Consider the following 57,671-nt stretch of genomic DNA (forward strand, 5'->3'; position numbering starts at 1 on the left):
GTAACTTTTCTATATCCAAATTCATGCTAAAATGATACGAGCTATATGCTAAATAACGATGCGAAGGTGATAATCTATATGAAAAAAATCTTGTCTATTTTACTATTGCTTGTATTGTCAATTTCTTCCTTAGGAGTAACAACATCCCATGCGGAAGAAAAAATACATATTGAGGCTGCTGCTGCACTTTTATTTGATGCAGATACAGGAAAAATACTCCACGAGCAAAATCCAGATGAATTGCTAGCTATTGCTAGTATGTCAAAATTAATTGTTGTTTACGCTGTTTTAGAAGCAATTAAAGAAGGAAAAATCACTTGGGATACGAAAGTAAATATTTCTGATTACGCTTATGAAGTCTCTCGTAATAATGAATTCTCTAATGTACCGTTCGAAAAAGGACGTCAATATACTGTAAGAGAATTATATCATTCTATTGTTATATTCTCTGCAAATGGATCTAGTATTGCTTTAGCAGAACTTCTTGCAGGAAGTGAGAAAAACTTCTTAAATCTTGCAAATGAACATGCAAAAAAGCTAGGGTTAAAGAAATATAAATTTGTAAACTCTACCGGGTTAAATAATGCTGATTTAAAAGGAAAACATCCTGAAGGAACCGATCCGACTGGAGAAAACTCCATGTCAGCTCGCGATATGGGTATTCTCGCAAAAACGATTATTACAAAGTATCCAGAAATGCTAGAGGATACAAAACAAAGATTTAGAAACTTCCCAGACAATCATCCAAAACCAATTCGTATGGAAAACTGGAACTGGATGTTACCAGGCGCTGCCTTCTCTTATGATGGAACGGATGGTTTAAAAACTGGTAGTTCTGATACCGCTGGATATGGATTCACTATTACAGCGAAACGTGGTGATGTACGTCTTATCTCGGTTATTATTAAAACAAAATCAATGGATGAACGCTTCACAGAATCTCGTGAATTAATCGAATATGGATTTAATAACTTTGAAAAACAAAAACTAAAAGTTAATAAAAACAATACAATCTCTGTAGTAAAAGGGAAAGAAGATCAAGTAACTGTTGCACCAGAAAAAGAAATAACAGTAATTGCGAAAAAAGGTAGCAAAGATCCTTATAAAATTGGGACTGAATTAGATAAATCTCTTGCTGAAGATGGACATTTAGTTGCTCCTATTAAGAAAGATGCCAAAGTAGGCTCAATTACTTTAGAATCAACTGATAAATATGGTTTCTTAGATGGTAATAAAAATATGAAAGTTACTGCAAAAACGACCGAAGAAGTTGAAAAAGCAAATTGGTTTGTGTTAACAATGCGCTCTATTGGAGATTTCTTCTCAAACTTATGGTCTAAAGTATTTTAATAATGAAAAGCTAGCTCACGCTAGCTTTTTTTATTTTCCGCTCTCAATGTAAAACTTCGTTTGGTTGTCATATCTGAGTCCTTTTCCTCATACGTATGAACTAGTAATTGTTCCACACTTCATCTAGAAATAAACCTCTTTCCAGCAGGTATTACAAAAAGAGAGGTGACACATAATGGGTGTTATTGCTTATAACGAAGAAGATGTAAAGTTGTTAGCTAGACTGATGCGTGCTGAAGCCGAAGGAGAAGGGCAGCAGGGGATGTTAATGGTCGGAAACGTTGGGGTAAATCGTGTCCGTGGAAATTGTTTAGATTTTAAAAAGGTTCGCAATTTACGTCAAATGGTTTATCAAAATCCTGGCGGTTTTGAAGCAACGCAAAAAGGATATTTTTATCAACGAGCGAGAGAGCAAGATATCGCTTTGGCGAGACGTACGATTCAAGGGCAACGTTTTTGGCCTGCCAATTTTGCCTTATGGTTTTTCAGACCTGAAGGTCCTTGTCCGCCAACTTGGTATAACCAACAAAACTCCGGCCGCTTCAAAAAGCACTGCTTCTTCCAACCATCTGGTGAAGACTGTCCTAGCGTATATTAAGAGATGAAAATGAGGAGGGATTTTTGAATGGCACAGCAACAAAATCCGTACTATGGAACAGGTTTTTATCAACCATCTGGAACTTATGTACAACCGCAACAAATGACTCAACAACAGCAGCAAGCGATGCAACAACAAACAGCTCAAGCTGCGCAAGCTCAATATGCAATTTCTCAAGGCATGTTACCTCTAGAGCAATCATATATTGAAAATATCCTTCGTTTAAACAAAGGTAAGCAAGCTACGGTTGTAATGACTTATGAACGTGGCAGTTCCCTTGGTACACAATCTTATACAGGTATTATTGAAGCAGCTGGCCGTGATCACATCGTTATTAGTGAACCGCAGTCAGGGAAGCGTTATTTACTACTAATGATTTACTTAGATTATGTAGAATTTCCAGAAGAAATTGCATATTTACCTAGTCAACAAGCAACTTATACTCCAAGACCATAAAAAAAGCTGGCAAATGCCAGCTTTTGTTTTTTATAATCCTTTTACAACTGCAGTCCCTACTAGAATCCACGCCACAATAAACGCTACACCACCAAGAGGTGTAATTGGACCAAAGAACTTAATGCCTGTCGTACTTAATGCATACAAACTACCTGAGAACATAATAATCCCAGCTACCATTAGCCAACCAGCAGTAGTTAAAAGTGATGATTGAACCTTATCCATCAATAAAGCAACTACGAATAGTCCACCTGCATGAAACATTTGATATGTAACGCCTGTTTTCCAAACTTCTAACATTTTTGCAGAAATTTTATTTTCTAAACCGTGTGCTCCAAAGGCCCCTAACGCAACAGATAGCCCCGCTGCAATACAGCCTAGTAAAAAGAAAATTTTCATCTTAATTCCCCTTTTTTACCTCTATCATAAGCAATTTTTTCATATAAGCCAAACGATTTAATTCTTAAAAATCAAATAAAGAATTACCATTTGCACCTTCTTCTTTAATATACACAGGTTCTCCAGAAACTGGCATAACTGGTTGAACTGTCGTTATAGGCTGCGCTCCAATTACTTGCGATTGAATTTGCGGCTCCCTATACGTAGAAGATTCAACTTGTTCATCTAATAGTAAATCGCATAAAGCACGCACAACTAATAAATGATCTTTTGATTTTTGTCCTTCACTACTTTTTGCCTTTGCAATTTCATTCGCCATTTTATTTAAAATCTTATCGCTCGATATTTGCATTCCTTATCACCTCGTACTTTGTAATTCTTTCTCAAATTGCCTCAGCTTCTCTACTGAACCAAATACTATTATCATATCATGTTCTTGTAATTTTTCCTGCCCCGTTGGATTATGTATAATATCCCCATTTCTCAAAATCGCTAATATCGTTACATCAAATTGATTCCTCACATCACTCTCTAGTAACGATTTACCAACTAGTATTGTATCTTTTCCAACTAAAATTTCTTCAATGACAAATGACTGTTCTATCCCATACAGTACTGTATCAATATAATGAACTGTTAATGGATTCGCAATACCTTTTGCAATATGAATTCCTGCCATACTAGATGGATTAATAACTTTATTTGCACCCGCACGCCTTAATTTCTCTTCAGTTTCTGGCTTTTCAGCTCTCGCCACAATTTTAATTGCATCGTTTAATCCTCTTGCTGTTAATGTAATAAATACATTTTCAGCATCATTTGCTACGATAGCAACTAAACCAGCCGCCTTTGAAATTCCAGCATGATGTAAAACTTGATCCTCCGTCGCATCTCCATGTATATACAAAAGCTTTTCCTTCTCTAATATGCTTTCATCTTTATCGACAACAACAAATGGAATTTTCTTTTCTTGCAATTCATGTACAACTTGAAGCCCCACCCTACCGCAACCACATACTATAATGTGATTTTGTAACTGCGCTATTTGTTTATCCATCTTCTTCCTCCGCACTGCATGAAATAAATTCCCTTCAATAATCATAGCTGCCACTACTCCAATTGCATATGTAACAATACCAACACCAACAGGAATAATGAGGAGCGCAAATACTTTCCCCACCTGTGTTACAGGAACGGCATCTCCGTATCCAACAGTCAATACCGTAATCATCGTCATCCAAAATGCTTGAAACAAACTAATCTCTTCAATCGTCATAAATCCTATTGTTCCTAGAATTACAACAAAGGTCATGCATATAACCGCTATCCATAATTGCTTACGTGCATTCATATCGTGTTTCAACTCTTTTCTCTATCTACAAATCTTTGCCAGTGGAAATAAAATACGTATATACTAGATACGGAATCTACGAAAGAGGTTGATATAATGAAGACATTTCTTTCCGCCTTACAATGGGCACTATTTATTTTAGCTGGAAGCCTTATTGTACCAATTAGTGTCGCAACTAGTTATGGCCTTGATGGTGCTGAAGCCATCGCATTCGTACAAAGAACATTATTTGTTCTTGGCTTTGCTGGTCTACTGCAAGCTATATTTGGACATAAACTTCCTATTCAAGAAGGTCCTGCAGGCCTTTGGTGGGGAATTTTCTCCCTTTACGCAAGTTTAGGTGTCGTATTATTTGGATCAAGCAATGAGACACTTAAAGTTCTTCAATATGCTTTCTTATTAAGCGGTATTATTTGTATTATTCTTAGCGTTTTTGGACTTATTGATAAACTCGTTCGCTATTTTACACCGACAGTCATTGGAACGTATTTATTTCTTCTTGTCGCACAGCTCAGTGGCTCCTTCTTAAAGGGGATGTTTGGCCTTGATGGAAAACATACAGAAGTACAACCTAACGTATTTATTCTTTCACTCATTGTTATTTTACTATCCTTTTTCATCATGAAGCTACCTATTATTGGACAATATTCCGTTCTTTTCAGTATCATATGCGGCTGGATATTATTCGCATGCTTCGGATTATCTAATCCAATAACACCAGTGACAGACATAATCCGTTTTCCATCCTTATTTGTTTTCGGAATACCTCGTGTTGAATGGAACATGGTAATTACGGTCATTTTCGTTACACTCTTACTTCTAACAAATATGTTAGCAAGTATTCGCGTTGTACAAAAGGTTGTCTCTAAATATGAAGAAAATGCTGCATCAGATCGTTTTAGACAAGCCGGCATTATAACAGGAATCAACCAATTGCTAGGCGGCCTGTTTTCAGCTATTGGACCTGTCGCTATTTCTGGATCAGCAGGTTTTATTGCAACTACTAATATTTATAAACGTCTCCCATTTATATTAGGGTCAAGCTTTATTATTGTCGTTAGTATATTTCCAAAGATTACTTCATTCTTTGCAGCGATTCCAGTTGCAGTTGGTTATGCCGCTATTTATCCTGTATTCGCAAGCATGATTGGCCTTGCCTTTCGAGAATACGAAACTGTCCAGGATAAAGAACGATTATTTAAAGTAGCCGGTCTTTCAATCTTCACAGGAGTCGGGGTTATGTTTGTTCCAGCAGGAGCATATTCCACACTTCCACCATTTCTAGCATCGTTTTTAAGTAACGGTCTCGTTCTTGGATCTGTAATGGCAATCTTGCTAGAAATACTATTTTCTCGTTCCACAGCAAAACAAATATCGTAAATTGGAAAACTTCCATTATTGCACTCTACCTTTAGAGTTGTTACGATAAAATCAAACTTTAATCATTGGGGTTTTATCCATCCCCAATGATTATTAACCAATATTATGAGCAACACACTCATAATAATTTATCTACTTCTTTTCAAAGAGGTTTGATGTCTTACTATTATTCCTCATCCTCTTCATGAACATGTATTTTGATTTCAATTAAAGAAAGGAATTTTCTATATGACTTATAAAATGATTGTTTTAGATTTAGATGATACTTTATTACGTGATGACCATACTATTTCACCTCGTACGAAAGAAGCATTAATGACTGCACAAGAGCAAGGGGTAAAGGTTGTACTTGCTTCTGGACGTCCAACGTTTGGTATGCGCAATGTAGCCAAAGAACTTCGTTTAGAAGAATACGGCAGCTTCATTCTATCTTTTAATGGCGCAAAAATTATTAACTGTAAAACAAACGAAGAAATCTTTAGTAGTACACTATCTCCTGAAATCGTTCACAACCTATTTGAAATTAGTAAAACTGAAGATGTATGGATTCATACTTATATGGGCGATGATATCGTAACGGAAGAAAATAATCCTTATACTGAAATTGAGGGCGATATTACTGGTATGCCAATTGTTGTAGTAGATGACTTTAAAGCCGCAGTTAAAGAGCCTGTAGTAAAAGTATTAATGAATAAAGAAGCTGAACGCCTTGTTGAAGTTGAAAAGAAACTACAAAAACAACTAGAAGGCCAATTAAGCGTGATGCGTTCGAAACCATTCTTCTTAGAATTTACTGAAGCCGGTGTTACAAAAGGAACGAGCTTAAACAAACTGATTCAAAAGCTTGGCATTAAGCGTGAAGAAGTTATCGCAATGGGCGATAGCTATAACGACCAAGCAATGATTGAATTTGCTGGTCTTGGCGTTGCAATGGGCAATGCACCTGATGATATTAAAGAAATTGCAAACTACGTAACAGATACAAATATGAACGATGGTGTTGCAAAAGTTGTAGAGAAATTCGTTTTAAAAACGGATGTACTTGTTTAATATTTTCATTCACAAAACCTATTTGAAGTCAAATACTTCAAATAGGTTTTTATTTAAATTCTCATGCTTTTGTGACTATATTTTGAACTTTGCACTATTCTCGTAGTGTAAACTTTCTTTTTGTATATAATGAAACAAAATAGACTATTTTATTTTGAAAAAGAATACAAATTTACTATATACAAGCATACGTTAAAGGAGGCTACTTTATGTTATCTACACCAATCGGACGATTAAGAGCAATTGGACTAGTTGAGGGGATTTCTTTCCTATTACTATTATTTGTAGCAATGCCATTGAAATATTTCGCAGGATTTGCAACAGCTGTTAAAATTACAGGCATGGCTCATGGTGTTCTATTTATTCTATTCATCTTTGCAGTAATTCAAGTAACAATCGTACACCGTAAATCAATTTTATGGGCACTTGGAGCATTTGTTTCATCAGTTATCCCATTTGGTACTTTTGTACTAGATGCAAAATTAAAGAACGAGCAACAATAATAATAAAAAGGTAGTTAACGACTGTTAACTACCTTTTCTATTTATAAATTTGGAATTTCCCAATCAATTTCTTTTTCATCCATATTAGCTAAAATCGTATTTACTTTAGAGTATGGCTTACTACCAAAGAAACCTCTTCTTGCCGATAATGGGCTTGGATGTACAGATTCGATAATATGATGATTCGAATTCGTAATTAACTTCTTCTTCGCCTGCGCATGGCGCCCCCATAATATGAAAACAACTGGCTTTTCACGTTCATTCAACAGTTCGATCACACGATCTGTAAAGTGCTCCCATCCTTTTCCCTTATGAGAATTTGCTTCACTTTGACGAACTGTTAATACGGTATTTAGTAGTAATACTCCTTGCTCCGCCCACTTTACTAAATAACCGTTATTCGGAATTTCATAACCATATTCATCTCGAAGTTCTTTATACATATTTAACAATGATGGTGGTGTCTTAACACCAGGTTGCACAGAGAAGCTTAAACCATGCGCTTGATTCGGTCCATGATATGGATCTTGTCCTAAAATAACAACCTTTGTATTTTCATAACTTGTATACTGAAGAGCGTTAAAAATATCTTCTACCTTCGGATAAACAACATGTGTGCTGTATTCTTCTGTCAAAAAACTGGATAGAGTAAGATAATACTCTTTCTCAAATTCTGGTGCCAATAATGGTCCCCAATCATTTTTTAAAACATTTTCCATGCTTTCACTTCCTGTCCAATTAATTCAACATATCCTGTTTTGTAAATACTAAGAATGAAATAATAAGAGAAACAACTGCCCAAACAGTTAAATTCATCAAAGAAAATCCCATTGATAAGCCTTGTAATGCAGGTAATTTTCCTGATAAATAATCCGTTAATGATAAATTCACACTAAAAATATATTTCGCGCCTTCCCAAGATGTTGCGAACGAGCTTAAGATACCACCTGCAATTAATGCAGCTAGCATAACGCCCATACCCGCTGGTGTATTACGAATTAAAACAGAGACCATAAATGATATAGTTCCGACAACGATAGCAACAAACCAGGCTAGTCCATATGCCATTAAGATGTATTGCCACTGCGGAATAAGATGCACAAAGTTTGTATTTAACGTTTCCTTATCAATGACAAACCCTGTTAAAACAGGTAAATTCCATCCCGAGTACCCAAATACAAGCCCTGATAATATGTAAGCAAACAAACCTACAAGAAGCAGTATGAGCGAAATGAAAAATAACATCGTCACGTATTTACTAAGGAGTATTTTCCAGCGCCGAATCGGCCGCGTAAGTAACATCTTCATCGTCCCATCACTTCGTTCTCCTGAAACGATATCAATGGCGACAATCATTACGAGAAGCGGAATAAACAATGTAATTCCTTGTTCAATAAATGCCCTGACAAAAGTCGGTGCACCCGGTGCCATCGGGTTAATATCATGATCTAAATAATATTGTTGTTGCTCAACTCTTACCTTTAACCAATCACGCCATTCTTCTGGCAACCTAGAATTGTTTAACCGGTTCTGAGAATCAACAATTTGCTGTTGCAATGAAACCTTCCAATCAGTTGTACCGAGTCTTTTTTGTGTCGTTTCTATTTCACGATACTGCGCATACACAAAAAGCGGGATCAAGATTGCTAAAATAAGCATGACAACAAAAATACGTTTCTTACGGTAAATCTTTTCTGATTCATTTAAAACTAGATTCGCAAATTCACGCATGCTGCTCACCCCTTGTGAGTTCAATAAATAAATCTTCTAGCGTAAATACAAGCTCCTTAACGCTATGTACATCTATCTCATTTTCTACAAAGTTTTTATTCCAACTACTTATAGATGCAATATCCATGCGGCATAGTAATCGCTCGCCTTCTACACTCACTTCTCTTACTTCTTCGGCCGCTTCTAACATATCTTTCGCCTTAGAAATTGGTGTAACAATCCATTCTACACGATCACTTGCCGTTTTAATTAATTCTTCAACCTTGGCAACTGTTATCATCTTTCCTTTATGAATAATAGCAACACGATCGCATATCATTTGCACTTCACTTAGCAAGTGACTTGAAATAAACACGCTCATATTTTCTTCTTTCACAAGCTTATGTATAAATTCCCTAAGTTCTCTAATCCCAGCTGGATCTAAACCATTCGTTGGCTCATCTAATATAAGCAATTTAGGATTCCCAAGGAGCGCCTGCGCAATTCCAAGGCGCTGTTTCATACCAAGTGAGTATGTTTTTACCTTGTCATGAATTCTTTCATCCAAATGAACCATTTTAGCAATTTCAATAATACGTTCATCTGATATATCACCTAACATACGAGCAAATTGCTTTAAATTTTCCCATCCCGTTAAATATGTGTACAACTCTGGGTTTTCAACGATACTCCCAATTTGACGCATCGCTTCTCTGAAATTTTCCTTAATCGAATAACCACCGATAGAAATTGTACCTTCTGTCGCCTTAATTAATCCGACTAACATTCGAATGGTAGTCGTCTTTCCAGCACCATTTGGTCCTAAGAACCCGAACACTTCTCCTTGCTTTACATCAAAGGAAATATTCTCTACAAGAGTCTTCTTTCCAATTACCTTCTTCAAGTCTCGTACGGAAAGTATCGTCGTCATTTTACCCCTCCTTGTTCTAGTTTTAATTTACTTACAACATTTTGAACTAAACGTTCTGCCATATACGTATAACCTACTTCGTTCGGATGAAAATGATCAGAGTATAATAAATCTTTCCCGCGGTTTTGGAATAAATCAAATGTCGGTGTAATATACACATTTTTATCGTTTAGCGCTAACTTCTCTAAAGATGCATTCCAGTCCACAACGATGTTTGAAGACCCTTTTAAATCTTCTACATCTTCAAAAGGATTGTATAAACCAAGCCAAAAAATCGGACTATCTGTATTTAATTTACGAATTTCTTCTATAATTTTCTTCGCTTCATTTTGAAACGTTTCTGTATCAGGACGATACGTCTCTAAATCTATTTTCCCGAGCGATTCCCAGCCTGGAAACAAATCATTCCCACCAATCGTTAACACGATTACATCTGCTTGCTTAATTGAATATTGAGCGCCACTACTTTCAATTTGTTTTAATAAATCAGGCATTTTTGCACCACTAACTGCTAAATTTGTTAATGCAATTTTTTGCTTATAATCTTTTTGTAAATCTTCTTTCATTCGCCCAACATAGCCAATTCCTTCTTTATCACCAACGCCACGCGTTAATGAATCACCTAAACTAACGATTTGTAACGTTCCCGTTTTCTTTTTCTCTTTCGCCACTACATCGGTCTTTTTAATTAAATTTGAAGCTTTCGGATTTAATACATCATTTACACCTGAAACAAAGCCATATGCAAATAAACAGAAAGATGCAATTGTAATGAGTAGAATTACTTTTACTACTTTTGATCTCATATCAAAACCCCTTTTAGCCCTCATAGATTGTCCATAATTATACCAAACGACATTTTGAAAAGCGATTTTCACACCTTCTCAATTATGTCGTTTCTCTATCTACTAACTCTGGTAATAACTCTATATGCTTCACATCTAATTTCTCTTCATTAATTTTTTCATATAATAATTCAAACGCTTTCACTCCAACATTTTTACTAGAATGCGAAATCGTCGTTATACCCAATATATCTGCCACCTCTTGATCATCACACCCAATAATCGTAATATCCTCCGGAATACGAATTCCTTGTTTTTTTGCTTCTGTAACCATCCCCGCTGCAATATGGTTACAAGATACAAGGAACGCCGTCGGTTTTACTGACATATGAGCCCATTCTCTAATTACATTACGTCCATCTTCCACTGTAAAACAACCCTCAAATTTCCAGGTCTCTAACGGTGTTACGATACTCTGTTGAAGCGAATCTTCATACGCCTTCTTTCGTCTTTGGCTATTAACACTATTACTTCTTCCAATACAATATCCAATACGTGTATGACCGGCATCTATTAAGCTTTTCATCCCATGTGAAAATACTTTGTAGTAATCAATATGGACACTTGAAATGCACTTCGAATCTATTTCTTCACACATAACAATCGGGCCGAATTTCGTATATTCTTCAAGCTTCTCCTTACTATTTGCCCGAGAACAAATAATAACCCCATCAAGCTTTTTCATTTTTAACATATTTAAAATTTCTAGTTCTCTTTCCTCGCTATAATTCGTCTGGCAAAGCATCATATTATAATTATTCTTTGCTGTTTCTTTTGATATTCCCTCGATAATAGCGCTATAATATTGATCATTTACGTGTGGCAATAAAACGCCAATTACATTCGTTTTTCCTTTCACTAAATGAATTGCATTCACGTTTTGCGTATAATTTAATTCTTCTATAATCGCTAAAATTTCTTTTCGTTTCTGTTCATTTACATACGGATGATTATTTAGTACACGTGAAACAGTTGAAACAGATACTCCAGCAAGTTCAGCAATCTTTCTTATATTTGTCATCTCATTTTCCCCTTCTCACAAAAATTCTCCCTTGACCTGGTAAGCTTTCCACAATATATCCTTTCCTAGCAAATACATTTAGAAAGGATATACAACTATGCTTCGATTCAAATTAGAATATATATTTTTCATTAGCGGTTTACTCATTCTTGCCATCGGTATTAATATGATGACGACAATTACTTCCTTTGGACTTAGTCCTTATGATTCCTTCTTTATTGCACTATATCAAAATTTTGGGATAAGTATTGGTTTTTGGATTTTCATGATTAACTTTGCCTTTACACTTATCGTACTCTTTTGGAATAAAAAACAAATTACAATCGGGACAATTGTAACGATGGTTCTTATTTCTCTTTTTGTTGATTGGATTGGTTCCATTACAACTATTATGGACGCTATCCGCTCTCTTCCAAAATATATAACACTTATTTGCGGAAATCTATTCGTTGGAGCTGGAATTGGTCTTTACGTCTCTACAAACCTTTGCGCAGCGCCTCAAGAAGCTTTCGTTTTAACGGTTGCTGAAAAGAAAAAATGGACGTTTAGAAGAACAGAGATTTCATTAGCCTTTTTATTTTTAACGTTAAGCTTTTTATTAGATGGACCTATCTATTTTGGAACAATCATCTTATCCTTTACAACAGGCTGGATTATCCAAGCATTTATTCAAGTTGGTACGCAGATTTTAAATAGAAAAGAGCCTATTAAGCAAGCTGCTTAATAGGCTCTTTCTGTTTTATGGTAAGAGATACTACTTAGCATCCCCTTCAATTCGATAGTTCGCTTTCAAACAATCTATTTCTTCATACCCTTGCAACGTATGTAGAATATAATCATAATCAGCAAGCGACGCACGATGCGTTACAATTACAATTTCAGCCTTTCCTTTCTCTTCAAGCGGCATTTGAATAATTTTCTCAAAACTAACTCCGCGCTCAGAGAACAATGAAGTAATTTTTGCAAATACACCAATTTCGTCTTTTACATGAAGTCTTAAAAACTTTTTCACGACAATTTCGTCTGGCTCTTTTAATACTTTTTGATATTGCGGGACTACAGCACTATTTCCTGTTACCCCTAATCTAATATTTTGCATTACAGCAACTAGATCAGAAACAACAGCCGTCGCTGTCGGTAAACTTCCTGCACCTGGTCCATAAAACATCGTTTCTCCAACCGCTTCACCATACACATACACAGCGTTATATTCATTTTGTACCGCCGCAAGAGGATGTGTATTTGGCAGTAAAGTTGGTTCAACCGTAACCTCCAATTTTTCACCATCTCGTTTTGCAAGACCGATTAATTTAATTGTATAACCTAAGCTCTTACTGTATTCAATATCTTCCTCTGTAATAGAGGTAATTCCTTTTACTTTCACATCTCCAAGCTCTACATTTGTAGAGAAACCGAGAGTAGCTAAAATCGTCATTTTTCTTGCTGCATCTAAACCTTCTACGTCTGATGTTGGATCTGCTTCTGCAAATCCAAGTTGTTGGGCTTCTTTTAACACGTCGTTATATGCTCTCCCTTCGTCTGACATTTTCGTCAAAATAAAATTTGTCGTTCCATTTACAATTCCCATTACTTTCGTAATAAGATCTGAAGAAAGTCCTTCTACGATACTGCGTAAAATTGGAATTCCCCCTGCCACACTCGCCTCATAGAATAAATCAGCCTTATTATCTTTTGCTATCGCTAATAATTCAGCTCCATGTAATGCCATTAAGTCTTTATTTGCAGTTACAACATGCTTTCCGCTTTTTAAGGCTTGTAAAATATATGATTTTGCATCATCAATGCCACCCATCACTTCGATGACAACATCAATATTTGGATTATCTAAAATTTCATTTGCATCTTGTGTTAATAGAGTAGAAGGTACCTCTACCTCTCTCTCTTTCTCAATGTTTTGCACTAATACTTTCGTTACCTTCACTGGACAACCTACTTGGTGTATGAGTCGTTCTTGATGATCCGTAATAATACGAACCACACCACTGCCAACTGTCCCAAGACCTAATAACCCAACTTGAATTTCTTTCATAGTACTGTCCACCCCTCAAAAATTGTGTTTAGATGAAATTATATGAGTAAAAAATCTGAAAAACAATGTATTTTGAACATTCGGAAAAATATAAGTTAATCTTTACAAGGAAAACGTTGCCACGTGTTACACAATCTTTCTTTACAATATATAAGGGGTTTCTTGATACACGTAATAATTCAACCAATTAGAAAACAATAAATTCCCATGACTCCTCCACCTAACAAGCGGCTTTTCATCTGGATTATTATGTTTAAAATAGTTTTTTGGCACATCAATATTTAATCCCTTGTCACGATCTCGTTCGTATTCTTGTTTTAACGTCTCACAACTATATTCGCTATGTCCAAGGGCAAAAACTTGCCTTCCTTCTTGCCCAATAACAAGGTGAACACCTGCTTCTTCAGAGTTTGCTAACAATGTTAATTCTTTCACTTCTCTAATATCATTCTCTCGTACTTCTGTATGACGAGAATGCGGAGCAAAAAACAATTCATCAAATCCTTGTAACAATTTCACATGTTGCTCGCAAACCTCATGTTCAAATACACCGAACATTTTTTCCTTAAGGGGATACTTTGGAACACCATAATGATAGTACAAGCCAGCCTGTGCCCCCCAGCAAATATGGAGCGTAGATGTTACATTCGTTTTTGAATACTCCATAATACGTTTAAGCTCTTCCCAATAATCTACTTCTTCAAAAGAAAGAGTTTCAACTGGTGCTCCTGTAATAATGAGCCCATCAAATTTTTCATTTTCAATATCACGAAACGTTTTATAAAAGCTCGTTAAATGGTCCTGCGCTACATTACGAGACAGATGTGATTCCATATGAAGTAAATGAACATCTAATTGCAACGGTGTGTTTCCAATTAAGCGAAGTAATTGCGCCTCTGTGTCTTGCTTCGTTGGCATTAAATTTAATATAGCAATTTTTAAAGCGCGTATATCTTGTGTTTCTGCTCGCTCCTTCGTCATTACAAAAATATTTTCTTTTTGCAACACTTTGCGAGCCGGTAAATCTTTATCAATTATGATCGGCATGTGTTTTGCCTCCAACTAGAGCTGCTTCCAAATCTGCAATAATATCAGAAACATCTTCTATACCAACCGATAAACGAATTAAATCAGATGTAACACCAGCTAAACGCTGATCTTCAGCACTTAATTGTCTATGCGTCGTACTAGCAGGATGTATAACGCAAGTTCGTGCATCAGCTACGTGTGTTACGAGAGTTGCTAGTTTTACATTTGCGATAAATTCTTTTGCTGCTTCTAATCCCCCTTTAATCCCAAATGTTAAAACCCCACTAGCACCTTTTTTCAAATACTTTTGTGCTAACGAGTAATTTTCATTACTATCTAATCCCGGATAATTCACCCATTCAATACGTTCATGATTAGCAAGCCACTTAGCAACCGCGAGAGCATTTTCGCTATGACGCTCCATTCGTAAATGTAAAGTCTCTAAGCCAATATTGCTAATATATGCATTGAATGGGCTCATACAATTCCCATAATCTCTTAATAGCTGAACACGTGCTTTCACAATATACGCTGCTGCACCAAAGTTTTGAACGTAACTTACACCGTGATAACTTGGATCTGGTTCAACAAGCTCAGGATATTTTCCATTTGTCCAATCAAAGTTTCCACCGTCAATTACAATACCGCCTAAGGAGCTCGCATGCCCATCGATATATTTCGTCGTAGAATGAACAATAATATTCGCCCCATGTTCAAACGCTTGGCATAAATAAGGAGTTGCTAATGTATTATCAACGATAAAAGGTACCTCTAATTCTTTAGCGGCAGCTGAAAATTCTTTGAAATTTAAAACGTTCATCGCTGGATTTCCTAATGATTCTGCATAAATGAGTTTCGTCTTGTCATTAGCAAGTGCCGCAATTTCATCTGCCGTTAAATTTGGATTAAAGAACGTAACATCAATGCCAAGTTTACGCAAACTCACTCCAAATAAATTAAACGTTCCCCCGTAAACCGTTGAAGAGCAAAGCAAATGGTCTCCACTACTACAAATATTTAAAACTGCGAGCATAATGGCTGCTTGCCCAGAAGCCGTTGCAACAGCTCCTACACCGCCTTCTAAATCTGATAACTTCTGCTCAAATGCGGCTAGAGTAGGGTTTCCAATACGCGTATAAATATATCCTTCTGCCTCTAAGTTAAATAGGGCTGCTAAATCATCTGAAGTATCGTATTTATACGTTGTACTTTGATAAAGTGGTAAAACACGTGGTTCACCATTCTTTGGCGTATAGCCACCTTGCACACAAATCGTTCCTTTTCCCCATGATTCTCCCATCTCTCATTCTCCTTTCTTTTATACAAAATAAAAAACTGCCCCTTTCCTGAAAACAAGAAAGGAGCAGTTTGAAAACACGCTCTAAAGGCTCTTTCTTATCTCTCAGGATTACTACCTGCAGGATTTGGCACAATTCCGTTATACGGCTGTTGCCAAGGTTTCATCGGGCCTGTCCCTCCACCTTTTCTTGATAAGACTATGCAATTACCGTTGATTTTATAGCAATAATTTCCTAATGTCAAACTGTTTTTCTGAATGTTCTAAAATAAACGTTAACAATTTCATATAAAGCAACAAAAGAAATATATTCTAATCTATTTCAAAAAAGACCTTTAAAAACCTCAAATCAGTCTATAAAATTAAATAAGTAATTTAACCTATAAATTCAAATTCTCCAAAATTTAGCCTACATGTTGAATAGGCGATCCTCTCAAAAAGATACTATATATATTCAATCCATTTTCCACTAGTATATTTCACTTTTTTCCCTACTAAGATTTACATAACGGAGGTATAACATGACAGATAAAAAAGATATGCAGTACATACTTGCTCTATATGGCATTCTTCTAGGATCTATAGTAGGAGCTACAGTTTGGTTATTTTTAGTCACAATAAATATTGGAATCCACTTTATTTGGGGATACTTGCCTGAAGTTCTCTCTTTTCCCTCTTATTACACCCTTTGCGTAACAATAATTGGCGGGGTCCTCGTTGGTCTATCACAAAAATATTTCGGTACATACCCACGCCTTATGCCTGAAGTGATGACTGAATATAAAAAAACTGGTCGCATCGAATATCGCTTTGTCCATCGGGCTACTTTAACCGCGATTATTGTTTTAATTTTCGGTGCTAGTCTTGGTCCAGAAGCCGCACTAGTTGGAATTATAGGCGGACTTTGCACATGGGTAGGGGATCGCTTTAAATTTGCCTTGAAGGGTATGGATGAGCTAACCGAGATCGGAATTGGCGCTACTTTAAGTGTCATTTTCAACGCACCATTATTCGGTTATTTAGCACCGAATGAAAATGAGGGAGAACAAATTGCTGCTTTTTCTAAAGGAAAAAAGGCGATTGTATACTTAGCTACTACCTTCGCAGGTTTTTCTGTTTATTTACTACTGAGTAAACTCGATAATCGTGGATCCTTTATTGTTGATTTCGGGGAAGGTTCACTTTCTTTCAATGAATGGATCGCATTTCTTCCATTTGCTAGTATCGGTGCTATAGTTGGTTTCTTTTATTTCAAGTTAGAATTCACATTAGAGAAGTTAATTCACCCTTTTAGAGAATACAAGCTGACACTCGGAATTCTCGGTGGTATTTTATTAGGAATTGCAGGAACTTTTCTTCCATACACATTATTTTCAGGGGAACATCAATTAAAAGAATTAGTTGTTGAATGGAGCCATTTATCTTTTTGGATACTACTTCTTTCAGGGATTTTAAAGTTGTGCATTACTGCCGTTTGTTTGAACACAGGGTGGCGAGGTGGACATATCTTCCCAATTATATTTTCTGGGTCAAGTATCGGATACGCTGTAGCATCTATTCTTCCTATAGATCCAGTAGCATCTGTTGCCATCGTAACGGCAGCAATTTCGAGCTATGCGTTACGAAAGCCAATAGCTATAACATTACTATTACTTATGTTTTTCCCGCTTAATTTGCTATTGCCAATGCTTGGTGCAGCTGCTATCGGGAATGCCTTTCCACTTCCAAAACATAACGAAACTACAAATTAATCAAAATAGGCAGTGGGGACGAAAGCTCCACTGCCTATTTTTTTATTACACGCGCTGCTTTAATAACGCTTCTAACTCTTCAAAATTATGCACTTCATATGTCGGTATAATTCCACTATCATTTAATTTACTTTCTGGGTTAAACCAACAAGTATCAATTCCCGCTACATATCCACCTTTAATATCGGCGCTTAATGAATCTCCAATAATCAGCCCTTCTTCAGGTGCAAAGTTAGGAATCCGTTCAAAAACATAATCAAAATACTCTTTCATCGGCTTTTGAAAACCTGTATCTTCAGAAACAAAAACATCTTTAAACAATGAATGTAGCCCTGCATTACGCAAACGTTTATCTTGCGTCTTAGAAACACCATTTGTCACTATATACAACTCATACTCCCCTTGAATTTGATTTATAAATTCAAACGCACCTTGCATGAGTTGATTTCCTTCTTCTAAGTAGCTTCGATAATTATTTTCGAATAATATACCATCTGCTTCTTCTCCATACTCTTTAAACAACATAGAGAATCGTGTATTTACAACTTCATTGCGTGATAGTTCACCTTTTTCAAAAGCATCCCAAAGGCCTTTATTTATTTTTTTATAACGAGCCTCTATCTCGTCCGTTAAAGGGATCCCCTTCTCTTCAAAAAGCACCCGTAAAGCTACTTTTTCAGCCTTCTGGAAATCTAATAATGTATCATCTACATCAAATAGCAATGTTTTATATTTTTTCATAAATTCATCACACTCTCTTTTCTACAAAAACAAATTTACATCAATCGTATCATTCCTTCTTGTAAAGATAATAGGAGATATCTCATACTATAAATAGGGGTGAAAATATGAAAGTCAGCAAAAATGAGGAAGAAATTTATCAATACATGCGAATCCATCAATTCCATACCCTATTTTCATTTCATGTCTTGCCATATGTAGAGCTACATTCTTTTCAAACGAAAGAGATGATATGTAGCGAAGGAAATGCTCTCCCTTATCTCTATTACTTAATTTCTGGGAAAGCAAAAATATATATGAATCATAAAAACGGGAAAGTTTCATTAATTAATTTTATTCAAGCACCATCTTTTATCGGGGAATTAGGATTAATAGGAGTAGAAAATATTACTAAGTCCGTTGAAGTACTAGAAGATTGTGTTTGTTTGGCACTTCCTCTTAAAGATTGTCAGCAACTTTTATTACAAGATGCAACGTTTTTACAGCACTTATGCAAATTTATTGGAGAAAAGACAATTACTCGCACTGAAAATTACGCAAAAAACTATAGTTATCCTTTTGAAAATCGATTAGCTGCTTTTATTTTATTAACAGAACAAAATAATTGTTATATAGAAAAGCATACCGAGGCCTCGGAATATTTAAATGTCAGCTACCGTCATCTTTTATATGTATTAAATCAGTTTTGCCAACAAAATTACTTAAAAAAAGACGGAAGAACCTATTACATACGAGATCGAATTCAATTAGAAAAACTTGCTGATGAACTAAAAATATAAAAAAACAGCATTAACATTTACATGTTAATGCTGTTTTTTCGAGTGACGATTATAATTTTAATTAAAATTTACTTGCTACTTTAGCTGCTTCTTCAAGACCTGCAGCAATGATTTCTTCTGCTTTATCTGGGAATTGGTTATGTCCTTCAATAACTATTGTTTCCATGTTTGTCGCGCCGAAGAAGCCCATCATACTTGCTACATATTTAACAGCCATTTCTACCTCAGCTGCTGGACCTTCTGAATATACGCCGCCTCGTGCATTTAATAATGCAATCTTCTTATCTCCGATTAGGCCAACTGGACCTTCTGGTGTATATTTGAACGTTTTACCAGCACGGTTTAAATAATCAATATATGTGTGTAGCACTGCTGGAATCGTTAAGTTCCATAATGGGAAGCCGAAAACAACTTTATCAGCTTCTAGGAATTGATTTAAATACTTATCAGCAACTGCTACTGCTTTTGCCTCTTCTTCTGTTAAATCAAATCCTTTACCTGCCTTGAATGTACCATTGATCATGTCTACACCTACATATGGTAATTCTTCTTTATATAAATCCAGTTCTACCACTGTATCATTTGGATGTGCTTCTTTATAGTTTGCTAAAAATGCCTCATATAATTTCACACTAACTGCTTGTTCCGCTGGACGGTTGTTTGCTTTAACGAATAAAACTGTTGCCATTATTTCTTCCTCCTAGTACTCACTCTTATGTTGTTATATGCTTTCAAAAAAGGTATCCCTTGTAATTGTTGTTTTGTTGCTTACAAACATATTTTATCTTTATATCAGGACAATTTCGTCCTCACATAGACGTATTTTTCCATAAAAAAAGTCCACCTTCTAAAGGCGAACTAGGTCTTACGACTTTCGTCTTATACAATTCCATTTTTCACTGCATATAATGCCGCTTGCGTACGATCAGATAAATTCAACTTACTCAAAATGCTACTTACATGCGCCTTAACTGTCTTTTCTGTAATAACTAAAACAGATGCAATTTCCTTATTGCTCATCCCTTTCGCTAATAGCTGCAATACTTCATTTTCTCTCGCTGTTAGTACATCCACTTGAATAGAAGGCTCTTCTTCCTTTTCTTCTACAGGTAATGTTTGAGAGAGAAGAGCATTTGCTATATCCGGATGTAATTGAATATTACCTTTATATGCGCTTCGAATAGCTTCAACAAGCTGATCCGGTTCTACATCTTTTAAAATATATCCACTTGCTCCAGCCCTTAATGCAGGTAACACATGCGCCTGATCAGAAAAGCTAGTTAACACAATTACTTTCACATTTGGATACTCTTTTTTAATATATGCCGTCGCCTCAACACCATCCATTTCAGGCATATATAAATCCATTAATATAACATCAGGATTTGTTTCTCCTACTTTCACTAACGCTTCTTTCCCATTATTCGCTTCTCCAACTAACTCTAAATCTTCTTGCGTACTTAAGAAAAATGCTAATCCTTTTAAAACGACTGTATGATCATCAACTAACAATACTTTTATTTTCACAAACTTCCCTCATTTTCACATCATAATGGTACATTTACTTTTACGCTCGTTCGTTTATTACTACTTACAATTTTAATTGTTCCACCAACTAATTCTACTCTTTCACGCATCGTAGTCATACCTAGTGATTTCTTTTCTTTTATATTCTTTTCCACAAAGCCCTTTCCTTGATCAACTATTTCTAATGATACATTTTTCTCATTCACTGTAAAATAAATCGTCGCTTCTTTTACACCTGCATGCTTACTTACATTGTTCAGTGCTTCTTGGCCAATGCGCCACAAAGCTTCTTCTACTACACGAGGTAAATCACGAACACCTGTAACTTGCTCCCTAATTTTCAGTCCCAAATTTTCACCGTACTGCTTTAGAGCTGGCAATAATCCTTTTTCTAATCCTGCCGGGCGAAGCTGCCAAATTAATGTCCTCATTTCTTTCAAAGCTCCTTGCGCAAGTTCACGCATCTCATGCAAAGATTGATCTACCTTTTCATTTTTACCTTTTAAAACTGCCTCGGCGCCTTTTGTCATAAAGGTTAATGAAAATAATTTTTGCGAAACAGAATCATGTAAATCTCTTGCTAGCCGATTTCTTTCTTCCATTCGTACAAGTTCACGGCGCTGCTCGTTTAACCTCAAATTCTCTATTATTAACGAAACATGGTTCGATAGTGCTTGAATTACATCTATTGTATTAGCATCAAACTCTCCATTATTCAAGCTAACACATAAAACACCAAATATATGGTTTTGAATATGTATTGGCGTAGCGATAACAGCTCGATTTAGATGTACATTATGTCCTATTTGATGTTTTATTAGAACTGGTTCATCTTGTTCTAACGCCTTGTTGGCCGCCTCTTTTACATCCTCTTGTAACTCTTCCTGAACGTAAGACGCTCGCAAAGATAGTTCTTTTTCCTCCCTAATAAAAAGTGCCACTTGATTCCATTGAAATACCTCACCTACGTGATTTACCACCTTTTCAGGTAGTACATTAAACTTATGAATCGTTTTTAAATCTTGAATGAAACGCTCTAATTTCACATAATAATGTGCTCTTCTCTTTTCATTTTCATATAATTTCGTTCGCTTTAAAGCCGTACCAATTTGGAAAGCAACCGATTGGAGTAATACTAATTCTTCTTCCGAAAAATGTGTTTTACCCGGACTTGCAACATTTAACAACCCAAATTTTTCTCCTCCAGCTTTTAAAGGCACCGTAGCATGATGAAGAATACCCTCCGTATCTCCCCAATTATATTCAATTGCATTATTAATTCTTTTACATTCAATAATATTAACGGCTCTCTCTAATTTCCCATCTACAAAACCTCGTAAACACCAACACTCACCTTCGCACATCGGGCGTTTATTTTCATATGTAAGTGCCTCTGGTAATTGGTAATCAATCAACTTCGTATACTTCCCATTTTCATCCGCAAGAAAAATCCATCCTGTCGTTAAGCCTGTCACACTTAGTAATTTCTCTAGGACAGCTTGCAATACATGATATGTATCATTTGATGTATTTAAAGTTTCTGCAATTTCCTTTAATATAACTAATTCATTTGTACGATTATCTCGAAACATACTCAGTCTCCTGCATACAAGATTTTAAATAGCTCTTAAAATAAATCATCTACTTTTCACTTTGTACTTATTCGTAACATTGATATAATGGTGAAAACATAGTTTTCATTATATCACTTGAGGGGGCTTTCATAATGACATTAAATAAAGCACTTACTATCGCTGGTTCTGACACAAGTGGCGGTGCTGGTATACAAGCAGATTTAAAAACATTCCAAGAACTTGGCGTATACGGAATGACATCTCTTACAACAATCGTAACGATGGATCCACATAACGGTTGGGCACATAACGTATTTCCAATCCCAGCTTCTACATTAAAACCACAATTAGAAACAACAATTGAAGGTGTTGGCGTAGACGCTTTAAAAACAGGTATGCTTGGATCAGTAGAAATTATTGAAATGGTTGCAGAAACAATTGAAAAGCACAATTTCAAAAATGTAGTAGTTGACCCTGTTATGGTATGTAAAGGTGCAGATGAAGCATTACATCCTGAAACGAACGATTGCTTACGTGACGTTCTTGTGCCAAAGGCATTAGTTGTAACGCCAAACTTATTTGAAGCTTACCAATTAAGCGGTGTGAAAATTAATTCTCTTGAGGACATGAAAGAAGCAGCGAAGAAAATCCATGCTTTAGGTGCCAAATACGTACTAATTAAAGGCGGAAGCAAACTTGGTACAGAAACTGCAATCGACGTCCTATACGATGGAGAAACATTCGATCTTCTAGAATCAGAAAAAATCGATACAACCAATACACACGGTGCAGGTTGTACATATTCTGCTGCAATTACAGCAGAACTTGCAAAAGGAAGACCTGTGAAAGAAGCAGTAAAAACTGCTAAAGAATTCATCACAGCTGCTATTCGTTACTCATTCAAAATTAACGAATACGTAGGTCCAACTCACCATGGTGCATATCGTAAATTCGTTGTATCAAAAGAACTTGTCTAATATATAAATAAAAACACTCACAAGGTTCATACATTGCCTCTGTGAGTGTTTTTATAAGCTTTATGTCTTCTGGTCATCTTATCTTTAAGATGCAGAACTAACCTTATTTCTACCATTTCGTTTCGAGTAGTATAACGCATCATCCGCCGCTTGAATAAATTGCTCTGGTGATTCTTTATATTCTGAAATCCCTACCGAAACTGTAATTTTTATTTTCGTTCCATCTAACAATTGAAATGAATGTTTTTCAACAGCTATACGAGTTTGTTCCCCAATACGAATTCCATAAGCTATTCCTTTCCTTGGTATCAAAAGCGCAAACTCCTCTCCACCCTTTCGAAAAACCAAATCCGGAAATGCTGACATTTCTCGCAAAATATGCCCTACTTGTTTTAACACTTCGTCTCCCGCTGGGTGCCCATACGTATCATTTACATGCTTAAAGTGGTCAATATCTATAAGTAGTAAACAAAGTGAATCATTTTTCATACGCTTATTACCAATATGACGATTCATCTCTAAATCAAATTGTCTTACGTTTCCTAGGCTTGTCAATGCATCTATCGTTGCGTATTGCTTCATCGTTTGAAATAACCCATTGGATTGTAAAACATATTTTGCACTTATGAATGTTATGTAACCTGTAATAATACTAGAAATTAAATATAATCCCACTATGTGAATGTCTTTAATTAGCCATATATATAACGCTGGGATTAGAATAGATAAAATATATGCGTGTAACCATACCCACTTTTCCCCTAAAGAAAGCTTCATTCGCGAAATAAAGATACTCCCTATTCCTATCGCAATGATTGTATAAAAAGCCACTTGAGAAGCTAATGAATAATCCATAAACAACAGCCTTGTTACTAAAATCATACCAATTGTTATAGTACTCGCTATCGGCCCTCCAATAATAACAGCTAGAATAACTGCTAAGTAGCGTAAATCCAATAGGATAGTACCAACATGAACACCGAAATACATTAGTAATATACCTAATATCCCAGTAAAAATGCCCACTACACATTTCTGCCCAAAAGAGAATCCTTCTTTTAACGGCTTATCTCTTAAAAGCTGACCTCCAACAAAAATAAAGGAAAGAATAATTGTTGTATTTACAAATAAGTCCCTTAACATAAAATAATCTCCTTACTTTTCTATCTATCCCTTTCCTTACTTTATTGTATACGAAATACCTTTAATTCCCAAAGTTTTTTGTTTATTTTTGCTGTTCCACGTGAAACAGCAAAAAAATAAAAAGGGCGAAAGCTCGCCCTTTTTCATTAACAACAACGTGATATTTTTCCACCCTTTGCGTTAAATCTCGCTTCTTGTGCCTCAGCAAAAAACTGCTTTTGACATACAACCTCTTCTTCTGGATGATGCTTTTTCATATGCTCTACGTATACTTCATAACTTGGTACCCCAACAAGCAAACTAATAAAGCGCTTCCTTTCCTCCCATACTTGCCACAGCTTTTTAAGCATAGTTCCTCGACTCACTTTCATCTCTAGGAATATATGGTGCCTCTTTTAACGACATTGGCTTATTTCTTAATACTTGGATCCAAATTCGAAGTGCTGAAATTAACACAGCAATTACAACTATCATAAAAATCCCACAAAGCGCTGCATCGATATAATCATTAAAAATAATTTGCTTCATTTGAGAAACATTTTTAGCTGGTGCTAACACTTTTCCTTCATCTAACGCTCCCTGGAATACCTTCGCGTGAGATAGAAATCCGATTTTAGGATTTTCGTGAAATAGCTTTTGATAACCAGCTGTCATCGTTACAATAAGCAATCCCACAGTTGGAATAAGTGTTACCCAAACATACGCCTTTTTCCCCATTTTGAACAAAATTGTCGTTCCAAGTAATAATGCGATACCCGCTAACATTTGATTTGCAATACCGAAAAGTGGCCATAATGTATTAATTCCACCGAGCGGATCTATTACCCCTTGGTATAAGAAATATCCCCACCCTAATACACATAACGTTGTAGCTATTACATTCGCTAATGTAGAATCTGTTTTCGCAAACGGCTTATATACATGCCCTAAAATATCTTGAATCATAAATCGTCCTACACGCGTTCCTGCGTCAATCGTTGTTAAAATAAATAGTGCTTCAAAAAGAATGGCAAAATGATACCAGAATGCCATCATCGCCGTTCCACCTATTACTTGTGAGAAAATATATGCCATACCTATCGCTAACGTTGGTGCGCCACCTGTACGTGATAAAATTGTTTGCTCTCCAACATTTACAGCAAGTTCTTTTAGTTCATTTGGTGTAATAGCAAATCCCCATGAAGAAATAACTTGAGCTGCCTGCGATACATCCGTACCAATAAGTGCCGCCGGACTATTAATCGCAAAATAAGTTCCTGGCGTTAATACACAAGCTGCAATCATTGCCATCGCTGCTACAAACGACTCCATTAACATTGCTCCGTAACCGATTGGCTGTGCATGTCCCTCTTGCTCAATCATTTTTGGAGTTGTACCAGATGAAACGAGAGCATGGAATCCAGAGACCGCACCACAGGCAATCGTAATGAATAAGAACGGGAATAAATTACCGGAGAAAACAGGACCAGTTCCATCAATAAATTGCGAAACTGCTGGCATTTGTAAATCGGGTGCTACAATTAAAATGCCAATCGCCAAGCCAACGATTGTTCCAACTTTTAAAAACGTACTTAAATAATCACGTGGTGCTAATAACATCCAAACTGGTAATGCAGATGCAATAAATCCATATACAATAAGCATAATAGCAATTGTTTCACCACTAAATGTGAACATACTTGCAAGTGTTGGATTTTCTGCTACATACTGTCCTCCAATAAGAGATAAAATAAGTAGGATAATACCAATTACTGACCCTTCTCCAACACGACCAGGCCTAATATAGCGCATATAAACTCCCATTAAAATAGCGATAGGAATAGTTGCTGCTATCGTAAACATTCCCCAAGGACTTCCGATCAGTGCCTTTACTACGACTAACGCTAATACTGCTAATAAAATAATCATAATTCCTAAAATACCTATCATTGCAATTAGTCCTGTAACAGGTCCAATCTCATCCTTGATCATTTCTCCTAACGATTTACCATTACGTCTCATCGAAGCAAATAAAATGACAAAATCTTGGACAGCCCCCGCAACAACTACCCCAACGATAATCCAAATGGTCCCTGGTAAATATCCCATTTGTGCTGCTAAAATCGGTCCTACTAAAGGTCCCGCCCCAGCAATCGCTGCAAAGTGATGCCCAAACAATACCCACTTATTTGTTGGAACATAGTCTTTCCCATCGTTTAATGTATGAGCTGGTGTTTGCCGATTATCATCTAAATTAAAAACCTTTCTCGCTATAAATCTACTATAAAAACGATAAGCAACTGCATATACACATACGGCAGCTACTAAGAGCCATACAGCATTAATGGTTTCACCTTGTGATAAAGCTATTACCCCAAAAGCACCTGCTCCTACTGCTGTAATAACGCCCCAAAGTAAGATCGATTTCAATGTCTTCACATACAATTCCCCCAATACTATTTCTTAGTGGAGATTGTACTAAATTTTCTGAATATTTAACTTGAATCCTCCTTATCATGAAGGATTTTCAGTTTATCATGTTAAAATACTATCATTACCTACTATAATTCAATGTTATTTCGAAGGCGTTTTACATAATTACGACTGACTGGAATCGGTTGCTCATCATACCTATCTAAATACAAATTATACGTGCCATTATAATAAGGTTTCAGTTCTTTTACATATGACATATTAATTAAATAGCTTTTATGCACACGTAAAAAATCATATGCATTTAGCTTATTTTCTAATTCCTGAAGTGTATATGTTGAAATATACTGATTATTCGTTGTGTAAATTGAAACAGTTTTATTTTCTTTATTTTTACTTACATATACAATATCTTCTGGGAGCATATATCGTATACCCTCTTGACTTTCTATCGGTAGTTTCCGCAAATAACTCTTTGCTTTCTCACCTTGTTCTTTACCTATTTTATATAAAAGAAATTGTAAATCTTCTTCACGAAATGGTCGTAATAAATAATAAAATGCTTGGAAACGAAAAGCTGTAATAGATTCCTCTATGTTTTCACCTACAAAAATAAATTTTGTATAGCAATTTATTTCTCGTAATAAACTTGCATATTCAAAACCAGTACCATCTAGTAATTTGGAACTTAAAAAAACAAAGTCTGGTATATGTTTTTTCATCATAAATAAAGATTCTGTTCCTGTCTTTGCTTCAAAACATTCTACATTTCTCATATTTTCAGTGAAATTTTCAGCTAACTCTCTTCTCTCTTCTGCCTCTTCCATGATCAGTAAAATTTTCATTTCTTCAACCACCTAATTCTTTGTCCATATGTCCTGCTGTATACATTCGCTTTTATAAGAAATAATCCCTTTTTCTTACTATACCATTATTTATCTAAAAAAACAGAAAAAAGGAAACCACTTCGGTTTCCTCTCCCCTTTTATCCTACATTAACTGCCTAGAAAGAGCCGAGTAGTGTAGGATAATAAACGGTCAGGGATACGTTTAAAATTTCATTTTATACTAATTCTCGTTGCTTCGTTTCCTGTCCAAGTATTACTACAGCGAATACACCAATTAAAATTGATCCGCAGAAAATCGTAAATATTAATGATAGTGAAGCTTCTGAGGCAACTAAATACCCCACTAATAGTGGCCCAAGAATACCACCAATACGCCCAAATGCTGCTGCCATTCCTGCACCTGTACCACGAATAACGGTTGGATACTGCTCAGGTGTATAGGCGTATAATGCTCCCCAAGCACCTAAGTTAAAGAAGGATAGTAACATACCTGCCACGATTAATACTGTTAATGAATCCGCAACCCCAAACAAATAGGCACTGCAGGCTGTTCCGATTAAATACGTAACCAAAACAAATTTACGACCGAGACGTTCAATAAACCAAGCAGCAGTGAAATATCCTGGAAGTTGAGCTAATGTCATAATAAGTACGTATTGGAAACTTTTTATTAAACTAAATCCTTTTAGCACCATTACACTTGGTAACCAAAGGAACATTCCATAATAGGAAAAGACAACACAAAACCATAGAATCCATAGCATAATTGTTGCTTTACGATATTCCCCAGACCAAACTGATTTTATATTTTCAATAACAGATGGTCTTTTTTCAACTTTTTGGAACCTTGGGGAATCCGGTAAATTCCATCTTAAATATAAAGCATATAGTGCTGGAACTGCACTCAATACCATCGCGACTTCCCAACCATATTTCGGAATAACAAAATACGAGATAAGAGCTGCAATTAACCATCCACCTGCCCAAAAACTTTCTAATAACACAACAATTTTCCCACGCTCATGTGCTTCAACACTCTCTGATACTAGTGTAGAGGCAACCGGAAGCTCTCCGCCAAGCCCCATACCAATTACAAAGCGTAAAACGAGAAACATCGCGAGTGTCGTCGTTAACGCAGTTAAACCACTACCGATAGAAAATAATAATAATGTAATAATAAAGACTGATTTTCGCCCTATTTTATCTGATAGTATCCCAAAAATAAGCGCTCCTACTGCCATACCGATTGAGTTAATACTACCTATCCATCCCATTTCCTGGCTCGTTAATCCCCAATCCTTTTGCAAGGCTACCATTACAAATGAAAGCATTCCGACATCCATTGCATCAAATAGCCATCCAAGCCCAGCTATACCAAGTAGTTTGCGCTTCGAAATTTCTTTTACCTTGCCCACTAGAAGTCCTCCTCACACAGGTGTCTTTACACATCATTTTACATGTGTGAATTGTATAAGTAAAATACTTTTGTGTAAAAAATTTCTCCTTCATCATTCCCAAAAAGTAAAACGCCTATCCCGATTGGTGAGGGCTAATAATCAGTAGAGATGCCTAACTGATTAAATTTTCAATTTATTAAAAACGAACAAATAAAAAAGCAGCGATATTTCGCTACTTTTTCGAACGCATTACTTCTTTTAAAAATTCCGCTAATACTAACTGACGACGCCAGCGTGTTGGATTACTGCATAATCTATAAAACCACTCTAAATGAATCGCTTGAATCCATTTTGGTGCACGTTTTACCTCTCCAGCCCATACGTCTAAACTTCCGCCTACTCCAACAGCCATTTTCGTTTCTAAACGATGCTTATTGTTTTGGATAAAGTTCTCTTGTCTTGGGAAACCGAGTGCAACAAGTAATAAATCTGGTTTCGCTTCTTGAATGCGAGAAATGATATTTTCTTCGTCTTCTTGTTTAAAATAACCATCTTGTGTCCCGGCGATGGATACAGCTGAATATGTCTTTGTTAAGTGATCTGCTGCAGCTTGTACAACATGCGGCTTTGCACCTAATAAGAAAACAGATACTGGTTTACTATCCTCTGATAACTTCGCAAGTAAATTACACATTAAATCAAAACCTGCTACACGCTCTTTTAAAGGTGTACCAAGCATGCCACTTGCCTTTACAACCCCAATACCATCAGGTGTAATTAAATCTGTATTCAATAATGTTTGATAGAACTTTTCATCCTTTTTTGCGCACATAACAATTTCAGGATTTGCTGTCACTACCTGAAACGTATGAGTTCGCTCCGCTTCTAGTTGTTCTTTTAAATATTGGACCGTTTCATCCATTGTCATTGTAGAAAAAGGAACGCCTAGAATATCAACTGTTTGTACTGCCATAGTTAACTATCCTCTCTATCATTACAAGTTTTTCGCTATTAATTGCTTATATGTTTCTTTTGTATCGTCATATAGTTTTTGAAGTGAGAAGTCCATAGTAGCATGCTCATAAATATGTTTACCCATTGCTGCTAACTCTCCAGTTTTCCACTTATCATACGCTTCTTCTAAAGCTAATGCCAATGCCTTTCCATCACCTGTTGGCACAATCCATCCGTAAGTTTCATCTACGATTAATGGTTCAATTTCTCCAGCTCTAGTCACAATTGATGGTACACGTTGGTTTGCCGCTTCTAATAAAACTAGTGGGAACCCTTCACTATGGGAAGTTAATAAATTTACATGTGACGACGCAAATAATTGTTTTACATCTTGACGATGTCCTAAAAACTCTACTTTATCGTTAATCCCTTTTTCAGTAGCTAATGACTTTAGATTTTCTTCTAATGGGCCATCTCCAACTAATAATACTTTAATTTTCTCTAATTTTGTTTGTTGTAACGCATCGAATAAAACTTCATGTCCTTTGACAGGATGTAATCGTGCTACTTGAATTACCGTAAATACATCTTCATCAATATTGAACATTTCTTTTTTATTATAGCCTTCTGCTTTTTCCTGATCGTATTCAATTCCATTATAAATAACATGCATCTTGTCATTTGAAATGCCTAATGCTGCCAAGCTTTTTTTCAATCTATTTGTTACAACGAAAAATAAGTCTATATTTTTTAAGGCTTTCAAATTTAATTTCGTAAAAATCCAACCTTTTAAGCCCTGTTTAGTAAAGTCTTGAAATGGATCACTATGAATAGTCGTTACCCATTTTGCCTTTATTCTCTTTTTCATTAAAGAAACATAGAAATTAGCCCTAGGACCATGCGTATGAACTACATCAAATTTTTCTTTATTAATAAAATCACTTATATTCTTTAAAATGGATAAATCATAGCGCGATTTTTGTGAAAACACATGGACTTTTATCCCTAACTCCCTTGCTTCCTTCGCAACAATTCCATCTTCAAATACTGCTAATTCTACTTCACCAGTTGGAAACTGATCGAGAAGTGAAATAATATGTGTTTTCCCTCCCCCATCTTCTGCTCCTGCATTCATATGCAATATTCTCATATTTTTTCCTCCTTTAAATCCTCGCTACGTTTCCATCTATTTTTATTTTACTGTACTAAAAAATAAAAGCTAACAAAAGTTAGCTTTTATTTTTATCATTCAATTTCTAGGTCTACTATTAGATAAGCTAACACCACTACAAAGTATATCCCAACTCCTGGTGCTGTTAAAATATGTCCTGCAATATAAGCAATACCTAACGCTAACAATAAGCTTGCTGAAATCATTCCATATTTTATATTAAATATGTCCTTAAATCTCGTAGCAAATGCTAGTAGAATTCTTAGCCCGTAATAAATAAATGGAATCATTAGTAATACAAAGCCAATAATCCCGAAATCATAAAACCAATCATGGAAGTCCATTTCAATTAGTTTTGGATCTGGCTGCTTTTGTTCATTATATTTAAAGTTACCTGCATAACCCATTCCTAATAACTTTTGTGACATTGGCGCTTCTTTAAAGAACTGCTTATGTCTTTCTTCATATACTTGACGTCCACTGAAAATAAGATTTTCTTGATTTTCTTTCTTTTGCTCTTTTTCAAGTTCTTTCTTAACTTCTACTTCTATCTTCGCTTTTTCTTCTGGTTTTTCAACCTTATGGTGCTTTTCTTCTTTTTCTTTAATTTCTTGTTCTTTTTTCAGCTTATCTTTAATTTCTTGTTCTTTTTGATCTTGTTGTGCCACATTTTGCTCTGTTAAATAGTTATTGTGAATACCCATATTTTGCGCTAATGGTGTTTGTTTAAACGTCCCAACTACACCGGCTAATAGGATAATAGCAATTACTGCGTTAAGTGCAAGAGATTTTTTATTCGGATTTTTTCTATCAAATAATAATTGCAGTACAATGATCCCGATTGCTGCTGCTAACGTAGCACCAATTGAGCCCATTCCTACTTTCGTACCAACTTGGATTAGCGAATAAATCATTAAAAGTGATGGGATCCAATATAAAACGTGCTTCACGCTTTTTGTTTTTTGAATAGAATATAGTACCACAATAGGGAAAATAATAGCTAAGATTGAACCTAGTTCATTTCCTGCATAGAACCAACCTCGAGAACCAACCTTCATCCATTCATAACTACCAAAGTCAGTAGATGTTGAAATAGAAATAACCATAATTGCATTAATGATTAATGTAGAATATACAATACTATTTCGAACCTTATCGCTAATATTAACTGTCTTTTTCAATGATTTTAAAGCTAAAATGTATGACCCCAGCATAATATATATATATAATGCTTTCGCAACGAACTTAACTTCTTCACCAAGTACAATAGGATCCTTAACTAGTTTGTTATTAATAAATCCTACCCCTAAAACTCCGGCTAATAATATAAGATAAATTAAAAACTTTCTATTTTCCTTCTCTTTTGCCTGAATTAAAATGTAAATACCACCAACAGCCATAATAAGGAATCTTACTAAAATTCCAACGGTAGCATTTGACTTTAATAAAGTGATGCTAAGAGACGTTAATAAATCTAAAACAGGCTGTAAAATAATAAAAAAGAGCAAAAAATGCTCAAATCTAACCCTAGCTTGATTTGCTAACATTCCAAGACCTCCATACAAAATCTTAACATTATCTTTTAATCATAATTTATTATCGTTAAAACACACCTAGCAATTATAACATAACTCATATTTAAATTGAGAACTATTTTTATACCGAAACTAGCCAATCCACCTTAAGTAGTACTAGAAAATATTATCCTTTAGCTATCCTTCCCTATCTCTATAAAAACTATCTAACACTCTTTCACTTATTATCAGTATTATAGTAACATTTGTTAATCTATGTATTAACATATAAAATTCGATAATTACAAAATGACATCCACTCGGCTACCCTACAATGAAAAATTAACCTTGCTTCGTTTTCCCCTAAACATTTTCAAACGCTTTCTTTATGTATTTTATCCGTTTTTCTACATGTAACGAAAAGTAATTGTTATTTCCAATACTTTAGTGTATATTTTTTCTCTGGAACATCTTTAAGAGGAAGGGATTAAGGCCATGTTATTAATCGATATATTTACGTTTCTTGGCATTATCGCCGCTGCCATTTCTGGTACATTAGTTGGTTTAAAAAAAGATTTAGATTTATTTGGTGTCCTTTGTTTAGCTGTAGCTACTGCGCTCGGCGGCGGTATTATTCGTGATATCATGATTGGTAACCTGCCCCCTGTCGCATTTGTAAAACCCATTTACTTTTTCGTAAGTGTATTATCAGCATTATTTACTTGTATGTTTTTTGAGCGCATCAATAAACTTCAAGTCGTTATTATGCTTTCTGATGCTGTTGGCTTAGGCGTTTTTACAGCTATTGGTGCAAATGCGGCAATGTCACATCATGTTGATGCCTCATTTCTAGTTGTTTCAATGGGAGTCATTACAGGTATTGGAGGCGGTATTTTGCGTGACATTTGTGCTCAAGATATCCCTTACGTATTCCGAAAAGAGATTTACGCAATCGCTTCTATCTTAGGAGCAATTAGCTTCCTAATCACACACGCTATGGGGGCGCACGTATTAGCTTTCTATGTTTGTTTATTAGTAACATTCGTTATTCGTGTCGTCACTGTAATATATAATGTGCATTTCCCTGTTTTCTTTAAAACACATGCTAAAATTAATAAAGGCCATTAAGAGAATTCTAGATAGAATTCTCTTAATTTATATACTATTCAACGAACTAATATAGAGTAATTATATATAAGCATATATAATTACTCTATATTAGTTTTAAAATTGAAAACGTTTTATAAACAGGGGGAAGAATGATGCTTGGGGTTTTCAAAAAAAATATTAATAAAACAAATGCCAGTATAATCGAATTAAGTAAGGACCAACAAATAACTTTTAATGTACCTACTAATTCTGAATTAAAAATTCAAATGGATATGCTACATATTTCAAAAGAAGATTTACAAGTTGTAAAAGTACTACAGCCTTTTATTTATGCAGAAATTGATTGGATTACTGAAAAATTTTATGCCAACATTACAAAACAACCTAATTTAATTACTATTATTGAACGTTACAGCTCTATTCCAAAACTAAAACAAACTTTAAAAACACATATTAAAGAATTATTCAGCGGCAATATGCATGAAGATTTTATTGAACAGCGTGTTAGGATTGCCAAAAGACATGTACAAATTGGTTTACATCGAAAATGGTATACTGCTGCTTATCAAGAATTATTCCGCTCTATCATGAAGATTTTACAAACAAAAATATCAACAATCGATGATTTTTCTTATTCTATAAATGTCATAAATAAATTATTCACTCTTGAACAAGAACTCGTTCTTGCAGCTTATGAATCTGAATATGAAAGAATGCAAAAAGAACATGAGAAAGAAAAAGAACTAACTGCTATGACAATTACGCATATCGCAACAGAATTAGCTGCTGTATCTGAAAAAACAAGCTCTTCTATTCAAAAACTAACCGCCAAATCTGAAACTATTGTAGAAATTGCTAAAACAGGTACATCATTAGCTACAACATCTGAAGAAAAAGCGAATAAAGGGAAAGAACAATTAAACCAGCAAAACAAACGAATGGGATCTATTCAAATGAATATGGAAACGATTATTACAGATACTCATGAACTTCTCGATATTTCTAACAAAATTAACGAAATCATAGATATCGTTAAATCAATCGCGGAGCAAACAAATTTACTCGCACTAAATGCTGCTATCGAGTCTGCACGTGCTGGAGAATTTGGGAAGGGGTTTTCTGTTGTTGCTGGTGAAATCCGAAAATTATCAGAGCAAACGAAAGAATCTATATTTAACGTTACAAAGCTCGTCGAAAAAACAAATGAACAAATTACTCGTGTCTCGTCTTCCGTGAAACAAATTAGCTCTCTCGTATCAGAAGGAACGGATAGTATGTCGGCAACAGATCGATACTTCCAAGAAATTGTAAAAGATATGTCTAACTCAAAAGAACAGAATAAGAAAATTGAACATGAGCTACAAGCTATTTCACAAGTAATGAAAGGAATTCAAGATGATTCCTCACAAATGGCTCTAACAGCCGATAATTTACAACTAGAACTAAATCGATAAGATATAATCAGCCCTCACCAATCGGGATTTTACGAGTAGCAGGGCCCCCACCTAACTTCTTTGCTTTCGCTGAATTTTGAGGTGGGGGGCTTACTGTCCGGAAAATAGCGGGATAAAATTCAAGTCAGGCATACTTTCCATTTGCACTGACTACTAAATTTCATCTTCCATCAAAAAAAAGAATCCAGAATGGATTCTTTTTATTTTCTGAAAAATATTTTTTGACAATACACATAACTCATATAAACACCAAAGCTCTGCAAAATAAACAATGCCGGCATAATTACATTGTAATATGCCATATCTACTTGGAAGAGCCTTAACAATACGTAGCCACTAATTAAAAATAAGAACAACATATATCCCTCATTTTGTTGTTTCTTAATAAGGAAGTGTAATAGAGCTATAGTCATAAACAATGTTACCGCTATATATATCAGTTTTTCACATTTGAAAAGAATAGAATTTATCCCCTCATCTGAAAACTGATTTATCATCGGCTCTAAAAGTTTAAATCTTTCTCCCTCAATCTCTTTTAACTTTTGATCAATATGCTCTGTTACACTTTGATTTTTCGTTATTTTTTCCTCATGTTTCGTTTTTCCAATTAAGACAGATTGAACATACGTCTCATTCGAAATCGTATATTGTGACAATCCCATTGCCTTAATTCCATAATTCACCCCAAAATGAGTACTATAAAATAGAATAAGTATCCCTACCATCTTTAGTAACACTTTTTGTTTCGTTGCTGATTGAAACACTTCAATTAATAATACATATACAGTGATAAAAATAGGAAAAAATAATCCCATTGGAAAAATCATATTACTAAATGCAAATAAAACCGCTGAAAACACCCACATATAAGGATGATCTAACCCTTTATATAAAAGTATGTAACAAGCAAAATAAAATAAAAATATTGCAAGTGACTCAGGAGTTAATACGGAACTCAGCAATATATTTGGAATATACAGAGCATAAAATATAGAAGCAATACGACCACATTCTTCTCCAAAAACCATTGCCGCAATACGATAAATAAAAAATGCGGTTCCTGCGCAAAATAACACATTAAATAGTTGTAAAGCGAATAATGTATCACCAAATATACGAATAATTACTGACTCATATATAATAAAAGGCAAATGAGTTACAGTCTCTATATTATTACCAATTGCAATCTGCTTTGCAGACTCATACATCACTTTCATATCACCAATTATTGGAGCATCTACAAATAACAGCATACTAAGCCTCACAACTATAGATATACTTATAAGAAAAATAAGAAATTGTTTATCTGTAAAACGATATTGTAGAATTGATGCCACTAACAAAATAAGTATGACGAAAATTGCCAATATGATTGTTACACTTGTTGTACTTCCTCCAAAGAATTGCTTACTTGTCTCAAATGCTACCCAGCAACTATAAACGAAAAATGCGAGCATCGCACTGATCGTAATTTTATTGAAGAAAGATGAAAAATTTGTTTGTATATGATTCATATGTCCATTGCACCTCTATTTCCATTCATAACAAAATGATTCTATCATGAATGGGTACACGGCTGATAGGGAATTTCTATGACGAATACATAGTCATTACTTTTTACTTGCAATGTAAGCGAATCCTCTTTTACACTACATTTTAGATAAAATAAATTTTCTTTCAGTTACATGAATACAAATACAGAAGTTTAAATAATCCTCTTTTGGAATACACTTTACTTCATTAAATATCTAATATGAGTACTCCGCTTACACATATTATTCTGATTGAAAACAGACTATAGGGGCTGAATATATGGAAAAGAAATTCATGCGAGAATCTAAAGCAATTAAGACAACACGTGTTTTTCCTAACGATTTAAATAATCACCAAACACTTTTTGGAGGGAAATTATTAGCAGAAATTGATAGTATTGCTTCAATTGCGGCTGCAAGACATAGTCGTAAACATTGCGTAACAGCATCTATTGATTCAGTTGATTTTTTAACTCCAATTCACCAAGCTGATTCTGTTTGTTATGAAGCATTTGTATGTTATACAGGGAAATCTTCAATGGAAGTTTTCGTAAAAGTAATCGCAGAAAATTTATTAGCAGGCGAGCGTAGAATTGCTGCTACTTGCTTCATTACATTTGTGGCTATAAAAGATGGAAAACCTTCGTCCGTACCACAAGTACTACCTGAAACTCAGGAAGAACATTGGTTACACACAACCGGTTTAGAACGCGCGGAAAACCGAAAAAAGGGACGTTTAAAAAGTAAAGAGATGGCTGAAGTTTTAACTTTAAGTAAGCCTTGGAATATTTAACATAATCTTCTCATCATACATGCACAGGTCCTGCCTTGCATGTATTTTTTATTATAAAAAAATACTATCGCTTGCCTTTGTATCAGTGGCTTCCTCCTAAAATCACCCATCAGTTTTTCCTTTATTTTCTTATACTTTTAATGGTATATTAAGTAAAGTTGTTTATAAATAACCATAATATAGTTAAATATGTAAGGGGTGGTGCGGTAATGTCTATCGAGGTACCAATTTCAATACCAAAAACTTTGATTATTATTCCAGCCTATAATGAGGAAGAAGCAATTGCAGATACATTAACAAGATTACTAGAACTAAAACAACATTTTACAGCGTTAAGCATTTGCGTTATTAATGATGGCTCACAAGATAAAACAGCTCAAATCGTAAAAAATTTCCCTGTTCATCTTATTAATCTACCATATAATCTGGGCATCGGTTCAGCTGTACAAACTGGCTATAAATACGCATATGAGAACGGATATGATATTGCAATTCAGTTCGATGCTGATGGACAACATAATCCGGATGATTTATACAAAATTATACAGCCTATTGCTGAAGGCCAATGTGATATGGTGCTAGGTTCACGCTTTACAGAAAAAACAGCTTACAAAGGTAGTATTTCAAGGAGAATCGGTATTTTTTATTTTACTGCCCTACTGAAAGTTTTAACGAAACAAACATTTATGGATCCAACTTCTGGATATCGTGCTATCAATCGAGAAGTAATTACGATTTTTGCACACAATTATCCAAAAGATTATCCAGAGCCAGAAGTTCTTATTCATTTAAAAAAGAAAAAACTTCGCATTAATGAGATATCTGTAAATATGCAAGAGCGACAAGGTGGACAATCTTCCATCACACCTCTTAAATCTGCATATTACATGATTAAAGTAAGCCTTGCTATATTGATGCAAAAAATCGTGAAAGGTTGATAGTGAATGCATATAATTACCTTTTCATTCATCTTTATTTTGTTATTATTCTTCTTAATTATTAATTCCATTCGTCGCGGGGCTTTAGAAACAAAATATGCTATTTTGTGGATTTTCGTTTGTGTTGCAATGGCTATTTTAAGTTCTACTGATAAAATTATAAATTGGATTGGAAAACTATTAAAAGTAGAATATCCACCATCCATCTTATTCTTATTTGGATTATTATTCTGTTTCATCTTAATTTTTGACCTAACAAGAAAAATTTCTAAGCTACACCATCAACTTGTAACATTAACGCAAGATTATGCATTATTAAAGCAAAAATTAAACGTAACACAAACTGAAACTGATAACGAATAGTTTTCTATTTAAATATGAATATATATAAAAAAACATCTTAATTTCTTTAAAAAATTAAGATGTTTTTTTATTTCAAACTATTTTTTACTAATTAATAATTTACTAATTTTCATAACCGTTGCCACAGTTCCTACTCCAATTATAATAAATAAAAATGGAATTAATGGTAATGCATATCTTTCATATGCGGCATAAAAACAGGTTAAAGCTGTTTGCAGTAAAAGAATTGACCATAAAAATGTAGTCTCTCTCCACCTTTTTAAAAGGAAGATAAATGAAAGTATTGTACATATTAAAAACATTGTCTTAATAAAATTATGTATTTCATTCATATCCTTTGCAGAAACATTAAATACTTCAATATTATGCTCTATAGAATAATACGGTTTTTTCCACATAATTTCTGGCTTCAAGATTAAATAACTCTCTATCATGGAATTCCTATCTGTTTTCCACCATTCTTTCATTTTATCCTTCGCTATTTTTTCTTCTAATTCCATAAATTCATGTGCTTCCAAATTAGGGTACTTGGCGTGTAATTCTACTTCAAGTTCTGCCATATTCTTACCTTCTGGGTAACCTTTCCCTTGATACGTTCCAAGTAATAACGGATTCCCTGCCCCAGCAGTTAGTGGAATAAACTTATCAAATTGAATGTAATTGCGGGCCCACCATGGTCCAAGTACGATAAGTCCTATTCCTATACTTATAATCGCTTGCTTCATCATAATGCGGAATGGATAGCGCTTCATTAAGAGATATATAAATAATGGTATTGGATATAAAGCAACTTGTACGCGTAAGTACAATGCTAAAAAGTAGAAAATTAATACAATTAGAAAATGTTTCGTTTTATGAGTATCAGCTAATTTTAAGCTCCAATATAATAATCCCAATGAAAAGAATAGAAACGGTCCTTCTGTTAAAGTTAAATTTTCCACAACAATCTCTGGAGGATACACAGCTAATAAGAAAGCACCTATTAATCCTGCAGCGGGATTCAATAAATAAGTACCAATCTTATAAGTTAGTAAAATACTAAGTACCCCTAATAGGATAATAATTAATTTAGCTACAAAAAGGCCTTCATTGCCATTTCCAAAAAAGTAAAATACAGTAGCTAAAAACGCTGGAAAACCTGGCATAATATGAATAGTTGGTTTATCCGGCTCATGATATGTTAACATTCCTGTTTCCAATAAAATATTTGCCGTTTTTTGATAGCCTAGATCATCGCTAGCTAGAGTCAAATCTGCACCATGTGTTTGTAAAGTTGCAAAACGAAGCGCAAAACCGACTATCATAATAATCCCTAAAAGAATTACATTAGATTTGCGAGTAAATCGCCTTAACATCTCATCTTCTCCCTTCAAATACATAATTTTCAAATTATATTTCTATATTTTTACAAGACAATATATTCTATAATAAATACTTTTTATACAAAGTACAATAATAGAAAGTTGATTTACAAAGTTTATATGCGTTAAACTGATACAGATGTTCTTGTAATCTTCTTCCTTTCAAAAGGCTTGTATATATGGTGCAAGACATAAAAAATTTGAGGAGATAAAAATTCTATGATGGAACAAAAACAACTTGTTTCTGTTGTCATACCCCTGTATAACACAGAAAAATATATTGAAGAAACAATGCAGTCAATACTGGATCAAACATATAAAAACATTGAAATTGTAATTGTAGATGATGGAAGTAAAGATCAATCACCTTCTATCGTAAAAAATCTTGCCGAAAAATATCCGGGTCAAGTAAAATACGTTCACCAAAAAAACCAAGGTGTTTCAGTAGCTCGTAATACAGGGATTGAAAATGCTAGCGGAGAATATGTCGCTTTCCTTGATAGTGATGACTTATGGCATCCAACTAAAATTGAGAAACAAATCGAGAGTATGCATAAAAACAACATGGACGCGTGCTATTGTGGTTATATGAATTTCTACGAAGAAACAGGTGAAAAGGTTGAGCATACAACAAACTTTATTAAAGGTGATATGGCAAAAGCATTCTTAACACACCAAGTTGTTGCTCAAACAAGTACTTGGATTTTCAAACGCTCTATCGCAATGAATTATAATATCCGTTTTACACCAGGATGTAGCTGGGGAGAAGACTTGGAGTTTTTATTTAAACTAATGAGTGTGACAAATGTATGCTATGTCGATGAATACTTAACATATTATAGAATCTTATCGGAAGGAAATCTTTCTTCTAAATATAAAGATTACGAATTAAAAACTACTAAAGAACTGGAAGTATTCAATCGTATGAAAGACTGGGTACATAATAAATCTCAAGACTTCATTACGAAAGACCCTCAGTCACTTATTGAGATTCTTGAGACTTATTTATTCCCTTATACGGTTATCAATAATGCTTGTATATACATTAAAGAAAACTCTCAATTGGATAATGCTCAAGTTCAATTAATCAAAAAAGATATAAAGAAATATTGCCGTAAAATCTATTCAAAAAACGGAAAGCGTAGTAAAAAACTATATGCAATGCTTTGGTTTGTGCGAATTAAATTTCTGTTTTCTTAAACCGAAAATATAGTACTCACCTCTCTTTCCGTAAACAAATCAAATTTACAAATAGGACAAACTAAAAAAGTCCTAAAGAATAGAAAGGTTTTTTCTCATGAAAACAAATAAGATTCTTAAAAATGCCTCCTACCTATTTGTAGGAAATATTACTGTTCGATTTGTACTTGCTATCGCGACGATTCTCTTTGCAAGATACGTTTCTCCTGGTGAGTATGGAATGTTTACAACTGCATTAGCAGTTTCCGCTGTTATTTGTTATTTCACAGATGCAGGTTTGACACATACGTTTATGCGTGAAGGAACGAGAAAGGATGCAAATATTAGCGTACTAATCAGTAGTTATTTACGCATTCGTTTCGTATTAGCTGTCGTAATTTCTGTACTCTTCGCTATTTTTGCTCAGTTCTTCTATACGGATGTCTACTTACGCGCCATGGTATATTGGGTTGTACTACCGACAATGTTTGGAGCAACTTTACAAGGCGTTGGAATGGCTTATTTCCAAGTAACAGAACGTATGCAATTTACAGCGATTATTTCTGTACTACAAGGTGTAACAGCCGCAGCTGCGCTTCTACTAGGAATGTCGTTGAAATGGTCACTTATGACAGTCGCTGCCATGTACGGGATATCTAGTCTTGTAACAGGAGTCATCGCCTTCATAATGGTACTCCGCCATACAACAGTTCATAAGGGCTGGGACAAAGGAATTTTAGATCAACTGCTGATTTTCACAATCAATGGCATTATCATTATGCTTTTACCACAGTTAGGCCCTATTATATTAGAAAAAGTTTCGACGTATGAGCAAGTTGGATTCTTTGGAGCTGCATCGAAAATACCTGCAGTCCTTTATCAAATACCTGGTGTAATTGCAGCAGCCTTCTATCCAAAATTATTTGCGTTTGGAAATGAAAAGAATATTGATGAACATAGAAAACTATCTCAGTTTGAATTAAAACTGATGTCTTTCTTAGGAATGGGGATCTCCATTCCATTTATCGCTGATCCAAGCTTTTGGATTGTTACTTTGTTAGGTGAAGAATATGCTCCAGCTGGTGATGCTCTTGCCATTTTAGCCTTTATGGTCATTCTACAATCTATTAACTATCCACTTGCTGATAATTTAACGACAATTGGTCAACAATGGAAACGCGCAACAACAATGGGAATCGGACTAGCTGTTGCCGTTATAAGTTACATCGTCTTAGGTGGTCAGTTCGGAATGATGGGAGCCGCTATTGCCGCTATCCTTACCGAGATTACGTTATTAATCGGATTCACTCTATTTGTTCGTAAAGGCTTCTCTTTACTATTTAAAGGGATTATATTCAATACCTTAGCCTTTATAATCAGCTATATTCTATACCGTACAATATTAATTACCTTACCGCCACTAGTTGCTTTAACAATTACTGGTATATTATACGGTATTATCGGTCTTGCAATCGATCCACAAATACGCGGATTGATTTTAGGATTTATAAATAAAAAACTGGCTCGAAAATAAATAAAAATAAAAACTTCAAATCAAATTTGAAGTTTTTATTTTTATCTTCTTCACTTAAAAAATGAGCCCTTTTCCAATCTATATCTTAAATTGACTTGCCTTTCTGGAATGATTATACTTGGAAACGAACAGCACTAGATGTACAACAGCTATTATTAAGGTAATTCATAGTTAATTCTTCATGTAAATATTAACTATTCACGCCCTAAATTTAACACAAATTGCACAAATGAACACTTTATTAATACTATTAAAAATCGCCGATTCATACATAGTTTTTCTTCATCCTAAAACGATATCCAGAGATGAAGAATGTGGCAATTGCATTTAAGGAGGCTTATTTATTTAATGACTTCAGAAGTAAATAAAAGAACATTTTTCACTAAAAGCACACTTATTATTATTCCATTATTAATAATATGTGCATTTGCTTTTCATTACTTTTTCCTAAAATCAGACAGTGTATTTTCTAGTACGGGAGATGCATTATCACAATTCAGTTTCTTTACATTCCTTTTACAACACGCATTTAAAGATGGGAATTTATTTTGGTCTTGGGATTATGGATTAGGTGGAGATTTATTCGGAGAATTTAGTTATTACTATAGTACAGCACCATTTTTCTGGCTTACACTTCTACTTCCTAAACTAAATTTTGACCAAATCTTTGAGATGAAGCTATATATGAGTATTTTAAAAAGTACATTAGCGATGTTATTCATGTATGGTTCTTTACGTTATCACAATAAAACTATTTTTTCTTCTTTCATTTCTGCCATTATATATGGAGGATGTGTAACTTTCATTCGCCATTCTTTATTATGGGATTTCATGGCAGATGCTATAGTGTTTTTACCTTTAGTAATATGGGGATTAGATAAATATATTTTAGAGCGAAAAAAGGGATTATTCCTGTTTGCAACAGCACTTATGCTTGCATCAAATTTCTATTTCGCTTTCATTACTAGTATTTTTATCTATATTTATGCCTTTTTCCAATATTTCGCTACACAGCAGAACAAAACAATTAAAACATTTATAATTTATTATATTAGAATTGCTTTTCTATATGCTTTATCACTAGGTTTATCTGCTGTTTGCTTTATACCATCTGTAAATGGTGTATTTAGTTCCGATCGACTCGCTACAAAATTTACTATACCGTTATTTTTTGAAGATACGTTTTATAAAAACTTAATGGAAAGTATCTTTTTCATTAATAATACAGAGGATTATCAGCTTGCATTCCCTGTTTTCATCCTCTTCCTTATTACTAGCGCGCTTCTAATACGCAATAAACTTGTCACAAATAAATTGCTCTTTACTGGGTTTATGTTAGTGCTATATATGCTTCCATATACGTATTCCGTATTTAATGGCTTTTCTGCTATGCAATACAGATGGTTTTACTTATTTGCATTTGTGGTTGCGCAAACTGTCGCCTACATTCTAGATTGGATGCTGCTCCACAAAAAGAATGTCAATTCTTTAATAGGTCCTTTGCTAGCAACAGCATTATTTATTTACGCATTCTATAGAAAAGTAAATATAAACGCACAGCCGCTACAAACGATTGATAAAATTTTAATTTGCACTACTGTATTATCTATTATTACAATATTACTATGGCGCTATTTATCAAAAGTAGCCTTACAATGTTTCATTGTATTAAATGTACTCGTCAATGTAATATTTATTAATTACTTCTATTCAGATTTTGCTCTTAGTAAACACTTTAATCAAGCAGGCGTGACAAAAGAATCATTACATGGGCCAGGTCTTGATAATAAGGATGAAATTGACGCAATTCGTTATATACAAAATCAAGATAAAGATTTTTATCGAATTATCAATCCAAACAATAATTATAAAAATACGCCGATGTTGCAAGGTTATCATGGTACAAGTACTTATCAAAGCTTAGTCAATTATCATGTTCATGACTTTATGAAGAATAAGTACAATGTTTTTCAAGGATATGATAGCCCATCTATGTTCTTCCAGTTAGATAAACGATTATTCCTTGAGAACATGCTAGGGGTAAAATATTATGTACTAAGTGAAGGTGCTAATAAAACCGAAATTCCTTATGGCTATACGCATTTACAACAAGTAGGTCCTTACAACATTTATAAAAATGAATTTGCACTACCATTAGGCTATGTATACGAAGCTGGAATAAGTAATGAAGAATTTTCAAAACTTAATTTTGCTGAGAAAGATCAACTTTTATTAGATGCTGTAGTTGTAAATGATGTTGGAAGTCTTCCATTAAAACAATTTAATACAAAACAGCTAGATTCAAAACAAATTAAGATTAATGCAAATAAAATGAAGTGGGAAAATATAGAGAAAGAGAAAGATATACTCACTGTTCATGAAAATGGGCGTATAATAGTACCTATTGATAATAACGATATGTTAGGTGATCTTCTTGTTGAAATTAAAATTAGAAATATAAACAAGGAATCATTTGGAGTTACTGTGAATGACAAATCTATGATAAAAGGTAATGAGGATGGAGCTTATGCTTATCCGTTAGAAAGATTTGTTTACAACTTAGGAAAAGATGCGAAGCCAACCGAGCTAATCATTTCTATTCCTACTCCTGGTCAATATGAGTTGAAAGACTTACAAATCAACAGTACTAACTATCAGACTGTCCCTAAAAAAGTAAATACTTTAAAAGAAAATAGTCTACAAAACATTTACTATGAAGGTAACTCCTTAAAAGGTGAGATTAATTCCAATAAGGATGGATTACTATATTTATCGGTACCGTATAGTAAAGGATGGTCAATAAAAGTTGACGGTAAAGAAACGGAATTTACGAAGGCTAATTCCGCCTTTATTGGCGTTCCTATTTCTAAAGGGCAACATGTAGTTGAAATGAAATACGTCACACCTTATTTCAAAATGGGTCTCGTTATTTCTATCATTTCATTTATCATTTGCATCTCGCTTCTAGTTCTTGGAGATACGAAAAGATATTCAAAATTAAAAAATCGTTTTAAAAAAAGTTATTAAAATGAAGTGAAGTAAAAGTTGAAGATGATTGCTTCACTTTTACTTCATGCCCAGTTTAAAATTACACCTAAGGAGGTCCTAACATGACCCTTTCAATAGTAGTACCATGCTACAATGAGGAAAAGGTGCTTCGTGCCTTTTATTCAGAGACTTCTCTTGAAATTCATAAATTAACTACCGATTATGAATTTGTTTTTGTTAATGATGGTAGTAAAGATGATACCTTAAATATTTTACGTGATTTAGCTAGTGCAGATTCATCGGTACACTATATATCGTTTAGTCGAAACTTCGGAAAAGAAGCTGCAATGTTAGCAGGTTTAAAATATGCTACAGGCGATGCAATCGTTATTATGGATGCTGACTTACAACACCCTCCTACATTAATAAAAGAACTGTTAGAAGGATATAACGACGGCTACGACCAAGTCATTGCAAAAAGGACAAGAACTGGTGATTCACCCGTTCGCTCTTTCATCTCTCGTCTTTACTATAAAGTAATGAATAAATTTGTAGATATTGAATTAGTAGATGGTATTGGTGACTTTAGACTTTTAAGCCGAAGAGCAGTGGATTCTTTAGTATCTTTAAGTGAATACAACCGATTTTCGAAGGGCTTATTCTCTTGGATTGGTTATAACGAATTAATCATTGAATATGAAAATGTATTACGTTCTGATGGAGAAAGTAAATGGACCTTCTCGAAATTATTAAATTACGGAATTGATGGTGTAATTTCATTCAATAATAAACCGTTACGTCTATCTATATATCTTGGATTACTAACAACCATTTTTGGACTTTTATATGTAATCACTACGTTCGTTCAAATCATCCTTGGTGGTGTGGAAGTTCCTGGTTACTTTACTCTCATTTCCGCTATACTATTTATTGGCGGTATTCAACTCATATTCCTAGGGGTTATTGGTGAATATATCGGTCGTATTTATTATGAAACAAAACGTAGACCACATTTTATTGTAGCTGAAAAGAAAGTTAGTGAAGTTAAACAAAAGGCATAACAAAAAAGTTACTTCTATAGGTAGAAGTAACTTTTTTATATCCTAACATTTACACACCCTTTTTTTGCATAGATATAATCATTTCTTTTAGCCCATTATAATACGAAGTTTTTGGTATCTCCCCGATACACCTCTCATATTTCTCCCCGCTTAATACAACTGGTTTTTCCGTCAAATATAGCATTTCCACAAATTCTTTCATCTGCTTATCAAACATACCAATGAACTGGATCATTCCTCTTTTTACAGCTATTATTCGTTTGGTATATCCCGTTAATTCCCGTATGTGTTGAATCATTTCCTCACCTGTAATGACACCATAACCTGGTATGTTCCAATTTTGTCCATAGGCCTCATCATGTGAAGCTAATTCAACCATCGCTTTTGCACCATCTGGTGTAAAAATATATTCACGGGCAATCTTTTTATCTCCAACAAAGCTAGACATTTTATTTGCAAGTATTCCCTTTAATGTATGATGGACAAGTGTATTTTCTGCATTTGGACCATAAAAGTCTGGGAAATGAGCAATAAACATTCGTACATTAGCTTGTTTTGCCATCTCTTCAAGTTGTAAACGAATCTTCCCTTTCTTTGTTTGTGGTCTCTTTTTAGCATCTTCTTTTACAAGCCCTTCCCCTTGCCTTCCATACGCATAAATATTATCAACTATTCCTAGTTTGATACCGTAATGTTTCGATACCTCTAATATGTTTATTAATAATTTCTCTTGTTGTTTCTCCCAATCTGAATACGGAATATTTACAGCATGAAATATAATATCAACATCTTTAGCAGCATTCATTATATCCTCTTGTATAAATACGTCGCCTGCTACAACTTCTACATGTTTGTTCCCAGAAAATAATGCACCTAATCTCTCCTTATTTCTTGCAAAAGCAACTACATGAATCCCTCGGTCACATAATTCGTTTACAATTGCATAACCCATTGAACCAGAAGCACCTAATACTAAAGCCTTTTTCATTATAAATCCCCTCCCAAAATAATTAACCACCGTTCAATTAATGTTAAAAAGAAAATCACTTACATAAGAAGCGATTTTGAAATAAACTCTACATGTACTTTAGCCAAACCTTGTAGTTCTTCAAACGTTTGACCACTTCTGCAATAATGTGCTACAAATCCATGTAATGATAAAAAAACAGACCATATTATCATCGCATTTAATTTCCCATCACATAAAGAAGAAATAACCTTCGCAAATTTTTCATAGCTAACATTAGGACTATTTGCCAAACACTCTTTTAATTCGGCATCTTTAATTAAAAACATAATTTCATAATGACTCTGATTTCTTAGACCAAATTCAATAAAACCGAATAAAACTGCTCTTAGTTGCTCTTCTCTCGATAATTTTTGATTACAAATTTCATCTAACTTTTTATTTAATAATTGAAAATCCTGTTCCACCATTGCGTAAAATAGCTCTGCTTTGTTTTTAAAATGATAATAAATCGAACCATGGCTATATCCAAGTTCTGTTGCAATTTTGCGCATTGAAGTATGTTGATATCCTTGTGCTATAAATAGCCCCCTAGCTACATTCATAATCATTTCTCTTGTTAGTTCTTGTTTAACTGCTTTCCTTGGCGACATATTTCATACCTCACACATTTAATTAACCACTGTTCAATTATATTATATATTTTCAGAAAATTAATGCAACCCTTTTTTTGAAAAAATATACATTTTGAAATGATGGCATTATATGAAAGAATTTAGTATCATGATTCAAGGTACTATTTCAAGTTGGACGGAGGATACTATGAGCTTATTAACAGTTGAAAAATTAGGACATACATTTGGCGATCGTACATTATTTAAAGATGTATCTATGCGATTATTAGCAGGTGAGCACGTTGGATTAGTTGGTGCAAACGGTGTTGGTAAATCAACATTCATGAATATCATTACTGGTCAGCTTATTCATGACGAAGGTCGTGTAGAATGGACACCAGGCACACATTACGGTTACTTAGATCAGCATACGGTTTTAACACCTGGACGTACAATTCGTGACGTACTAGCGGATGCATTTTTACCGTTATTCGAAAAGGAAACAGCTTTAAATGAAGTTACAGAAAAAATGGGAACTGCTACACCAGAAGAACTAGAAGAACTTCTTGAACAAATGGCAGAAATACAAGATGCACTTGAAGCAGGCGGTTTCTATTTACTAGATATGAAAATTGAAGAGGCTGCACGTGGTCTTGGAATTGATGCTATTGGTTTAGATCGTGATGTTTCAGCACTAAGTGGTGGACAACGTACAAAAGTATTGCTTGCAAAGCTATTACTTGAACAACCAGAAGTGTTATTGCTTGATGAACCTACTAACTATTTAGACGTTGAACATATTCATTGGTTAACAACTTATTTAAAAGAATATCCACATGCATTCTTATTAATTTCTCATGATACAGAATTTATGAACAAATGTGTTGATGTTATTTTCCATCTAGAATTCACAAAAATGACGCGCTATACAGCGACATATGAAAAATTCCTAGAACTAGCAGAAATCAATAAAAATCAACATATAAACGCTTATGAAAAGCAGCGTGAGTTTATCAAAAAGCAAGAAGACTTCATTGCAAAGAACAAGGCTCGTTATTCAACGACAGGTCGTGCAAAGAGTCGTCAAAAACAACTTGATCGTATGGAACTTATTGATCGTCCGGAAACAGCAATTAAACCTGAATTCTCATTTAAAGAAAGTCGTGCAAGTAGTCGCTTCGTCTTTGAAGGTGAAAATGTAGAAATCGGATATACACATCCGCTACTACCAAAGCTATCAATGACAATTGAGCGTGGTGAAAAAATTGCTATTGTTGGATGTAATGGTGTTGGTAAATCAACGTTACTAAAAACAATCTTAGGTAAAATTAAACCTTTAAACGGTAAAACAAGTCTTGGTGACTTCTTAGAGCCTGCATACTTTGAGCAAGAAGTTAAAGCTGATAATATAACACCAATTGATGATGTATGGAATACATTCCCTGGCCTAGACCAACATCAAATTCGTGCGATGTTAGCAAAATGCGGATTAAAAAATGAACATATTTCTCGCCCATTAAGTCAATTAAGTGGTGGAGAACAAGCAAAAGTTCGTTTATGTAAGTTAATGGGTGAAGAAAGTAACTGGCTACTATTTGATGAGCCGACAAACCATCTTGATGTTACAGCAAAAGAAGAACTTAAGAAGGCTATGAAAGCATATAAAGGAACAATTCTCCTTGTATGTCACGAACCGGAATTCTATGAAGATTGGATCACAAAGGTTTGGGATGTTGAAAAATGGTCAGAAAAAAATAACTAAATTATTTCATATTGGTAAAAAAGCCGTTCCTAAAAATATTTAGGGACGGCCTTTTTTTATAAACAAGGATTTTTTATATCTCCCACAATATAAAAAATTAAATATGTTAATCATATCCTAGTTTTTTAATTATTACATTTCAATGATATTTTTGGTATTATTTAGATAAAATAGGAAAGGAATTAATTGAAATGGTATTTAGTAACCTTGTCTTTTTATGTTTATTTTTACCTGCCGTACTCTTAATTTATTATGCTGTACGCAAAGAACTACAAAATATAGTTTTATTATTTTTTAGTTTAGTATTTTATGCTTGGGGCGAACCCATTTATGTTTTCCTAATGCTGTTCTCTATCCTTGTTAACTATTGGTTTGGGATTTTATTAGGGAATAGTCGCTTCACAAATGGTCAAAGAAAATTATTACTAACGTTTGCAATTGTAATGAATACCGCTATTTTAGGATATTTTAAATATGCAAACTTTTTAGTAGATAATATTAACTCTATCTTACATACCAATATTGTTCTTGAAAAAATACCTTTACCAATTGGTATTTCATTTTTCACGTTCCATGCGATGAGTTATATTATCGATATTTATAAGAAAAAAGTCGATGCTCAACGAAATATCTTTGATTTGGCCTTATACTTTACTGTATTTCCACAGTTAGTAGCAGGACCAATTGTTCGTTATAATACAATTTCTCATCAATTACACGAGCGAACTGTTGATGCCGACAAATTCTCTGAAGGTGTCCGCCGATTTATTATTGGTTTAGGTAAAAAAGTTTTAATCGCTAACCAATTAGGTGTTATAGCCGATGAGATCTTCGCAATGAATCCTTCTGATATGAGTGTATCATTAGCTTGGATGGGAGCCATTGCCTATACGCTACAAATTTACTTTGATTTTTCTGGATATAGTGACATGGCAATTGGATTAGGAAAGATGTTTGGATTTGATTTTCTAGAAAACTTTAATTATCCATATATCTCAAAATCCATTTCTGAATTTTGGCGTCGTTGGCATATTTCGCTCGGTTCTTGGTTCCGTGATTATGTCTATATTCCACTTGGAGGAAATCGCGTTACAACTTGGAAAGTTTATCGTAACCTCTTCATTGTATGGGGACTAACCGGTTTTTGGCATGGTGCTAGTTGGACCTTTATGATTTGGGGTATTTATTATGGAGTTCTAATTGCACTTGAAAAAGCTGGACTCGAAAACCTACTTCAAAAATTATGGAGTCCTCTTCAACATATTTACGTGATGTTTTTAGTTATTATTGGATGGGTGTTTTTCCGTGCAGATAACTTCAGTTATTGCTTTGAATTCCTAAAATCCATGTTCGGATTTAACGGTCCGTTAACAGATATTAACAGTTACTTCTATATAATGAATTATTGGGGAATTTTCTTATTAGCTATTATTACTGCAGCACCCGTATTCCCATGGTTACAAAAAATGTTATCGACAAAAAGATTTGCTGTTTTATCGCCAGTATATTATTTAAGTATTCTAGTCATTGTTTTAGTATTCCTAACAAATGCAACTTATAATCCATTTATTTATTTCCGTTTTTAAAGGAGGTTCACTATGAAAAAGTTTCAAAACCTCACTTTAATAATGGGGTTCCTTACAGTTATTTTTGGGGTGGGTATTTGGACAGCAAAAGTTATCCTTATAGATAAAAAAACATTTTCTGAATTTGAAAACAGAAACTTAGCAATTAGACCTGCTGTAAATGCTTCTACCATAAAAACTGGAGAGTTATTCAAAGGTATCGAAACACACTTTACAGACCATGTTGGACCTAGGGATCTCTTTCTTGAAAGCTATATAAAATTCCAACTCTCTATGAATCGAACATTCGTAAACAACATTCATGTTACAAACGATCAATTCATTTTTAATAGACCTAATATGGAAAATCATTTAAATGATGTTGATGCTGGTGTTCAGGAATTAAACACTTTGAAAAAAGATTTTCCACAAACAGAATTCTATTTCTCTTTAGTTCCTAGTAAGCAGACAGCGTTACAGTATAAGCTTCCCTCTTACCTAAATCTTGGTTACGAACAAATTCTTAGGGATCACCTTGCTGAGAAATTGACAGCAACGAAATTCCCTATTATTGATGTATTACCAATGTTTAAAGAAAGATTTACTAACGAAAAACTAGAACGAATGTATTTAACTACAGATCATCATTGGAATATGGAAGGTGCCTTTTATGCATATGAGGATACGATGAACTTTATTAATTCTCATTCAAACAAATATAAAGGACAACCAATAAAGAAAGACAACTACACTATTAACTGGGAAAAACCGAAAGGAAAGTTTGTTGGTAGCTGGAATAATCAATTATACCGCTTAATCGATACTTCATCCGTACAAATTCCATATGTCCACTATAATTTCGGTGAATCTTGGGACGACTACACAGTTTACTATGGTGCTATTAAAGATGATACCGCTAAGGAATCAATGACTCAGTTTTATGGAAAAGAAAAAGATATTCCTGCTCCTGGATATGCTAATGTTTATCAAACAGATTTCCCTGAAATAAATATCATTAATACAAAGGCGGACAATGAGTTACACCTTGTTATCTTAAAAGATTCGTATGCTGATGCTACATATCCTTTATTTGCACATAATTTTGCTAAAACAACTTTTATTGACCCTCGTTACACGCAAGGAAAAAGTGTGAAGCAGCAACTAGAAGAACAAAATGCAGATATTGTATTGTTTATATACAACGACACCAACGCTTATGGTGACATGTATAAATTTCAAAATGTAAAATAAAAACTATTTTCAAATTTAATCAGTGGGAATGAACCCCCACTGATTAAAGCCTTAATTTATATAGTAATATCGAGCTAATCTCAATCTAAAATCCTTCAAATCATTATACGCTTCTAAATTCGCTAACATCCCTCGAATAACTGGAATCCTTGGATTCGGCACTCTCATTTCGGATTCTAAAACATCTAAAGTAACTAAAACCTCATCATTTTCTAGTTGGTCTGCTAATGTTCGTTTTAATATAATAATTTCATTTAAAAAATGCTCTTTCACTTGTTCTTTAATAAGCTCTGAGCTACAAAAAAACTCTCCCATTTTTTCTTCATTTAAAACAGGCCCTTCTGAAGATTCTAGAAGCCCTTCTACTAAATCGTCTACTCTTTTTAAAATAAATGAAGCAACATGAGCGAAATCAATTTCTGGTTCATTTAAAATAATTAATTGTAAATAACCATGGCATATACCTTCTACCATAATTACTAAATCTAATAAATATGGACTGACCTTTTCACCATAAATAGACAGTAAGCTACCTCGATAAAATGCATGAGATTCTAACTTCATCCGTAGCATAAACTCTTCTACTTCTTTATTAAACGGAATGGCATTTTCTCTTGCATGCATAATAATAAATTCTTTATGTTTTTGCACATCAGTAAACTGAAAGTATAATTGCTTTTCAAATTTTTCACGTGGTAGTAAAGACTCTTTTTCAATATCCAGCATTTTCTTTTGGATTTTGTCATAATAATATCGAAGCGTCGCTAATAAAAGCTCATCTTTTGATTTAAAATACAAATAAAAAGCTCCCTTTGAAATACCACAAGTGGTGACGATTTCTTGTACCGACGTTGCATTTACACCCTTATTCGCAAACAACTTCATAGCCGATTCTATAATTAAACGCTCTTTTTCTTTCATATCTTCTCTCCTAAATTTAATCTCGCATCTTATTATAAATGTATTATACCATCTCTTTTTATTGACGTTTGACCGAATGGTCAGTTATATTATGTATTAGACTGACCATTCGGTCAATATAATAAAAAGGGAGCGCAAACATGAACAAAATCATCAATTTCTCATTAAAAAATAAGTTCGCAGTTTGGCTACTAACCATTATTGTTACTATTGCAGGGATCTACTCTGGACTCAATATGAAGCTGGAAACAATTCCTGATATTACAACACCGATTGTGACAGTAACTACGGTCTATCCTGGTGCTACACCAGAAGAAGTAGCTGATAAAGTTTCAAAGCCGATGGAAGAACAACTACAAAATTTAAGCGGTGTTAACGTTGTGAGCTCATCATCTTTTCAAAACGCATCTTCTATTCAAGTAGAATACGATTTTGATAAAAATATGGAAAAAGCAGAAACGGAAATTAAAGAGGCTCTCACGAATGTGAAACTCCCAGAAGGTGTTAAAGATCCTAAAGTTTCACGAGTAAACTTCAATGCTTTTCCTGTTATTTCGTTAAGCGTAGCAAGCAAGAATGAATCTTTAGCTACCTTAACTGAAAATGTAGAGAAAAATGTTGTACCAGGATTAAAAGGACTTGATGGTGTTGCATCTGTTCAAATTGCAGGTCAACAAGTAGATGAAGTACAGCTCGTCTTCAAGAAAGATAAAATGAAAGAATTAGGACTAAGTGAAGATACTGTAAAAAATGTGATTAAGGGATCGGACGTATCTTTACCACTTGGCTTATACACGTTTAAAGACACGGAAAAATCAGTTGTTGTAGATGGCAATATTACAACAATTAAAGCGTTAAAAGAAATCAAAATCCCAGCTATACCTTCATCACCTAACAGTCAAGGTAGTCAAAATGCTGGCGCTGGTGCACAAACGCCGCAAATGAATCCAGCTGCTATGAACGGAATTCCAACAGTTACATTAGACGAAATTGCTGACATTAAAGAAGTTGGGAAAGCAGAATCCATTTCTCGAACAAATGGAAAAGAAGCAATTGGAATTCAAATTGTGAAGGCCTCTGATGCAAATACAGTTGATGTTGTAAATGCAGTAAAAGATAAAGTAAAAGATCTTGAGAAAAAATATAAAGATTTAGAGATCATTTCAACATTCGACCAAGGTGCACCTATTGAAAAATCAGTTGAAACAATGCTGAGCAAAGCAATTTTCGGCGCTATCTTTGCGATTGTTATTATTATGCTGTTCCTACGAAATATTCGAACAACGTTAATCTCTGTCGTTTCAATACCACTTTCTTTATTAATTGCTGTTTTAGTCATAAAGCAAATGGATATTACGCTTAACATTATGACGCTTGGAGCAATGACAGTGGCTATAGGCCGTGTTGTTGATGACTCAATTGTTGTTATTGAAAATATTTACCGACGTATGTCGTTATCAGAAGAGAAATTGCGCGGAAAAGATTTAATTCGTGAAGCTACGAAAGAAATGTTTATCCCTATTATGTCTTCTACCATTGTGACAATCGCTGTATTCTTACCTCTAGGACTTGTAAAAGGTATGATTGGTGAAATGTTCTTACCATTTGCCTTAACTATCGTCTTCGCTTTATTAGCGTCGTTACTAGTGGCTGTTACAATCGTACCAATGCTTGCTCATTCCTTATTTAAGAAAGAAAGCATGAGAGAAAAAGAGGTACATCATGAAGAGAAACCGAGCAAATTAGCAAATGGGTATAAACGTATACTTGAATGGGCTTTAAATCACAAAATTATTACATCTAGTATTGCTGTCCTTCTATTAGTTGGTAGTCTCGCACTTGTGCCCGTTATCGGTGTAAGTTTCTTACCTTCTGAAGAAGAAAAAATGATTATCGCAACATACAAACCTGAACCAGGTCAAACATTAGAAGACGTTGAAAAAATTGCAACGAAAGCTGAAAAGCACTTCCAAGATAATAAAGACGTGAAAACAATTCAGTTCTCATTAGGTGGAGAGAACCCAATGAGCCCTGGTCAAACAAATCAAGCTATGTTCTTCGTTCAATATGATAACGACACGAAAAACTTCGAAAAAGAAAAAGAACAAGTCGTTAAAGATTTACAGAAGATGTCTGGCAAAGGTGAATGGAAAAACCAAGACTTCGGAGCAAGTGGCGGTAGTAATGAAATTAAACTATACGTTTACGGAGATAGCTCAGAAGACATTAAGCCTGTCGTAAAAGATATTCAAAATATCATGAAGAAAAATAAAGACTTAAAAGATATAGATTCTAGTATTGCAAAAACATATGCAGAGTACACTTTAGTCGCAGATCAAGAAAAGCTAAGTAAAATGGGCTTAACGGCTGCTCAAATTGGAATGGGACTTTCTAATCAACATGACCGCCCTGTTCTGACAACTATTAAAAAAGACGGTAAAGATATCAATGTATATGTAGAAGCTGAAAAACAAAATTATGAAACAATCGATGACTTAACAAATCGCAAAATTACAACACCACTTGGTAATGAAGTAGCTGTGAAAGATGTTATGACTGTAAAAGAAGGTGAAACATCGAATACAGTAACACACCGAGATGGCCGTGTTTATGCAGAGGTTAGTGCAAAATTAACATCTGATGACGTTTCAAAAGCATCTGCTGCAGTCCAAAAAGAAGTAGATAAAATGGATCTTCCTTCTGGTGTAGATGTTTCTATGGGCGGTGTTACTAAAGATATTCAAGAATCATTCAAGCAACTTGGCCTAGCGATGTTAGCTGCGATTGCCATTGTATACTTCGTTCTTGTCGTTACATTTGGCGGTGCCCTTGCACCATTCGCAATTTTATTCTCGCTACCATTCACAATTATTGGGGCTCTTGTTGCCTTATTAATCTCTGGTGAAACATTAAGTGTATCTGCAATGATTGGGGCGCTTATGTTAATCGGTATCGTTGTAACAAACGCAATCGTGCTTATCGACCGCGTTATTCATAAAGAAAATGAAGGTTTATCAACACGTGAAGCTTTATTAGAAGCTGGTGCAACACGCCTTCGTCCGATTTTAATGACTGCAATTGCAACAATCGGGGCTCTTATCCCGCTTGCATTAGGATTTGAAGGTAGCGGCTTAATTTCTAAAGGACTTGGTGTAACGGTAATTGGTGGATTAACAAGTTCAACATTATTAACACTTCTTATTGTTCCAATCGTTTATGAAGTATTAAGCAAATTTAAAAAGAAAAAAACAAAATAGCAAAAAAATAACCTCGCTAACTGCGAGGTTATTTTTTATTCCCAAACAAGATTAAGAAATCACCGTATCCTTCTTTTTCTAACTCCCCTTTCGGGATAAATCGAAGAGCTGCGGAATTAATACAGTAACGAAGTCCATTCGGTCCTGGACCATCTGGAAATACGTGTCCAAGATGTGAATCTCCTTCTTTACTTCTCACTTCTGTACGTGTCATATTATGACTCACATCCATCTTTTCTTTCACACTTGCTGACATAACTGGT

The 57,671-nt window shown here is 34.5% G+C and carries 52 protein-coding genes, 1 pseudogene and 1 riboswitch (1 of these 54 cut by a window edge); of the genes and pseudogenes, 24 read left to right on the forward strand and 29 right to left on the reverse strand.

Annotation, left to right across the window (positions count from 1 at the left end):
- Window positions 1-78 precede the first annotated feature (78 nt).
- The 3 genes from AC241_RS26755 to gerQ all read left to right on the forward strand — a co-directional run bounded on the left by AC241_RS26755 (window position 79) and on the right by gerQ (window position 2,404).
- Window positions 79-1,350: a serine hydrolase gene (locus AC241_RS26755; RefSeq protein WP_016079604.1), complete on the forward strand. Its 1,272-nt coding sequence runs from the start codon at window positions 79-81 to the stop codon at window positions 1,348-1,350.
- Window positions 1,351-1,525: 175 nt separating this feature from the next.
- Complete coding sequence (gene cwlJ / locus AC241_RS26760) at window positions 1,526-1,948, forward strand: cell wall hydrolase CwlJ (protein WP_016079603.1); 423 nt, start codon at window positions 1,526-1,528, stop codon at window positions 1,946-1,948.
- 27 nt (window positions 1,949-1,975) lie between these two features.
- Complete coding sequence (gene gerQ, locus AC241_RS26765; RefSeq protein ID WP_016079602.1) at window positions 1,976-2,404, forward strand: spore coat protein GerQ; 429 nt, start codon at window positions 1,976-1,978, stop codon at window positions 2,402-2,404.
- A gap of 30 nt (window positions 2,405-2,434) precedes the next feature.
- Here gerQ and AC241_RS26770 read toward each other — a convergent pair whose 3' ends face one another.
- From AC241_RS26770 to AC241_RS26780, 3 genes are all read right to left on the reverse strand, one after another.
- Window positions 2,435-2,803: a DUF423 domain-containing protein gene (locus AC241_RS26770; RefSeq protein ID WP_000688315.1), complete on the reverse strand. Its 369-nt coding sequence runs from the start codon at window positions 2,801-2,803 to the stop codon at window positions 2,435-2,437.
- Between the two features lie 64 nt (window positions 2,804-2,867).
- Complete coding sequence (locus tag AC241_RS26775; protein ID WP_029443689.1) at window positions 2,868-3,155, reverse strand: YwdI family protein; 288 nt, start codon at window positions 3,153-3,155, stop codon at window positions 2,868-2,870.
- 6 nt (window positions 3,156-3,161) lie between these two features.
- Window positions 3,162-4,154: a potassium channel family protein gene (locus AC241_RS26780; protein WP_016079600.1), complete on the reverse strand. Its 993-nt coding sequence runs from the start codon at window positions 4,152-4,154 to the stop codon at window positions 3,162-3,164.
- Window positions 4,155-4,250: 96 nt separating this feature from the next.
- Between AC241_RS26780 and AC241_RS26785 the strand changes: the two genes are divergently transcribed.
- The 3 genes from AC241_RS26785 (at window position 4,251) to AC241_RS26795 (ending at window position 7,087) form a co-directional block, all read left to right on the forward strand.
- Complete coding sequence (locus AC241_RS26785) at window positions 4,251-5,534, forward strand: purine/pyrimidine permease (protein WP_050844764.1); 1,284 nt, start codon at window positions 4,251-4,253, stop codon at window positions 5,532-5,534.
- 228 nt (window positions 5,535-5,762) lie between these two features.
- Window positions 5,763-6,584 (forward strand): Cof-type HAD-IIB family hydrolase, encoded by an 822-nt coding sequence (locus tag AC241_RS26790; protein ID WP_000221382.1) that lies wholly within the window; start codon window positions 5,763-5,765, stop codon window positions 6,582-6,584.
- Window positions 6,585-6,793: 209 nt separating this feature from the next.
- Window positions 6,794-7,087 (forward strand): DUF3817 domain-containing protein, encoded by a 294-nt coding sequence (locus tag AC241_RS26795; RefSeq protein WP_000953396.1) that lies wholly within the window; start codon window positions 6,794-6,796, stop codon window positions 7,085-7,087.
- 41 nt (window positions 7,088-7,128) lie between these two features.
- Here AC241_RS26795 and AC241_RS26800 read toward each other — a convergent pair whose 3' ends face one another.
- The 5 genes from AC241_RS26800 to AC241_RS26820 are packed head-to-tail and all read right to left on the reverse strand — an operon-like array spanning window position 7,129 to window position 11,594.
- Window positions 7,129-7,806: a uracil-DNA glycosylase gene (locus AC241_RS26800; RefSeq protein WP_048564306.1), complete on the reverse strand. Its 678-nt coding sequence runs from the start codon at window positions 7,804-7,806 to the stop codon at window positions 7,129-7,131.
- A 19-nt stretch (window positions 7,807-7,825) separates the two neighbouring features.
- Window positions 7,826-8,818: a DUF2705 family protein gene (locus AC241_RS26805; protein ID WP_001206482.1), complete on the reverse strand. Its 993-nt coding sequence runs from the start codon at window positions 8,816-8,818 to the stop codon at window positions 7,826-7,828.
- The gene (locus AC241_RS26810) at window positions 8,811-9,728 is read right to left on the reverse strand and encodes an ABC transporter ATP-binding protein (RefSeq protein WP_016079596.1); all 918 of its coding nucleotides are present in this window, start codon (window positions 9,726-9,728) and stop codon (window positions 8,811-8,813) included. The genes AC241_RS26805 and AC241_RS26810 overlap by 8 nt, the downstream gene beginning before the upstream one ends.
- Window positions 9,725-10,606 carry an SGNH/GDSL hydrolase family protein gene (locus AC241_RS26815; RefSeq protein ID WP_016079595.1) on the reverse strand — a complete coding sequence of 294 codons (882 nt, stop codon included), beginning with the start codon at window positions 10,604-10,606 and terminating at the stop codon, window positions 9,725-9,727. Before AC241_RS26815 ends, AC241_RS26810 begins: the two co-directional genes overlap by 4 nt.
- A 10-nt stretch (window positions 10,607-10,616) precedes the next feature.
- A complete protein-coding gene (locus AC241_RS26820; protein WP_029443691.1) occupies window positions 10,617-11,594 on the reverse strand; it encodes a LacI family DNA-binding transcriptional regulator in 978 nt (325 codons plus the stop codon).
- Window positions 11,595-11,691: 97 nt separating this feature from the next.
- Between AC241_RS26820 and AC241_RS26825 the strand changes: the two genes are divergently transcribed.
- The gene (locus AC241_RS26825; RefSeq protein WP_016079593.1) at window positions 11,692-12,318 is read left to right on the forward strand and encodes a YczE/YyaS/YitT family protein; all 627 of its coding nucleotides are present in this window, start codon (window positions 11,692-11,694) and stop codon (window positions 12,316-12,318) included.
- A 30-nt stretch (window positions 12,319-12,348) separates the two neighbouring features.
- Here the strand turns inward: AC241_RS26825 and AC241_RS26830 are convergent, their stop codons facing one another.
- The 3 genes from AC241_RS26830 to AC241_RS26840 form a co-directional block, all read right to left on the reverse strand.
- Window positions 12,349-13,644 carry a homoserine dehydrogenase gene (locus AC241_RS26830; protein ID WP_016079592.1) on the reverse strand — a complete coding sequence of 432 codons (1,296 nt, stop codon included), beginning with the start codon at window positions 13,642-13,644 and terminating at the stop codon, window positions 12,349-12,351.
- 141 nt (window positions 13,645-13,785) lie between these two features.
- The gene (gene metA, locus AC241_RS26835) at window positions 13,786-14,691 is read right to left on the reverse strand and encodes a homoserine O-acetyltransferase MetA (protein WP_016079591.1); all 906 of its coding nucleotides are present in this window, start codon (window positions 14,689-14,691) and stop codon (window positions 13,786-13,788) included.
- Window positions 14,675-15,973 (reverse strand): bifunctional O-acetylhomoserine aminocarboxypropyltransferase/cysteine synthase, encoded by a 1,299-nt coding sequence (locus AC241_RS26840; RefSeq protein ID WP_016079590.1) that lies wholly within the window; start codon window positions 15,971-15,973, stop codon window positions 14,675-14,677. Before AC241_RS26840 ends, metA begins: the two co-directional genes overlap by 17 nt.
- A 92-nt stretch (window positions 15,974-16,065) precedes the next feature.
- Window positions 16,066-16,170, reverse strand: a riboswitch (SAM riboswitch).
- 321 nt (window positions 16,171-16,491) lie between these two features.
- On the opposite strand from AC241_RS26840, the gene AC241_RS26845 reads away from it, so the two are divergent.
- On the forward strand, window positions 16,492-17,721 hold the full coding sequence (locus AC241_RS26845) for a chloride channel protein (protein ID WP_050844765.1): 1,230 nt from the start codon (window positions 16,492-16,494) through the stop codon (window positions 17,719-17,721).
- Window positions 17,722-17,766: 45 nt separating this feature from the next.
- On the opposite strand, the gene AC241_RS26850 is transcribed toward AC241_RS26845, so the two are convergent.
- Window positions 17,767-18,462, reverse strand: a complete 696-nt coding sequence (locus AC241_RS26850) for a YjjG family noncanonical pyrimidine nucleotidase (RefSeq protein ID WP_029443694.1) — start codon at window positions 18,460-18,462, stop codon at window positions 17,767-17,769.
- A gap of 107 nt (window positions 18,463-18,569) precedes the next feature.
- On the opposite strand from AC241_RS26850, the gene AC241_RS26855 reads away from it, so the two are divergent.
- Window positions 18,570-19,241, forward strand: a complete 672-nt coding sequence (locus AC241_RS26855) for a transcriptional regulator YeiL (RefSeq protein ID WP_029443695.1) — start codon at window positions 18,570-18,572, stop codon at window positions 19,239-19,241.
- 61 nt (window positions 19,242-19,302) lie between these two features.
- On the opposite strand, the gene AC241_RS26860 is transcribed toward AC241_RS26855, so the two are convergent.
- From AC241_RS26860 to AC241_RS26870, 3 genes are all read right to left on the reverse strand, one after another.
- Window positions 19,303-19,929, reverse strand: a complete 627-nt coding sequence (locus tag AC241_RS26860) for an FMN-dependent NADH-azoreductase (RefSeq protein WP_050844766.1) — start codon at window positions 19,927-19,929, stop codon at window positions 19,303-19,305.
- Window positions 19,930-20,120: 191 nt separating this feature from the next.
- Window positions 20,121-20,768: a response regulator gene (locus AC241_RS26865; protein WP_000695799.1), complete on the reverse strand. Its 648-nt coding sequence runs from the start codon at window positions 20,766-20,768 to the stop codon at window positions 20,121-20,123.
- 20 nt (window positions 20,769-20,788) lie between these two features.
- Window positions 20,789-22,360, reverse strand: a complete 1,572-nt coding sequence (locus tag AC241_RS26870) for a GAF domain-containing sensor histidine kinase (RefSeq protein WP_029443696.1) — start codon at window positions 22,358-22,360, stop codon at window positions 20,789-20,791.
- 134 nt (window positions 22,361-22,494) lie between these two features.
- Between AC241_RS26870 and pdxK the strand changes: the two genes are divergently transcribed.
- Window positions 22,495-23,319: a pyridoxine/pyridoxal/pyridoxamine kinase gene (gene pdxK, locus AC241_RS26875; protein ID WP_029443697.1), complete on the forward strand. Its 825-nt coding sequence runs from the start codon at window positions 22,495-22,497 to the stop codon at window positions 23,317-23,319.
- 84 nt (window positions 23,320-23,403) lie between these two features.
- Here pdxK and AC241_RS26880 read toward each other — a convergent pair whose 3' ends face one another.
- From AC241_RS26880 to AC241_RS26915, 8 genes are all read right to left on the reverse strand, one after another.
- On the reverse strand, window positions 23,404-24,462 hold the full coding sequence (locus AC241_RS26880) for a GGDEF domain-containing protein (RefSeq protein WP_016079585.1): 1,059 nt from the start codon (window positions 24,460-24,462) through the stop codon (window positions 23,404-23,406).
- Between the two features lie 146 nt (window positions 24,463-24,608).
- Entirely contained in the window at window positions 24,609-24,812 is a 204-nt protein-coding gene (locus AC241_RS26885) for a YbdD/YjiX family protein (RefSeq protein WP_016079584.1), read from the reverse strand.
- Window positions 24,805-26,880, reverse strand: coding sequence for a carbon starvation protein CstA (cstA, locus tag AC241_RS26890; protein WP_050844767.1), 2,076 nt, complete (start codon window positions 26,878-26,880; stop codon window positions 24,805-24,807). The genes AC241_RS26885 and cstA overlap by 8 nt, the downstream gene beginning before the upstream one ends.
- Before the next feature lie 122 nt (window positions 26,881-27,002).
- Window positions 27,003-27,719, reverse strand: a complete 717-nt coding sequence (locus AC241_RS26895) for a LytR/AlgR family response regulator transcription factor (protein ID WP_000698259.1) — start codon at window positions 27,717-27,719, stop codon at window positions 27,003-27,005.
- A 218-nt stretch (window positions 27,720-27,937) separates the two neighbouring features.
- A complete protein-coding gene (locus tag AC241_RS26900; protein WP_000521106.1) occupies window positions 27,938-29,137 on the reverse strand; it encodes an MFS transporter in 1,200 nt (399 codons plus the stop codon).
- Window positions 29,138-29,351: 214 nt separating this feature from the next.
- Entirely contained in the window at window positions 29,352-30,092 is a 741-nt protein-coding gene (locus tag AC241_RS26905) for a WecB/TagA/CpsF family glycosyltransferase (RefSeq protein WP_000290751.1), read from the reverse strand.
- 21 nt (window positions 30,093-30,113) lie between these two features.
- Complete coding sequence (locus AC241_RS26910) at window positions 30,114-31,223, reverse strand: glycosyltransferase family 4 protein (protein ID WP_050844768.1); 1,110 nt, start codon at window positions 31,221-31,223, stop codon at window positions 30,114-30,116.
- Window positions 31,224-31,318: 95 nt separating this feature from the next.
- Entirely contained in the window at window positions 31,319-32,791 is a 1,473-nt protein-coding gene (locus tag AC241_RS26915) for an O-antigen ligase family protein (RefSeq protein WP_016079580.1), read from the reverse strand.
- Between the two features lie 462 nt (window positions 32,792-33,253).
- Between AC241_RS26915 and AC241_RS26920 the strand changes: the two genes are divergently transcribed.
- The 3 genes and pseudogenes from AC241_RS26920 to AC241_RS36065 all read left to right on the forward strand — a co-directional run bounded on the left by AC241_RS26920 (window position 33,254) and on the right by AC241_RS36065 (window position 35,322).
- Window positions 33,254-33,886, forward strand: a complete 633-nt coding sequence (locus AC241_RS26920; RefSeq protein ID WP_000924371.1) for a trimeric intracellular cation channel family protein — start codon at window positions 33,254-33,256, stop codon at window positions 33,884-33,886.
- A 134-nt stretch (window positions 33,887-34,020) separates the two neighbouring features.
- Window positions 34,021-34,566: pseudogene (locus tag AC241_RS36060) on the forward strand (protoglobin family protein); the annotation flags it as partial.
- Window positions 34,567-34,620: 54 nt separating this feature from the next.
- Window positions 34,621-35,322 carry a methyl-accepting chemotaxis protein gene (locus tag AC241_RS36065; RefSeq protein ID WP_370541919.1) on the forward strand — a complete coding sequence of 234 codons (702 nt, stop codon included), beginning with the start codon at window positions 34,621-34,623 and terminating at the stop codon, window positions 35,320-35,322.
- A 200-nt stretch (window positions 35,323-35,522) separates the two neighbouring features.
- Here the strand turns inward: AC241_RS36065 and AC241_RS26930 are convergent, their stop codons facing one another.
- A complete protein-coding gene (locus AC241_RS26930) occupies window positions 35,523-36,836 on the reverse strand; it encodes an ArnT family glycosyltransferase (RefSeq protein ID WP_029443699.1) in 1,314 nt (437 codons plus the stop codon).
- A 298-nt stretch (window positions 36,837-37,134) separates the two neighbouring features.
- Here AC241_RS26930 and AC241_RS26935 point away from each other — a divergent pair, with 298 nt between their 5' ends.
- From AC241_RS26935 to AC241_RS26945, 3 genes are all read left to right on the forward strand, one after another.
- Entirely contained in the window at window positions 37,135-37,647 is a 513-nt protein-coding gene (locus AC241_RS26935) for an acyl-CoA thioesterase (protein ID WP_000412126.1), read from the forward strand.
- Between the two features lie 209 nt (window positions 37,648-37,856).
- On the forward strand, window positions 37,857-38,585 hold the full coding sequence (locus AC241_RS26940; RefSeq protein WP_000021473.1) for a glycosyltransferase family 2 protein: 729 nt from the start codon (window positions 37,857-37,859) through the stop codon (window positions 38,583-38,585).
- 6 nt (window positions 38,586-38,591) lie between these two features.
- Entirely contained in the window at window positions 38,592-38,948 is a 357-nt protein-coding gene (locus AC241_RS26945; RefSeq protein ID WP_050844769.1) for a DUF2304 domain-containing protein, read from the forward strand.
- A gap of 77 nt (window positions 38,949-39,025) precedes the next feature.
- Here the strand turns inward: AC241_RS26945 and AC241_RS26950 are convergent, their stop codons facing one another.
- Window positions 39,026-40,303 carry a glycosyltransferase family 39 protein gene (locus AC241_RS26950; RefSeq protein WP_016079576.1) on the reverse strand — a complete coding sequence of 426 codons (1,278 nt, stop codon included), beginning with the start codon at window positions 40,301-40,303 and terminating at the stop codon, window positions 39,026-39,028.
- Window positions 40,304-40,528: 225 nt separating this feature from the next.
- On the opposite strand from AC241_RS26950, the gene AC241_RS26955 reads away from it, so the two are divergent.
- From AC241_RS26955 to AC241_RS26970, 4 genes are all read left to right on the forward strand, one after another.
- Entirely contained in the window at window positions 40,529-41,509 is a 981-nt protein-coding gene (locus tag AC241_RS26955; protein ID WP_043935114.1) for a glycosyltransferase family 2 protein, read from the forward strand.
- A 97-nt stretch (window positions 41,510-41,606) separates the two neighbouring features.
- A complete protein-coding gene (locus AC241_RS26960; RefSeq protein WP_029443701.1) occupies window positions 41,607-43,022 on the forward strand; it encodes an oligosaccharide flippase family protein in 1,416 nt (471 codons plus the stop codon).
- Window positions 43,023-43,370: 348 nt separating this feature from the next.
- Complete coding sequence (locus tag AC241_RS26965; protein ID WP_050844770.1) at window positions 43,371-46,049, forward strand: YfhO family protein; 2,679 nt, start codon at window positions 43,371-43,373, stop codon at window positions 46,047-46,049.
- Between the two features lie 83 nt (window positions 46,050-46,132).
- Window positions 46,133-47,071 carry a glycosyltransferase family 2 protein gene (locus AC241_RS26970; RefSeq protein ID WP_016079572.1) on the forward strand — a complete coding sequence of 313 codons (939 nt, stop codon included), beginning with the start codon at window positions 46,133-46,135 and terminating at the stop codon, window positions 47,069-47,071.
- 49 nt (window positions 47,072-47,120) lie between these two features.
- Here the strand turns inward: AC241_RS26970 and AC241_RS26975 are convergent, their stop codons facing one another.
- Both AC241_RS26975 and AC241_RS26980 read right to left on the reverse strand, forming a co-directional pair.
- Window positions 47,121-48,059 carry an SDR family NAD(P)-dependent oxidoreductase gene (locus AC241_RS26975; RefSeq protein WP_016079571.1) on the reverse strand — a complete coding sequence of 313 codons (939 nt, stop codon included), beginning with the start codon at window positions 48,057-48,059 and terminating at the stop codon, window positions 47,121-47,123.
- Between the two features lie 59 nt (window positions 48,060-48,118).
- Window positions 48,119-48,691, reverse strand: coding sequence for a TetR/AcrR family transcriptional regulator (locus tag AC241_RS26980; protein ID WP_000074955.1), 573 nt, complete (start codon window positions 48,689-48,691; stop codon window positions 48,119-48,121).
- A 169-nt stretch (window positions 48,692-48,860) separates the two neighbouring features.
- Between AC241_RS26980 and AC241_RS26985 the strand changes: the two genes are divergently transcribed.
- From AC241_RS26985 to AC241_RS26995, 3 genes are all read left to right on the forward strand, one after another.
- Window positions 48,861-50,414, forward strand: a complete 1,554-nt coding sequence (locus AC241_RS26985) for an ABC-F family ATP-binding cassette domain-containing protein (RefSeq protein ID WP_016079570.1) — start codon at window positions 48,861-48,863, stop codon at window positions 50,412-50,414.
- A gap of 191 nt (window positions 50,415-50,605) precedes the next feature.
- Window positions 50,606-52,000: an MBOAT family O-acyltransferase gene (locus AC241_RS26990; protein WP_016079569.1), complete on the forward strand. Its 1,395-nt coding sequence runs from the start codon at window positions 50,606-50,608 to the stop codon at window positions 51,998-52,000.
- Window positions 52,001-52,012: 12 nt separating this feature from the next.
- Window positions 52,013-53,230: an alginate O-acetyltransferase AlgX-related protein gene (locus AC241_RS26995; RefSeq protein ID WP_050844771.1), complete on the forward strand. Its 1,218-nt coding sequence runs from the start codon at window positions 52,013-52,015 to the stop codon at window positions 53,228-53,230.
- Window positions 53,231-53,281: 51 nt separating this feature from the next.
- Here the strand turns inward: AC241_RS26995 and AC241_RS27000 are convergent, their stop codons facing one another.
- The gene (locus tag AC241_RS27000; RefSeq protein WP_016079567.1) at window positions 53,282-54,151 is read right to left on the reverse strand and encodes a TetR/AcrR family transcriptional regulator; all 870 of its coding nucleotides are present in this window, start codon (window positions 54,149-54,151) and stop codon (window positions 53,282-53,284) included.
- Window positions 54,152-54,291: 140 nt separating this feature from the next.
- On the opposite strand from AC241_RS27000, the gene AC241_RS27005 reads away from it, so the two are divergent.
- On the forward strand, window positions 54,292-57,408 hold the full coding sequence (locus tag AC241_RS27005; RefSeq protein ID WP_050844773.1) for an efflux RND transporter permease subunit: 3,117 nt from the start codon (window positions 54,292-54,294) through the stop codon (window positions 57,406-57,408).
- Window positions 57,409-57,436: 28 nt separating this feature from the next.
- On the opposite strand, the gene msrB is transcribed toward AC241_RS27005, so the two are convergent.
- Window positions 57,437-57,671, reverse strand: the 3' end of a protein-coding gene (gene msrB / locus AC241_RS27010; protein WP_016079565.1) for a peptide-methionine (R)-S-oxide reductase MsrB. Its footprint extends 731 nt past the window's final position; the window shows 235 of its 966 coding nt (coding positions 732-966); the start codon falls outside the window, past its right edge; the stop codon is at window positions 57,437-57,439.

Origin of the sequence: Bacillus thuringiensis, assembly GCF_001182785.1 — a bacterium.
In the GTDB taxonomy this organism is placed as follows: domain Bacteria; phylum Bacillota; class Bacilli; order Bacillales; family Bacillaceae_G; genus Bacillus_A; species Bacillus_A thuringiensis_S.

What these genes read in the sequence shown, in the direction of transcription:
- AC241_RS26755 (WP_016079604.1), top strand. Translation starts at nt 79, where the DNA reads ATGAAAAAAATCTTGTCTATTTTACTATTGCTTGTATTGTCAATTTCT.
- cwlJ (WP_016079603.1), top strand. Translation starts at nt 1,526, where the DNA reads ATGGGTGTTATTGCTTATAACGAAGAAGATGTAAAGTTGTTAGCTAGA.
- gerQ (WP_016079602.1), top strand. Translation starts at nt 1,976, where the DNA reads ATGGCACAGCAACAAAATCCGTACTATGGAACAGGTTTTTATCAACCA.
- AC241_RS26770 (WP_000688315.1), bottom strand. Translation starts at nt 2,803, where the DNA reads ATGAAAATTTTCTTTTTACTAGGCTGTATTGCAGCGGGGCTATCTGTT.
- AC241_RS26775 (WP_029443689.1), bottom strand. Translation starts at nt 3,155, where the DNA reads ATGCAAATATCGAGCGATAAGATTTTAAATAAAATGGCGAATGAAATT.
- AC241_RS26780 (WP_016079600.1), bottom strand. Translation starts at nt 4,154, where the DNA reads ATGAATGCACGTAAGCAATTATGGATAGCGGTTATATGCATGACCTTT.
- AC241_RS26785 (WP_050844764.1), top strand. Translation starts at nt 4,251, where the DNA reads ATGAAGACATTTCTTTCCGCCTTACAATGGGCACTATTTATTTTAGCT.
- AC241_RS26790 (WP_000221382.1), top strand. Translation starts at nt 5,763, where the DNA reads ATGACTTATAAAATGATTGTTTTAGATTTAGATGATACTTTATTACGT.
- AC241_RS26795 (WP_000953396.1), top strand. Translation starts at nt 6,794, where the DNA reads ATGTTATCTACACCAATCGGACGATTAAGAGCAATTGGACTAGTTGAG.
- AC241_RS26800 (WP_048564306.1), bottom strand. Translation starts at nt 7,806, where the DNA reads ATGGAAAATGTTTTAAAAAATGATTGGGGACCATTATTGGCACCAGAA.
- AC241_RS26805 (WP_001206482.1), bottom strand. Translation starts at nt 8,818, where the DNA reads ATGCGTGAATTTGCGAATCTAGTTTTAAATGAATCAGAAAAGATTTAC.
- AC241_RS26810 (WP_016079596.1), bottom strand. Translation starts at nt 9,728, where the DNA reads ATGACGACGATACTTTCCGTACGAGACTTGAAGAAGGTAATTGGAAAG.
- AC241_RS26820 (WP_029443691.1), bottom strand. Translation starts at nt 11,594, where the DNA reads ATGACAAATATAAGAAAGATTGCTGAACTTGCTGGAGTATCTGTTTCA.
- AC241_RS26825 (WP_016079593.1), top strand. Translation starts at nt 11,692, where the DNA reads ATGCTTCGATTCAAATTAGAATATATATTTTTCATTAGCGGTTTACTC.
- AC241_RS26830 (WP_016079592.1), bottom strand. Translation starts at nt 13,644, where the DNA reads ATGAAAGAAATTCAAGTTGGGTTATTAGGTCTTGGGACAGTTGGCAGT.
- metA (WP_016079591.1), bottom strand. Translation starts at nt 14,691, where the DNA reads ATGCCGATCATAATTGATAAAGATTTACCGGCTCGCAAAGTGTTGCAA.
- AC241_RS26840 (WP_016079590.1), bottom strand. Translation starts at nt 15,973, where the DNA reads ATGGGAGAATCATGGGGAAAAGGAACGATTTGTGTGCAAGGTGGCTAT.
- AC241_RS26845 (WP_050844765.1), top strand. Translation starts at nt 16,492, where the DNA reads ATGACAGATAAAAAAGATATGCAGTACATACTTGCTCTATATGGCATT.
- AC241_RS26850 (WP_029443694.1), bottom strand. Translation starts at nt 18,462, where the DNA reads ATGAAAAAATATAAAACATTGCTATTTGATGTAGATGATACATTATTA.
- AC241_RS26855 (WP_029443695.1), top strand. Translation starts at nt 18,570, where the DNA reads ATGAAAGTCAGCAAAAATGAGGAAGAAATTTATCAATACATGCGAATC.
- AC241_RS26860 (WP_050844766.1), bottom strand. Translation starts at nt 19,929, where the DNA reads ATGGCAACAGTTTTATTCGTTAAAGCAAACAACCGTCCAGCGGAACAA.
- AC241_RS26870 (WP_029443696.1), bottom strand. Translation starts at nt 22,360, where the DNA reads ATGTTTCGAGATAATCGTACAAATGAATTAGTTATATTAAAGGAAATT.
- pdxK (WP_029443697.1), top strand. Translation starts at nt 22,495, where the DNA reads ATGACATTAAATAAAGCACTTACTATCGCTGGTTCTGACACAAGTGGC.
- AC241_RS26880 (WP_016079585.1), bottom strand. Translation starts at nt 24,462, where the DNA reads ATGTTAAGGGACTTATTTGTAAATACAACAATTATTCTTTCCTTTATT.
- AC241_RS26885 (WP_016079584.1), bottom strand. Translation starts at nt 24,812, where the DNA reads ATGCTTAAAAAGCTGTGGCAAGTATGGGAGGAAAGGAAGCGCTTTATT.
- AC241_RS26895 (WP_000698259.1), bottom strand. Translation starts at nt 27,719, where the DNA reads ATGAAAATTTTACTGATCATGGAAGAGGCAGAAGAGAGAAGAGAGTTA.
- AC241_RS26905 (WP_000290751.1), bottom strand. Translation starts at nt 30,092, where the DNA reads ATGGCAGTACAAACAGTTGATATTCTAGGCGTTCCTTTTTCTACAATG.
- AC241_RS26910 (WP_050844768.1), bottom strand. Translation starts at nt 31,223, where the DNA reads ATGAGAATATTGCATATGAATGCAGGAGCAGAAGATGGGGGAGGGAAA.
- AC241_RS26915 (WP_016079580.1), bottom strand. Translation starts at nt 32,791, where the DNA reads ATGTTAGCAAATCAAGCTAGGGTTAGATTTGAGCATTTTTTGCTCTTT.
- AC241_RS26920 (WP_000924371.1), top strand. Translation starts at nt 33,254, where the DNA reads ATGTTATTAATCGATATATTTACGTTTCTTGGCATTATCGCCGCTGCC.
- AC241_RS36065 (WP_370541919.1), top strand. Translation starts at nt 34,621, where the DNA reads ATGACAATTACGCATATCGCAACAGAATTAGCTGCTGTATCTGAAAAA.
- AC241_RS26930 (WP_029443699.1), bottom strand. Translation starts at nt 36,836, where the DNA reads ATGAATCATATACAAACAAATTTTTCATCTTTCTTCAATAAAATTACG.
- AC241_RS26935 (WP_000412126.1), top strand. Translation starts at nt 37,135, where the DNA reads ATGGAAAAGAAATTCATGCGAGAATCTAAAGCAATTAAGACAACACGT.
- AC241_RS26940 (WP_000021473.1), top strand. Translation starts at nt 37,857, where the DNA reads ATGTCTATCGAGGTACCAATTTCAATACCAAAAACTTTGATTATTATT.
- AC241_RS26945 (WP_050844769.1), top strand. Translation starts at nt 38,592, where the DNA reads ATGCATATAATTACCTTTTCATTCATCTTTATTTTGTTATTATTCTTC.
- AC241_RS26950 (WP_016079576.1), bottom strand. Translation starts at nt 40,303, where the DNA reads ATGTTAAGGCGATTTACTCGCAAATCTAATGTAATTCTTTTAGGGATT.
- AC241_RS26955 (WP_043935114.1), top strand. Translation starts at nt 40,529, where the DNA reads ATGATGGAACAAAAACAACTTGTTTCTGTTGTCATACCCCTGTATAAC.
- AC241_RS26960 (WP_029443701.1), top strand. Translation starts at nt 41,607, where the DNA reads ATGAAAACAAATAAGATTCTTAAAAATGCCTCCTACCTATTTGTAGGA.
- AC241_RS26965 (WP_050844770.1), top strand. Translation starts at nt 43,371, where the DNA reads ATGACTTCAGAAGTAAATAAAAGAACATTTTTCACTAAAAGCACACTT.
- AC241_RS26970 (WP_016079572.1), top strand. Translation starts at nt 46,133, where the DNA reads ATGACCCTTTCAATAGTAGTACCATGCTACAATGAGGAAAAGGTGCTT.
- AC241_RS26975 (WP_016079571.1), bottom strand. Translation starts at nt 48,059, where the DNA reads ATGAAAAAGGCTTTAGTATTAGGTGCTTCTGGTTCAATGGGTTATGCA.
- AC241_RS26980 (WP_000074955.1), bottom strand. Translation starts at nt 48,691, where the DNA reads ATGTCGCCAAGGAAAGCAGTTAAACAAGAACTAACAAGAGAAATGATT.
- AC241_RS26985 (WP_016079570.1), top strand. Translation starts at nt 48,861, where the DNA reads ATGAGCTTATTAACAGTTGAAAAATTAGGACATACATTTGGCGATCGT.
- AC241_RS26990 (WP_016079569.1), top strand. Translation starts at nt 50,606, where the DNA reads ATGGTATTTAGTAACCTTGTCTTTTTATGTTTATTTTTACCTGCCGTA.
- AC241_RS26995 (WP_050844771.1), top strand. Translation starts at nt 52,013, where the DNA reads ATGAAAAAGTTTCAAAACCTCACTTTAATAATGGGGTTCCTTACAGTT.
- AC241_RS27000 (WP_016079567.1), bottom strand. Translation starts at nt 54,151, where the DNA reads ATGAAAGAAAAAGAGCGTTTAATTATAGAATCGGCTATGAAGTTGTTT.
- AC241_RS27005 (WP_050844773.1), top strand. Translation starts at nt 54,292, where the DNA reads ATGAACAAAATCATCAATTTCTCATTAAAAAATAAGTTCGCAGTTTGG.